We start from the raw sequence: 41460 nt of genomic DNA, 5'->3' as shown, positions 1-41460 counted from the left end.
CTGGAGGGTGAGTCGGCTTACCCTATATCGGGTGACTATGCTGTTGCTATCTACCCTCGTACCGCCCAGGTATTGGCTGAGTTTGTATTGAAAAACTCTATGGATGACCAGGATCACAAATGGTATGGAGAGGAAAGCCAGAAAGTCTGGCATGAACGAGTACGCCAATTACACGACCGGTCGGGCATGGATGTTCTGGATGACGACTGGATTCGGTGGTACTGGGAAAACCCGAGGTCTATGGCCTGTGTACCCGAGCATCTGCGTCGCTGGCACTGGTGGGGTAAAGGTAGCTTCCGTATGAGTTCGGAACCTGATGGTTGGGGGGCGTTCAAAGGATGGTATTACGGACGCTCCTATTGTGACCTGTTATCTCTCAAGAAACCGGCGGTCACTCTGAATCAGTATGGTAAAGGAAAAGCGGTATTCGCAGGGTTTGATGGACTACTCCAGGCTACAGCGGGTGGCCAGGATAGCCTTTACTACCAGTTACTCAGCCAGGCACTTGATCGGATTAGACCAGATAGGTCAGCGCTGAAGCTCATTGCAGGCCAGCCACAGTCTGTTCAGCTTTCCATCGAAAACCTGGCAATAGAAACCCCAGGGAGAACCCTGCTGCAACTGGATGGACTGGCGATGTTGGATGATGCCGGGATGATCAAGGAAGCTGAAGGTTGGACTTACGAGTTCAATATTGATGAAGGACAGCAGTTACATAAGTATATTCAGGTGCAAGCTCCACTTTATAACGAATCTGGGAAGATCTCTGCCCAGATCCAGTCGGGAAAACCAGGACAATGGCGGAATCATGAAACGTTCACGCTTGAAGTGCGAGCGGAAAGGGAAATTGCCAAACTGGATGATTTAATTGAAAGGGTTCGTGAGCTCTCCCATGAAAACTGGAAGGGGACTCGCTACTACTTCCTGCTGAAGAAACTGGAATTTATTCGCCAGTGCCTGCTTGAGCATAATCTTCGCTGGGCCTATGAAGCGTTATTAATGAGCACCAGCCTGTTGTTAATGGACAAAAGCAACGACAGTCAGGAAATCCGGGCTGGTTTACAGGATGTGTTAATAGACGTTGGTCGCAAGATCAATTGATGAAGAATGAGACCTTGGTTTCCATGCATCAGGCCCTGAGGGCCCAAGTATGGGAACCCATGCGATAAGAATTACACAGGGAATAGGGAATAAAGGATGTCTGTTCAGTTTATGGAGTCATTTCGTCAAGGAGTGTTGGGGAAAGGTCTATCACTTTTTCTTTCTTCATTGTTTGTCTTTGTTTTCTTCCTATCCCCCACAGGTAAGGCGGTAGCGGACAATATTGAGAAAGAGGCAGAGTATGAACGACGACTGACCGATATGATGGAGGACACTCCTGAGAAGAAGCTGGCACACAGGCTGCATAAGCTGAAAGAGTGGGTAGCCGACGATGAGCCCGGTATTCGCTACAAGGAGAACTCGAATCAAGGCTTATTTGCCTCCTTTACCCAGGTGATTGGATTGGGGGATAAATTTCTTTCTTCATCGGATAGAGGACAACTGACTGAACTCTATTCAGGAATTGACCAAGCCTATACGGAGGCATGGTCTGAATGGCAAAACCTGGAAGTTGAACTAAAAAAACGTGATCTGCCGGCTATTGCCATGGAGCGTCATCGGGAGGCTATGGAGCAGTTCAAAGAGCAATACAGCGAGTTTACCGGTTACTATCAGCAGCTGGAAGGAACCACTAATAATGCCGAATTACAGTCTGTCTGGGAAGAGCTTGGCCGCTTCCTGAATCAGCAACAGTTCCAGAAAAGCCATGCCCCCTTTGACCCGAATAAACTGCCCTTTGGCACCCCGGATAGTGAAGTACGAGAACCCAAGGTGACTAACTTTGACCTGCAAAGTGTGCTTGGACTTGATCCACTGAAAGGAGTTATGGTGGCTAATAGTGGCCCCTTGCCGTCTTCCGCAACCAATGCACTGTTCGCGCAAAGAAATGACCAGCCTGCTGACACATACCTGCAGGAAACACCTGATATTACTATTTCAGATGAAATGCGTTCACTGGCAGCCGAACTGAATCACAATCCAACAGAAATCTATTCATGGGTTCACAATAATATCCGCTTTATCCCCAGTTACGGTTCAATCCAGGGCGCAGCCATGACTCTGGATACACGGCGAGGTAATGCTACTGATACAGCCAGTTTGTTAATCGGACTGCTGCGTGCTTCCAATATACCCGCGCGCTATGCCTACGGCACAGTAGAGGTGCCGGTGGAGAAGGTAATGAATTGGGTCGGAGGAGTAGAAGTTCCGGCTGCCGCCCAGAACCTGATGGGACAGGGGGGGATACCCAATACCGGACTCATCTATGGAGGAAAGGTAACCCAGATTCGAATGGAACACACCTGGGTAGAAGCCTGGGTAGATTTTGAACCCAGCCGAGGTGTGAAGAACCGCGAAGGTGATAACTGGATTCCCATGGATGCCAGCTTTAAGCAGTACGAATTCACCGATGGCATGGACCTGCAGGAACAGGTACCGTTTGACGCCCAAGCGCTGATTGATGAAATAAAAGACAAAGCTACCATTGACGAAGAGCTGGGCTTTGTCCAAAACCTGCCCCAGGCTGATATTGAGCAACAGTTAGAAGACTACCAACAGAAGCTACAGGACTACATTGAAAACCAGAACCCTGATGCGACAGTAGGTGAGGTTTTGGGCCTTCAGGAAGTCAAGGTAAAATCATCGGCGCCTCTTTCAGCGGGTTTACCTTATCAGGTACTGGTCACCAGCGAGCGGTTTATAGAAGTTCCTGATAAGTTAAGACATAAATTTAAATACCAGCTGCAAACCCAGATTAGCGGCCAGCCTGGTGCTACCCTGTTTACATTTGAACAGCCAACCGTGACAGTGGCAGGCAAGAAGCTGGCGTTATCATTCCGTCCCAGCACGGAAGAAGATGAAGCTATTATCGAGAGATATCTTCCCAAGCCAAACGACGATGGCAGCCCTATTGATCCATCTCAATTGCCAGCTACCCTTCCTGGTTATCTGATCGACATGACTGCAGAATTTACGCTGGATGGTGAGGTAGAACTTACCGCTGGGGCAGGGAAAATGGGTACTGAGTTATATAGTACTCTGGGACTTTACTCACCGACCCATAGGTGGACACAGGCGAATAACAAACCGATAGCAGGTGAGTATCGGGCTATTGGGTTGGATTTGCAGGGAAATAGTACCAGAGGTGCTGAGAAGCTAAAGAATAAACTAAAAAAGACGCATGATGTTATAGAAAGTGGTGATACTGCCCTAATATCTGCCTTGTCAGGGGAGGATGTTCAAGGAGACTTGTTATATTCTCCAATTTTTGCCTACCTAGCTATGAATAACATTCAAGATCAAGTTCAAGCCAATAACTTAAATATTATTAACTACAGGCTTCCTAGTTATGGGGTATTTGGTACACGTCTTGAGTCTAGCTACTTTTTTGGCATACCAAAGTCAGTGAGGTTTTCTGGTTTGGGAATAGATGTTGATCGTTTGGCAAGTCAAACAGTTGATACTAATAATGATTTAATCAGGCAACGTAATTATACTAGAGGCATTGGTATTAGAGCGTCAGTAATGGAGCACCTTATACCAGAGAGTATGTTTACTATTACTGGAGCTAAAGTTTCAAGTATGAGTGCGATCAAAGCTCTATCAATAGCTGCATCTCAAGGACAGAGAATATGGTCAATCAATTCAGATAATATTGATGCTGCACTAGAGTCTATTAATCTCAGTGCTCAAGTAGAGTCTGATATTCGTAACTCAGTTAAAGCGGGAAAGATAGTTACTGCTCATGGCGAACCTTTATTATCTGGAAATGGATGGAATGCTGGGTATTTAATTATTGATCCTTCAAGTGGTTCTGGAGCATATAAAATAGCTTCCGGCGATAATGGTGGCTTGCTAGAAGGAGTTCAATATATTTTAATGTGGTTAGGGTGGGCATTTACCTATAAAGCAGGGTTGCTGGGTGTTAGTCCAAACCCAGTTGCACCTTTCTTTACAGTGGCCTGGACTACGATTGGGGCGATTCAGATTGCCTCAAGTTGTGAAGACCCTATTGCTCGTGCATTGGCTATGACCGCATTTATTAGTGCGGTTATTGTAATGTTTTTCCTTTTGACTTTGGTGGCCTTCCCTCTTTCTCTTCTTTCTTCAGTTGCAGGCTTCCACCTTATAGGCTTTTATAAACGTTGGCTTATATCATATTGTTGAGGAGTTGAGTATGGGACTGTTTTATGCCTCATCAATAACATTTGTATACTTTGTTCTCGTTTTTGTTTTTATCATTTTTTATAAATACAAAGCACATGCATGGAAGCTTTGTGATGGAAGGATAAAATCTTTCTATCAGAACTATAGTGGTGAATATGATAGTCTTTTTGATAAATTTGAAGTGCCTGAATATCTCAAGATGACCAAGGCAGAGTATGAGTATAGTTATACTGTGGAAGGGAAAATATTTAAGTCCAATATTGTATTTCTTGGAGACTTTTTTATGTTCTCCGGAAGAACTTTTTTTCAGCCCTATTCGAAGTTGAGATTTTCAAAAGGAGATAATATAAGTGTGCATTACAATGAGCGTAACCCATCTGAGTCCGTAATTTACAAAGAAATACCTGCTAGATTTAAAGTTCTATTATTTTTTGGTTTGCTTGTATCATCATTTCTTTCATATTATTCATTTGACTTTACAAGTAGTTGGCTTTCTGGTGTGGTAGTAAAGGTAATAGTTAGTGTTGTTTTTGGAGCAGGGATGTTTATTGGGGATTTTTTACGATCAAATTATTCTCAGAATAGAATTAAAGTGAAATAAGGTATGGAAAAGAGGTAGTGTGTATGAGACTTTGGAGGGATGAAAATTGTTAATTTCGATATTTAGTAGTGATGTTATCTATTTGGATGTTGCTATTTTTAGGTCAATCTGATGCTTCTGTTTAGTTTGATTGTTGCAGTCGGTACAGTTTTCATTCAAGGTCAGATTAGGTAAGATTTTTAGGGTGATATGATGTTCCTTAAGTGTCCGAATTGTGGTGAAAGCATTAGCCTATCTGTTCTCTTTCTTAAAAGTTTTTCATGTGGAAGTTGTAAGAAAAAGGTATCTGTCAAAATCTGGGTAGGATTAAGTGCTGCACTGAGTTCTTTTTTGATTTTTTCTTTCTATCTGAGAAGAGATGATATAAATATTATTTTTATCATTGCTTTTATTATTGTAATTCTGTTTCTTACAGTCTTAGTCTCAAGGAGTAATTTGATTATAAAAGAATAAAGGTGATATTAATCTTCTGTGGGAGCTTCTAGTATCTGAACATTTATAAAGTTAGATGTTTTGACGGGGTGATTGAGATAAAATCTTTTTAAGAAAGTTAATGATTTAACTTGTGATATTGACTTTATGTAGAATTACGGTAGTAGAGAGATTCTCTCAAGGTATGTACTACAGCTTAAGCTTGGTGATCAGTACATTTTTTGGTTATATTTATAACTTTCAAGATCTACATGCTTTCAAAATATGGATTGATCAGTTTTCAATATATTACGAACACAGCCTGGAGTAAACGGAGCCTGAAGAAACCGAACACCGGTAGCATTAAAAAGAGCATTGGCTATAGCCGGCGCACAGGGCAGTGAGGTGGATTCACCCACTCCCAGAGGCGGCTCCTCCGGTAGATCCATCAATGCCAGCTCTATTTCGGGTAGCTCAGTGAAGTTGAGAATGGGGTAGCCACCCCATTCCAGACTGGCTACGCCCTGCTGATCAAATGTAACCCGTTCTTTGAGTGTTCTGCTCAGGGATTGAATAATGTTGCCATGAACCTGATGTTTCACTCCGTCAGGATTGATCATTCGGCCAGCATCCTGACCAACAGTCACCTTGATGACTTGTATCTCGCCGGTATCAGGTCGAACTTTAAGAGAAACACACCAGGCCGCCCGGGCAGCCCCAAACCCGGGAAAACGACTGTGAACGTAGTGTCCATAGGCAAAGCCATGGCCGTATAGCCAGCCATCTTCTTTTTGAGCTTCTGACTTATGTTGTCCCCAGTCCGCTTTATCAGCTGTGTGTCGTATCAAATTCTGGGCTCGGACATCGTCTCCAAGATGGCGCAGCCGAAAGGATACTGGGTCTTCACCAGCCAGACAGGCTAACTCATCGATAAAGCTTTCGTGGGCGAAATTGTTGGGGAGTGCTGAGACGCCTCGCAGCCAGGAGGATCGTACAACAGGCGCTGCATCATCACAGCTGATATCCAGATCGGTGTAGCTGTATGGGGGAACAGAGGTTCTGTCACCCATTTCAAATACCTTGGGGTCAGCGGGTATTGTTCCTGTAAGCAGCAAGGCAAGATTGGGTGCATCGTTGGAAGGGTAGCGGGTTTTAAACCGGTAAGCAGAGGCGTTGCCTTGCTGATCAATAGCGCCTTCAATATCGATAATCTGGGCTGTTCCCTTAGGTTCCCAGCCGTGCTCCTGGGCTCGGGTCAGCTGCACTCTGACCGGTTGGTCTACGGCCTGTGCCATAAGTACGGCGTCCGCTCCGACATCGTCAGCGCAGTTGCGGCCATAGCAGCCACTGGCTTCCATACGGATGATTTCAATACAGTCTTCAGTCAGTCCCGTTAATCTGGAAATGTCAGTGCGCAATGAGTGAGGGTTCTGGGTGCCACTCCAGAGTTTGATTTGGTCTGCCTCCATTTTGGCCACAGAACAGGACGGTCCGATAGAAGCATGCATGTTGTACGACCACAGATAGCTTCTTTGCAAATGCTCTGTGGATTGTTCCAAGGCATTTTCAATGTTTCCGGTTACCTTGAGTGATCGAGTTTTTGCTGGAATGTTCCTTAAAATCTGTTCGAGATTTTCCATTTCAGCCAGCTCAGGTACTGGCTTCCAATCTACCTTCAGTGTTCTGGCTGCTTGCTCTGCCTGTTCTTCCCGCTTGGCAATGATGCCCACAAAGTCGCCCTTTACGACTATTTTAACGATGCCGGGGATATGAGCTATGGACGCTTCATCAACCCGGATCAGACTGTTGCCAACATAATCACCCTGATCTCTTCCGGTATAGGGTGGACGCACGACACGTCCATGGAGCATGTCTGGCAGACGGAGGTCGTGGACAAACGTCAACTGTCCCGTTGCCTTGTTGGGTATGTCGACTCTTGGACTGGATTTACCTGTGTAACGATGCTGCTCAGCTGACTTTACCGGTGTTTGCTCATCTAGCTGCAGATCAAAGCGTTGGCTGGAGATCAGTTCACCAAAAGAAACGGACTGCTCAGGTTTGTCATGAGGGTGGATCATGCCATTGTTGATCGTCAGCTGTTCTGTATTTATCTTTAAATGTCCGGCGGCAAGTTCCAGCAGAAAGTGTCTGGCCTGAGCTGCAGCACGCTGCAAGGGTTGTGAGCTGATCTGTATGGTGGCACTGGCTATAGTAGGTCCCTGATTTGGGGTGTCTTCAGGGTCGCCTAGAATCATGCGGATTCTGGCTGGCTCGACATCCAGTTCTTCGGCCACAATCTGGGCCAGAGAAGTGCGAATGCCGGTGCCCAGATCAACATGGCCATTGAAAGCCAGTATCTGATTATCCTCAAGTACAACGATGAACAGTTCGGGCTTACTGGCTATATAATCGGTATGATTACCGGGCTGTCCCGGTGCTGGCTTGGGCGGAGCGACAGGCTTACGGAAGACCGTTAAGATTCCTTTGTCGTTTAAAAGCTGTTCCCGTGATGGCAGGGTGTTAGGAAAGACTGACATAGAGAAGAGCACTTTGCTATTATTGGTTTTTTAGTGTGAGCACTGCTAATAGTATCAGGAAATGGCTTTAAATAAGGCTTTTTCTTCAACTAAAGCAGTGAGTACTTTATTTATCGTAACTGCTGACAACAGGCAGACCGCTACTGTGACGACTATAAAAACACCTTCCGAACAGGGCTACTCCCTCAAGGATCAGGTAGGGTTTCTGATTCGTAAGGCTCATCAGCGCAATACCGCTATTTTTCAACAGCATAGTGTCGACGAGCAACTGACACCGATCCAGTTTTCTGCACTTTGTGTCATAGCCGATAACGACAACAGTTCCCTGACCGATCTGGTTCAGATCACAGCCATAGACCAGGCTACCATCAGGGGGATCGTCAGTCGCCTGAAAAAGCGGGGCCTGATAGAGCTGGTTTCCGACCCCAGGGATCAGCGCAAGGTGATTGTCCGGGCAACCCGTGAAGGTATGATGCTACTGGACGAAATGGTCCCAATTGCCAAAGAGATCAGCGACATCACTGTGGAAAAGCTTAATCCCAGTGAACAGGTCGCGCTGACCTATCTGCTTAAGAAGATTATTGAAGAATAATCTTCTTCTTATAAACGACTATCTTATTCTTGCAGGTAGGACAGGTATTCCTTACTGCTGATCACATCCCCATATTTGCTGTCGATATCAAACAGGTTGGCATCATGGGGATCCCTGTGACGATCCCCCACACAATCCCTGAGTACCATCACTCTGAATCCATGCTGGACGCCATCAACAGCCGTAGCCCTGATACAGCCACTGGTGGAACAACCCATCAAAACAATGGTATCGATAGCCTGACTATGAAGTGTCGTGGCCAGTGAGGTGCCAAAAAATGAACTGGGATATTGCTTGCTGATCACCAGCTCAGAAGTTAAAGGCATGACCTCCTGACAGAATTCAGCCAGCGGGTTGCCTTCCACCATATCCTTCATAACCGGTGCTTTCTTTACCCAAATGCCGCCATCCTGAAACGTATCGGGTTGGTAACGGATATTGGTATGAATGATTCTTGCGCCCGCCAGGCGGGCTGATTCAAGAATTTTTCCGGCACGGCTTACCGCTTCTACGACATCGGGTGCATATAAGGGCGCACCCGGTGTGGTATAGGCTTCCATAAAGTCCACCAGTATCAGGGCAGCACTCTTGCCAAAACCAATACGGTTCCCCCATACGCCTTCATAGTTTGATGATGCGCTGTCAGCCATATCAATAAGCTCCAGAGAGCAATGCTCCGGCTGCAGGCGCGACAGGCTCAAGGTCCAGGGCTTTGAGCATCTGGTAAGTGGTGGCTACTGCAGCACTTAACACCGGTTTTCCGGTCTGAGCCTCAACCATTGGAATAGCTGGCAGGGATGGCATTTGTACACAGGCGGAAAGGACGATGGCATCGACACCTTCAAGGTTCATGGAAGCAACGATTTCCGGAAGATTCATCGGATCGTGGGCGGCAACATCCAGATTGTTGGGTATTTCCAGGGCGCGATAGTCCAGCACCTGGATATCTTCATTGCGGATGTATTCAACCACCAGTTCGGTAAGCGGCTTCATGTAGGGAGCAACCAGAGCAACTTTTTTGGCACCAATGGCTTTTATACCTTCAACCAGTGCGCCGGCGCTGGTGACCACTGATGTCTCCATATCGTTTTCGATGGTGCGCTGTTTTAGTCGTGTTTCTGATTCGCGATGGTAGCCAAGCCCCATAGCCATAATGGCCACCAGACAGGCGTAACCCATAACATCAACGTTCGCATCACTCAGTTCAAGAGCACATCGATCGGATTCGGCATCCATAGCTGCCAGTTCATCCTTGCTCACGGTTTTCATGCGCATTCGGCTGGAGTGAAAAGTGAACCGCTCAGGGCGAATCTGCTGGCGGGCGGTCAGCATGGCAGGAATCTCGGTTTCCATGGTGATGTTGGAACTGGGGACGATCTGTCCCACTCGATATACCTTGTTCATTGTTCTTATATCCTTGGTTCGTTTGCAAATGACTGTCGGAAAGCTTCAGACAGTGCAATCGAGGAAATCTTCGAAGCCGGCAAAGAAGCCGTCAAAATCATCCCAGGGGATCATATGACCAGCATTCTCTACGTGACTGATTCGGATAGACGGCAGTAATTCTTTGAATTCGGCTTCATCAGCTGGCTCAATAACGCCACCTTTTCCTGCCACCATGAGCAGGGTTGGCACTCCGATTTCAGGCAGGTACCGGTGAATGTCCACGGTGTGGAACTCTTCAAAGGAAGTGATAATGGCTGGTGAGAAACAGGTGTGGAGCCATTCGCAACGCAGTTGCAGTTGCTCTTCGGTCCAGGTTGCGCAATAGCCACGCATGGTTTCAATATCACAACCTGCTTCGGCATCTTTGATTGAATCGACATACCATGGGAGTTTGCTGGGGTATTCCCGACGTCCTGGGCCGGATACCGGTGGGTCAATCAGAACCAGCTTTTTCAAACCGGGAGCTCCTTTGGCTGCAGCACGGATGCCAAATCTGGCTCCCATTGAGTGGCCTGCCAGGATATAGCTGTCCAGATTCAGCGCTTTGGCAAAAGCAATAATGTCTTCTGCGCATGTGTCAGTGTCGTATGATAAATCGGGCCCGGTTGAGGACAGTCCACGTCCTCTGACGTCAAGAACATAGGTATCAAATTGTTCGGCCAAACGTTCGGCTACAAAGCCCCAGGTAATGGCTGGGCTGGTAATGCCAGGCACCAGTAACAGGATTGGGCGTGCCTTGTCCTGCTGGCCACCGTATCTCAAGTAATGCTGACGAATGCCATTAGCCTGAACATTTGCGCCATAAAGGTAGTGACTCATCTTTATTATCCTTTCAGTGTCTCTTCATAGACGTTGTAGCCATAGCACCAGGCTGGGTCTTCCTGGGTACGGAACCAGGTGTTGGCAGTAGAGATCTGCTGAACCCGGGTTGCTCGATCTTTTCGAGTTGCTTCGTAGATCTTGAATGCGGTCTGGTAGTCGTCGAGGCCAGTAGCAAGGAAACAGCGGGTCAGAATTGCGGCATCTTCAACAGCCATGTTGGCGCCTTGAGCCATGTGGGGACGGAGTGGATGACAGGCGTCACCGAGCATTACCATGCGGCCCTCACTCCAGATGGGCAGAGGGTTGCGATAACGAAGGGGCCATTTGGTGACATGATCAGTGCACTCTACGAGAGCCTGTACAATAGGGTGGTAGCCTTCAAACGCTTCGTAGAGCTCTTCCTGGTTACTGGGTACGAAAGCATTATTACCAAAATCCCAGGGTTCATGGGGGACACCGGTAACATAGTAGTATTCACTCTTGTCAGGTCGGGTGTGGTAAACCATCATGTGTCGGTCATCGGTCCACCACTTGATGCAGTCTTCAAAATCCAGGTCGTATTTTTTCAGCTTGTTGCCGTCAATGAGGGCTCGATGGGCGACGGTGCCACCATAAATAGGTTCTTCCTGCCCCAGAAGTTTTTCTCGTATCCGGGAATTAATACCATCAGCACCGATAACAATGTCAGCCCTGGCTTCGGTGCCATCAGCAAACTTCAGGCAGACATCATCACCTGAGTCCTGAACGTCCACCAATTCCTTGCCAAAATAGAGTCTTTGTTGATCGAGGGATTCGATCTGGGCTGCATGCATATCACCTCTATGCACTGTGATGTAAGGCGCTCCATACTCTTTGACAGCAAACTCTCCCAATGGGATACGGGATATATATTCACCCGTCTCACCATCGCGGTTCAGCCAGTAATCAGGGTGGTTACCCATCTTGCATAAGGCTTCTTCCAGGCCCATCTTCCGGAAGATATACATGGCATTGGAGCTGATATGAATGCCTGCCCCCAGTCGTGAGAAAGCAGGAGCCTGTTCATAAACATCGACACAAAAACCTTCCTGTTGTAATAGCCTGGCCGCTGCTGCGCCACCCAGACCTGCACCGATAACAGCGATAGTTTTCTTGTTGTTGGCCATCTCCATTCCCTGATTATGTTTATCTTTAACTGTATTTTTGTTCGATAAATATAGTGCATACACTATTTAATTGGCAATAGAATAAAGTTTTTATCGTGTTGTTTGATTGCTTTGTTGGCTTTAAACTAATTTTTTATTTTGTTTTATAGTGTGTACGTTATATAGTTTTACGGTCTTTAGCAGAGGCAAACCAAAGATCACCTGGACGGTGGCAATAAAAAGGAGCGACCATGCCTGTCAGTAATTCTGAGCTCACCTGTATGTTTGAGCAGGTTTTGAAACATTCAAAAGTGGACAAGAGTCAGAGTGTCGCCATTCTCAAAAGTCATTATTCCAACCAGCGAACCGTTCAGGCAGCAATGGATGCTACTCAGAGGCTGGGTGCCCAGGTTTATATAGTTGAACTCCCGTCGTTTAATGCGCCCATGGCTATTGGGAATGATCTGACAGGTTATTGTGGAGACACGGCGCTGACCGGAAACAAGGCAGCCCAGAAAGCCCTGGAAGCTGCTGACCTGATTGTAGATACCATGATGCTGCTGCACTCTCCGGAGCAGGAGCAGATTCTGAAAACCGGTACTCGTATATTGCTGGCTGTTGAGCCTCCAGAAGTCCTTATGCGGATGTTGCCCACTCAGGCTGATAAAGAAAGAGTGTCTGCTTCCGAGCAGTTATTGGCCAGAGCCGGTGAAATGCGAGTGGTTTCAGAGGCTGGAACAGACTTCAAAGCGGCTCTTGGAGAATACCCGACGGTAACGGAATATGGTTTTGCGGATGAACCGGGCCGCTGGGATCACTGGCCCAGTGGCTTTCTGTTCACCTGGCCAAATGAAGGATCTGCAGAAGGCACCATTGTGATCAATGAGGGGGATATTCTCCTTCCGTTCAAAACCTATGCCCGTGACCCCATTACTCTGGAAATTCATGAAGGATTTATTCGTCACATACACGGCGGATTTGAAGCCGAGTATTTACGTGAATACATGGCTTATTTCAAAGATCCTGAAGTTTATGGGATTTCTCACATAGGCTGGGGTCTTCAACCCAGGGCGCAATGGACTGCTATGGGGCTTCATGACAAAAACGATGGCATATGTATGGATGCCCGGGCTTTTGAAGGAAACTTTCTGTTCTCAACCGGACCCAATACAGAGGTAGGAGGCACTCGCAAGACGCCCTGCCACATGGATATTCCTTTACGAAATTGCAGTCTTTATCTGGATGATTCCATCGTAGTGGATACAGGTCGGGTGGTGGCGCCTGAATCCGCTGTGCTGGATGAGCAGTCGTAGTCAGGTAACCAGCAAGTGTTGTGTATTAACCGGACTCACTATATAAATACTGCACATACGAACAACAAGAATAAAGGAACCGCCGCAAGGAGGTTGCCATGAGCAAGCCAGCCAAGGCTCCCATCAAAGCTGTGGTCAATGGTGAGTCTGTTCTGATTGAGCTGGCTCCTGAAGTACCGCTGCTGTTTTTTCTGCGCAATGATCTGGCCCTGAATGGGCCAAAGTATGGCTGTGGTCTTGGAGAGTGCGGTGCCTGTACTGTTCTGGTGAATGGGCAGGCAGCCCGGTCCTGTGTCTTGCCGGTAGGTCGGCTTGACGGCTGCGAGATCACAACTCTGGAAGGTCTGGGGGATAGAGATAATCCGGATATTGTCCAACAGGCGTTCATCGAGGAGCAGGCGGCTCAGTGTGGTTACTGCCTCAACGGAATGATCATGACGACCAGGGCTTTGCTAAATAACGATACCAACCCCTCAGACGAGAAAGTTCGACGTGTACTGAAGCATAACCTGTGTCGCTGTGGTACCCATGTAGAGATTCTCAAGGCCGTGAAGCGGGCATCAGAATTAGCGCAGGAGGCCTGACCATGTCTTCCCTGCAGTTGCCAGATCTACCTGCGTCATTTGATCAACAAAGTGCCAGCCTGGGCTACGGAATAGTTATCAGGCCACCGTCTTATAAAATGATAGGTTCGGAGTTTGTCAGCTCAAGGCTTGCATCGGTTGAATCATCTTCTATTGCCCATCTTCCCGGGATTATTAAGCTGGTTGTGCAAGGCAATTTTGTTGGCATTGTCGCCAACAGTTATTCAGAAGCCCTGGTGGGTGCTGAACATTTGCAATTGGAATGGGCACCTCCACAGCACATTACAGAATCTTCTGGCGAGCAGAGTTTGTCCCGGAGTTTTGATTTCAAAAGAAGCTACCAGTGGCCTCACCGTTTTCCGGCCAGTTCTGGGTCAGGGTGGGTTATGGCCCAGTTATCGGCGCAAAGCGCCAGGATCTATGTTGCTACTTCAATGCCTGATCGTCTGCGTGCTGAACTTGCCGGCCTTGCTGGTCTATCACCTGATCAGATAGAGCTTGAAAACCCTATCGTATCTCCATCCATTGGCCGTTCCTTTCATGATGATGCCGCAGCGGATGCTCTTTTGTTGTCGCGAGCATGCGGCATACCTGTTGCCGTACACATTTCCAGTGGTTATGAAAAAGATCGCTTAGCGCTGGGCTCTATTCAAACCGTCAGCCTTTCAGGTGATATCAAGGAAGGAGAGGTTAGTAGCTTTGAGCACCAGCAGATTCAATCATCAGGGATTGCACCGGTTTTAGCTCAACTCTTGATAAATCCGGCTAAAGCCAGTGTCTGGAGCTTTACCGAAAATACTTCTCCTTATGACTTTGTTGAGAGTGCCAGGGTTACACCTGCTACCCAGCCAGATGAAAAAGAGCCTTCTGCTGCACAAGAGACTTCTATAACCATTGCCCAGAACACTTTTGCCCTGGAAAGCTGGATGGATGAGCTTGCAGAGAATCTGAAAAAAGATCCTATAAAGTTCAGACAGACTCATATAAAAGATGACCGTGGACGGGTATTAATGGATTCGGTGACCCGACAGTCAGGATGGCAATCCAGCGACAATCATTTTGGCTTGGAACCGTCACCTTATCAGGATGTCTCCAGAGGGAGAGGTTTTGCATACGCTCATCGTAGTAACGATAAAGCTGACGAACCTGTTGAAGAGGGAACCCGTTCTGCCTGGGTGGTGGATATCAGTTTGAATCAGTTAAGTGGAGAGGTGACGCTTGACCGGCTGATCATTGGGCAGGACGCTGGATCAGCACCCGATCAGGATGCATTAAAGCAGACCCTGCAAGAGAGTCTTTTTGTGGCGGATGCAGGGCTGCTTCTGGACAATAAGGAGTATGATCAGTGGGGGCAAAGTCAGGCAAGTGCTCAAGCGGGTGAGAGTCAGACTGCTGCAGATAGAGTAGTATCAGAATCCAAAGTTAATGGTTCTGATAAAGAGATATTGCCTGATTCAGACTCTCCTTCGAACCAGACTCTGGCTGTAAGGTATGAGCCAGGATTGCTAGACCCTGCCGTTGCGGCTGTTTCCAATGCAATTTTCAACGCTACCGGCATCCGGCTGAGAGAGCCACCATTTACAGCCGATCGAATCCGTCAGCAGCTGAATCAATCTATAAACACTGGCGAGTCACCTGTTCCCCGAAACTTCTCAGCACGATCCTTGAAAACCTGGGCGAGCGCTGCTGTGTTATCTACAGCAGGGTTGGTTGCTATGGCCTGGCCATTCAAGCCAGCCATTGCACCTGTTGCACGACCCGCAGCCAATCTTTATTCACCTGAAACCATTGAGCGAGGCAGGCTGGTGGCGGAAGCCGGAGACTGCATGGTCTGCCATAGTTGGGATGGAGGGCCGAGTAATGCCGGGGGAAGGCCGTTCGAAACACCTTTCGGGACGGTTTACAGCACCAATCTCACGCCTGATGAACAAACCGGCATAGGTAACTGGTCGTTTACTGCCTTTGAGCGAGCCATGCGGCAGGGTGTTAGCCGGGATGGTTCTCAACTCTATCCGGCCTTTCCCTATACATCCTTTGCCAAAATCACTGATGCTGATATGCAGGCACTGTACGCCTATCTCATGGCCCAGCCTGCGGTTAAGTCCACACCTCCTGCCAATCAACTATCGTTTCCCTTTAACCAGAGACCTTTGCTGGCAGGCTGGAATGCCCTGTTTCACGACGCATCTCCCTTTAAAGAAGATCCCACTCAGTCTGCATTATGGAATAGAGGAGCTTACCTGGTAGAGGGGCTGGGTCATTGCAGTGCATGCCATACTCCACGTAATCCACTGGGAGCCGAAAAGCTTTCTGCCCAATTCTTTGGGGGAGCGATGGTGGMCGGCTGGGAAGCACCGCCGTTAAATGAATTGTCCCATTCTCCAGTCCCCTGGACAGAAAAGTCCCTCTATGAATACCTGAGAACTGGTTCTACGGATCGTCACGGAGTTGCTTCAGGCCCCATGGCTCCAGTAGTGGCCGGACTCGGAAAACTGCCAGAACAGGATGTCAGGGCCATTGCCCATTATGTCAGCTCTTATCTTTCGCCCTCCGGAATAGACGACAACCAAGCTGAACAGCTGGCTCAGACTATCAAATCGACGGACATCGCGTTTCAACCGGATCTTGAAGAGGGGCAGCGCATTTTTAGCGGTTCCTGTTCCGGCTGCCATACCGATCAGGAAGCGGTTTTCTGGACCCAGGCGGGTGGCAGTCTGGCTTTGAACAGCAATATTCACAGTGACCGACCGGATAACGTCATCCAGACCATACTGTACGGTGTGCAACAGAAATCACTGGATTTACCCGGTCAGGGTACGATGCCTGGCTTCAAGGACAGCCTGAATGATGCTCAAGTCACCAGCCTAGTCAGTTATCTGCGAGCCCGTTTTGCTCCGGATAAACAGTCATGGTCTGATGTGTCGGAAGCTGTAGCTCAATATCGACAGCATCAAGGTACACATTGAAGTCAGTAGAGAGTTATATCATGAGTTCTCTGAGAAGGATGCTCTTAATATGCCTGTATGCGAGAGCATTAATAAGAATCTTTTTTTTATTTTCAATGTTTGCCATTATGCGGCTCTGGGAATTTATAAAGTAAAAAATATCGATAAGGAAGTTGTTAATGAGCAGTTCTTTCCCTAATGAGGCTCTTTTTTTCATCGCTGATCGCGAATACACCATAGACGAGTTGATACAAACGCTTTACCACTCTCCGGTTCCTGAGACCCGGTCACATTTCAAAGCCATTAACAGTCACTTGAAAAATGGGCGAGCCCTGCCTGGCCAGATGGTGATTATCACACCACCGAAAGCCAACAGTTGCCAAGTCGCTGAGAGTGTTATGCAACAGACTGCTATGGAGGTGGATAAAGAACTGGCCAATATGTCGCCGAGAGAGCGGGAAGTTCTGGCCGAGCACTATGCCTTTCTTAGTAATATAACCACTGCTACTGCGCCTATGTACGGCTGGGCAAATAACTATTTTAGCCAAAAAGGCAAGATGGTTGAGCACACCCTCAAGCGGATTGAACAGCTGTATATTACAACCTACCGAAATCATGGACATCTCAACAGCAGTCATTTTTTCAATCAGAGAAAGATTTTGTTCACCCAGTTGGACCAGAACATCAATGGTATGATGGAACGGCAGTTATTTGGTCAGGATGTGCCCGCCAATCGTATCAAGGCACAGCTAGGTCTAAAGTCGAAATCCATTGTCCACCAGTGGAAAATGCAGGGTAATACCGGCTCACTGAAAGGCTATGCCAGCAACTATGAGCAGCTAGCTAAAACCTCACGTACCTTTGCCCGGCTGGGTTACCTATCTATGGCGCTGGATGTAGGAGGAGGGGTAGCCAACATTCAGAAGGCCTGTACCCTGAAGCCGGGCTCGGAAGAGTGTAGCAGGGCGAAAGTAGTTGAACCCGCTAAAGTGGCGGGGAGTATTGGTGGGGGAATGGCTGGTGGTTATTTGGCAGGGTTTATAGCTTGCAACTTGGTCTTTGGGCTTCCATCTGGAGGTTCAAGCTTGCTGTGGTGTAGCGTAGTAGCTGGGGCAGTTGGAGGGTATGGAGGCTCAAAAGTTGGAGGATGGGTTGCTGGCGATAAAATTGCAGCCCCAATATTTGAGACAGTTATAAAATGAGCTTTATTGAGATTTTCTATATAGCCTGTGGCTTCCTTTTCTTGTTGTCGATGGTTCTGTTTTCAATTAACGCTATTTATTTTTACCGAAGACATTACAAGGATGTATCCGAGTTAGTTGATGGTGTTTTTTACGACTGTGGATTAATGTTCGCCACTCACCGGCTTTCAATGTGGGGACATTATTGTCTGTTTCCAAAAAGAGCTGAGCGTGACAATGTGCTCGCTGTCTTTGAAGAATTGCCAAAAAATATTCGTCGACAGCTAATTTTTCATTATCTCTCTCTGTTTTCAGGTGGTGGATTTTTGATTCTTAGTGCTTTGTTAGCAAAGTATTCCGAGCTTTAATTTCTGATCTGGGCTTTTCTTTGAGGGTAATAACTGAACCTGAAATTGGGCTCATAATTGTGCAGCAGGACGAAAATGATTGAGCTCGATAACAGGAAGGGGTAGAGAACGAATAATGAAAAATACCCATCAACAGGTTTTGCTGGATACTCAAAGGTGGCTTCAGAGTGGACAGGCTGTCTGGCTGGGTACCGTGCTGAAAACCTGGGGTTCATCACCCAGACCGGTTGGTTCAGTCATGGCTTTTTCACCCGGAGCCGGTCTTTCCGGCTCTCTCTCCGGTGGTTGTATTGAAGAGTATCTTCTTGAGCAATTACAGGCTGAAGAACAGGATAAAACGACACCTGTTTTGCAAGTGTTTGGAGAAACGGTTGAGCAGCAAGAGCGATTCAGTCTTCCCTGCGGGGGAACTCTTCTAATCTGCCTGGAATACTTGAGACCATCAAAAACTACTCTCGAACATATCAATGCATTACTGGACGCTTTAAATAGAAGAGATCAAGTAACCCGGGTGATTGATCTTGATACGGGTTCTTTGTCACTGGATTATCAAAGCGAGTATCACCAGTTGTCATTTAACGGAGGCGCAATCCATCATCCGTTTCATCCTGAGTGGCAAATGTTGCTTACGGGTTGTGGTGAAGTGACCCGGTGTGTAGCTACGCTGGCCCAAGCTTTGGATTTTTCCGTCGAGGTCTGTGACTTTCGGCCTGCATTTACTGAGGGTTGGTCAATGGATGGCGTTAAGTTGCATCGTGGCTTTCCGGATGAGCGGGTGCAAGAACGATTTAATGATGAACGTACGGCCATTATCACACTGGCTCACGACCCAAGAGTCGATGATATGGCGCTGATGGCGGCCCTTAAAACCCATGCCTTTTATATAGGAGCTATGGGTTCTCGTAAAACGTCAGAGTCGAGAAGAAAGAGGCTGTCGGAATTGGATGTCAGTGAGGCGGAGATTGGCAGGCTTCATGCGCCGGCAGGCTTTGCTACAGGCAGCAAAACCCCCTGGGAAATAGCGGTCTCCATCATGGCAGAAGTTACTGCAGCCCGAAGTAAACAATCTGTGAGCCATTCTGCCGATGAGCAATCTCTCAGGCTGGTCCATGGTTGAGGTTGGCATACTGCTGATGGCGGCAGGACAGAGCAGTCGGTTTGGCTCCCATAAGCTTCTGCACCGGTTGAGCGATGGGCGCCCCTTGATCCTGCATACGCTGGATTATTTACTGGCTAGTGAGTTGCCTCTATTGGTTATCGTCAAACCGGAGGATCATGAGCTTCACCAGTTGTTGGCCAGGCACAAAGTGACTTATCTCATTCACCAGAATGCCGGAGAGGGGTTGGGCAGCTCCATTGCCTTTGGAGTAAAACAGAGGCGCGATTGGTCAGCCTGGCTCATTGCTCTGGCAGATATGCCATACATATCAATTGAAACCATTTTGAAGGTGGCTGGTCATGCTGCCAGTGACAGAATTGTTCAGCCACACTATCAAGAAAGAACCGGACATCCGGTTGCTTTTGGGAAGCATTTTCAAAGCCAGCTGACAGCTCTGAATAAAGATTGCGGAGCTGCTGAAGTCATTCAGGCTAACCTCCACAGACTGATATCGCTTTCTGTTGAAGATGAAAATATTCAAGCTGATGTTGATTGTCTGAATGACTTGATCAAGGAATAAACGCTTTTGACAAAGGCTATTTTCGTTTAGTCAGAACAAAAGGTTGTTCTGGCTTTTGTTTCAGATAGATATGGCGTGACTTGGCTCTGTGATAAAAGTCAAAGGTGGCTTCCAGGGTGGTACTGGTTAACTCTTTGGTGGATGTCTCGTAGCTAAACGTCAATGGCGTACTTTTTTTAGTGCCTTCTTTCTTAAGAAAAATATCTTTGATGTTATACATCCAGAAAGTCAGCCAGCTGGCCTGATTGTATGCTTCGTCTCTGAAAGTCGATATTTCAAGGGTCAAGTCATTGCCGTCGCAGGTAACGGTGCCGTTATTGCCGAGATCATAAATTTCCTGCTTGTCATCATTGGGCTCCAGTTTCAGAAACCAGTCAAAAATCAGGTTATCTCCACTCTCCGTTTCTCTGATAACTAATTCGGTCGTTGCAGAACTCAGTTTTTTTGCGCTGTAGGCATCCGTGTGGCCGATCCAGTTGGCTGTGTATTTGCCAAGAGGGACATCACAATCAGCCATCAATAAGGCTGAAACACTCAGTGCCGAGAAGCAGAGGGAAGAACGAACCATAGAAATCATTGTTAAAACTCTCATGCTTGGGTGAAAGAAAACCTAGATGAGAATCAGAGTGATTTTTGGATATATTGTTTTTGTTCAGGGAGCATTCATGGAAAAGGCCTGCAAAGATCTGCAGGCCTGATTGGGTTTAGAGAGAGAACTGATTTTTTTCGATCGATACGGTTTTACCGCAGAACTCTTCCTGCTCCATCTGTGCCATCAACGCTGTGGAATCACTGAAACAGACTGAACGTTTGCCGGAAGGCTGATCGATAATGGCAATTGCGCGGGTTTGATCTTCCCCTTGGTACATAACGGTATAACCAGCAATAACCCCTTCACCTTCGTAGCTGTTATCCAGCTCAACGGGTGGCGTACGCTCCTTCACTTGCTCGGTGACGTCAATATTGGCGAATTCGCTGCTGCCTGGCTGACAGGACCATAGGCCATAGGCCTGCTTGGTCAGCATTCCAGACACTGAAGATACCAGACCATATTCTTGAGGGTTGTTCCTCAGTAACTCAATCATGCGACAGGTTGACTGTATGGCATAGTTATTGAGGGGGCCGCCAGCGAAGGGCATTCCACCGGTTACAGTCAGGTCACGATCCAGAGAGACACCTAACTCATTGGCATAGGTTTCAACTGCCACCGGGAAGCAGCTGTACAGATCCAGAAAGGCTACATCTTTAGACTGAATGCCTGCTACTTCCAACGCTTTCTGACCACAGAGCTCTGCACCTGGCAACCTGTGCAGTTCTGGTCGTTGGGACACACAGGTCATGGAGTTTGATTCGGTACTGGCCAGAGGGAATACCCATTTCTCTTTAGGGATACCCAGGGCTTCAGCCTTGGCTACGGAACAGAACAGCAATGCACCCGCCTGGTCTACGTTCCAGGATGTGTTGTGCAGTTTCGTGTAAGGGAAAGCCAGCATCTTGTTTTTATCCGACGGATTGCGAATAAAATCAGCATCTACATGCTTGGGTTTCCAGGCATAGGGGTTGTCGGCGGCAATGTCACTGAAGCGACTGTACATGGCCGCAATCTTGTCCCGATGCTCATCAATGCTAAGCCCCTGACTGTGACGAAAAGCACTTTCGATCATGGCGTAGTAACCAACAGGCATGCCCAGACCAGCTCCGGTTTCTTCCTCCAGCCAGAGTTCAGCTTCAGGCTCCAGAACTTCATCCGGCTTATCAGTCTGCTGGGTGTCCGTGAGCTCGATGTTGCCAAAACGGGCGATCAGTTCACGATACTTGGCATCTCCACCGGTGACTACAGCAACATCAATGTCGCCCTTATGGATGGCTTCGCAGGCATCACCCATCAAGGTTTGCTGGAGAATTCCGATTTGAGCCAAAACCGTTTTGGCTTTGCTGGCACCGACTTCATCGGCAATCAGTCGAGCGGGATCGGTGTATGGCCACAGGCTCTGAGGCACATAGATTTTGTCGATGTCCTTCAGCAGGCTTTCAGCCTGGGCATCAGAGGCTGCAGCGGATACAGAGTCCGCCATCAGCTGCCAGGCTTCTTTCGCCTTGGAAGGGTCATCCATACGTTGTTCAATAATGCCAATACCTACGAGTACTGGCGTGTTTGGATTGAGTTCTGTCATTACGGCTGCCTTTTATATTTTTTTCTCAATGCCTTCCCAGTATGTTTCCCGGATCTTTCTGCGCAGAACTTTGCCTGCCTCGGAGCGTGGCAGGGTCTCTATAAAATCGACACTTTTCGGGAGTTTCTGGCGAGCCAGGCGGGCACTGGCGAAATCAAGTAACTCATTACTGAGCTTTTCTGTAGAGGAAACCTCGGGTTTAAGCTCGACGACAGCTTTTACTGCTTCGCCCCATTCATCTGAAGGCACACCCACGCAGGCCACGTCAGCAACAGCAGGGTGCAGGGCAATAACGTCGTCTATCTCCTGTGGATAAATATTCACACCACCAGAGATGATGATTTCAGCACTTCGACCGGTGAGGAAAAGATATCCATCGTCGTCCAGGTAGCCAATATCACCAGCCGTGAAATACCCCTTGTATTGAGCGTCCCTGGTTTTCTGTTCATCCTTATAGTATTCAAAGCGACTTTCTTCAGGGTTCTTCATAAAGATGCGACCGGATTCTCCAGCCGGCAGGTCGTTACCCTCTTCATCCAGTATGCGAATCTGTTCCGGACTGCCAGGTTTACCCACTGTACCTGGCTTCGCCAACCAGTCCTGAGGGCTGACAATGGTGCCTGGACCTTCGGTTCCGGCAAACATTTCCCAGATGATCGGGCCGAACCAGTCCATCATGGCTTGCTTTGTTTCAATAGAGCAGGGCGCAGCTCCATGAATTACAAAGCGAAGTGATGACACGTCATATTGCTGGCGAACGCTTTCCTTTAGCTGGAGCAGGCGGACAAACATGGCGGGAACAAAAAAGCTGTGGGTGATCCGATGCTGCTCGATCAGATTCAGGCTTGGCTCTGCTTCCCACTTGTCCATAATGACGATACTGATTCCGGACACCAGGGGGGTCATCATGCAGAGATTGAAGGGGCCTGCATGATAGAGAGGACCTGTGACCAGCGAGCGATCAGTGCCCGCATCGGGCTGATACTGAAAGACCATGGTGAAAAGGTCCTGTAACCCTGCAGCCATTTCTGGATCTGGCTGTTTTCTCAATACACCTTTGGGGCGACCTGAGGTGCCCGAGGTATAGAGCATCATGGTTCCGCGAACGGGATTTTCAATGTTGGTGTCTGGTTGGTCAGTCAGCGCCTGATCCCAGCTTTCATAACCATCAATAGCACCACCTACTGAGAGACTGACAGCAACAAAAGCGTTGTCACTGATAGCTTCAGTGACTTTATCGGCGACACGGCTGTCAGCAATGAAGGCTTTGGCTTCACAGTTCTGGACGATGTAAGTGATTTCATCGGCAGACAGATGCCAGTTAACCGGAGTCAGTCGTCCACCCAATCGATGTGCAGCCAGAGAGGCCACAACAAACTCTGGTCGGTTGCTGCAGCAGAGTGCGAGCGCGTCACCCTCTTTGAAACCTCTGCTACGCAGTAAGTGAGACAGCTTGTTAACTTGTCCATTCAATTCGCTGAAGGTCAGATTACCCAATTCGCTGAAGATAGCAGCTCTGTCCGGTGCCTGTTCGGCAATGGCTGCGATTTCCATGCCTACTGCAGCTTGAGCCTTCGCTGCTTCATAAATACTCTGGGACATAGTGATTTCCCTGTTCCTGTTTTTAGCTATTGGTTCTGCAGCTCAGGCTGCAGTGAATTCCGGCAGACGTTTTTCTTTAAAGGCTTTAGTGCCTTCCCGGGCATCCTTGCTCATCATGATCATGGCGGATTCATGGGTCTCTTTCTCAAACGCCGAGTTCCAGTCGTCGGTGTAACTTTCCAGAGCGGTACGTTTGATAGCTTGCAGGGCGAGGGGGGCATTTTGAGCGAGCTGTTCAGCCAAAGCTTTAGCTCTACTTTGCAGTTCGTCGGCCGGACAGACTTCGCTGATTAGACCTATTTGCTGAGCTGTACTGGCATCAACAGGTTCACCGGTGAGCAGAAGCTTCATTGCATGGGCATAAGGCAGTTGTCGTACTAGCCGCACCATAGAGCCTCCACCAGGGACAATACCGCGCTTAGGTTCAGGTAAGCCGAATGTTGCGGTATCAGCAGCAATACGGATATCAGTTGCCTGAAGGATTTCACAACCACCACCCAAAGCACGACCATTGATGGCCGCAATAATGGGCTTATACACAGGTTCTGCCTTCAGCATGACTTTATCCACAGTCTGTGGGTCCGCCAGCAGCTTTTCTTCAATGTCATTTTCAGGCTGTTTGGTTCCCATCCACAGGGGGATAACACCAGACAGGTCGCCACCACAGCAGAAGTCTTCGTTACCTTCTGCCGTTAGAATCGCTACACGAATTTCGTCGTCTGATCGAACTTGATCCCAGGCTTCCTTAAGATTGACGAAAGCTTCGGCATCCAGCGTGTTTTTGGCGTCGGGACGGTTAATGGTGACCCAGGCTATGTGCCCTTCTTTTTTAAATTCTACGGCGGCCATGATGTTTTATCCTTGTTATTTGTCGTGAAAACTCTTTCAAGATCGAAGTCTGTGAAAGAGTTTTTGCGTTCACGGCTGATTGTCATGCTACTAGGGCTTAAGCTTCTTCCAATAGTCCGTTCAGACGCTCCAGGGATTCCAGATATTCATTAAGCATGTCGTACATGATGGTTTTGCAGCCTTTTTCTTCATTCATCATTCCGACAATCTGGCCGGTAGGATAGAAAGCCAACTCTTCGTTTTGGGAGCGGGCAATTCGAACATGAGCTTCCTGGGCCAGCATTCCCTGCAGTGGCATGGGCAGTGCGCCCGGGCATTCTTCACTTTCCCACTCGTCGGTCCATTTGGAGCGAAGCATTCGTGCGGGTTTGCCACTGATCATTTTGGATTGAACGGTGTCTTCGCTGGTGGCTTCAATCAGTTTGCGTTTGGGCAGAGGCTCAACTTCAGACTCTGGAGAAGTCAGCCAGACAGAACCACACCAGACACCTTCTGCACCCAGTGCCATGGCAGCAGCCATCTGACGACCACCGCCAATACCCCCTGCAGCCAGTACCGGCATGGGATGAACCGCATCAACCACCTGTGGAATCAACACCATTGTGGTGACTTTACCGGTATGGCCACCGGCTTCGTGGCCCTGAGCGACAACAAAGTCCAGACCACCTTCTTTATGGGCAACAGCATGCTTCACCTTGCCAGCCAGAGCGCCTACAAGAATGCCTTTTTCCTTACAGGTATCGAGAATATCCTGGGGGGGAGTGCCCAGCGCGTTAACCATGACTTTCAGGTTGGGGTATTCAAAGGCAACTTCCAGAAGCTGACGACAGATCTTGTGTGTCCAGCCAATGTCGGAGCCACTGACACTGTGGTAGCTGTCGCCTTCATGATTCTGGGGCAGAGGAGGGATGTCGTATTTCTGCATGACGGATTCCACCCAGGCTTTGTGCTCTTCGGGAATCATGGCTTGAAGATCGGGGACTTCGTCACCCATGTAGTTGTTGGGCATGATGACATCAATGCCAAAAGGCTTGTCACCCACTTTGTCCTGAATCCAGTCCAGCTCCTGTTTCAGCTGTTCCGGGGTGTAGCCCGCCGCACCGAATACACCAATGCCACCGGCTTTGCTGACTTCTACTACTACATCGCGACAGTGAGTAAAGGCAAAGATCGGGGCATCAAGACCCAGCTTCCTGCAGAGATCGGTCTTCATAGGAAAGTACCTCTTTTTCGATTCTTGTTTTTATTGTTTCGTCCTGACCGCTTTTTGCGGCCTGAGGTCTGCGCTTTCGCGCGTCACTCGCTCCCATAAGAGCTTCGATACTGCCTTGAATCTCTAATATCTTTTGCTGTAGTTCGATCGCCAGATCTGGATTTGCCCAGGCCTTGATCAGCAGTAAGAAATGAAATTTGCTGGTGAGTCTGAATCGTTCCAGGCTGATGACACCGGCTGACCAGTTTTCCAGCAGCATGACCTGGGTAATCAGCATCTGTTCTGCCAGAAGCTGGGTGTTCAGCCCAGGCATCATTGCGTTACTGTCCTGTAACTGTCGTATAGCGCTGATAAACAAAGTGCGGTTGTTCTGGGCCGTGTGGAAGACGGGAGCCGTGAGGTCTCTGGAAACATTAATCTGGAAAACAGCTTTCAGAACCGCCTTGTACTTGGGCTCGTCCTGTTTGAGAAAACTGTAGGCCGCTTCGCTGACACCTTCAATGATGGCAAGAGGAGCAAGGTCGCGGGTGATATGAGTGTAAGCTGACTCAAATTCACCGAACAGCTGCTCGACCATCACATCGAGAATACTGTCGATAGAGCCCATCAGGTTATAGAGCGTGGCAACACTGACTTCGGCTTCTTCGGCAATGCGGGAGGTGGAGAGAGCATTGAAGCCTTCTGCCTGGAGAAGGGTAACTACGGCGTCCAGAATCTGTTGTTTTCTTCGGGCTTTGCCTTTTTCTCTCAGACTCATACAGGTATCCACGACATCACGATTTATGAAGTACAGCTCATGGCTGTGGATAATTAGAATACCTTTCTAAAAATAGAATGCAATTAAAAATTTGTTAGAAGCTAGAGTGTTTTTCGCAATCTGTTGCAAAAAGCCTGCTGTTCAGGCACTTCCGAATATGGAAGTTAAATGCCAAGGCGCTTTTGTCATATTGTTGAGAAGAATGATGGGCCTACTTGCCAGCGAATGATTCGGTAAATCATAGAGAAGGGCTGTTTGAAGTTTCCAGAAATCGTGAGTTAAATTTTATGAGGGAAGTAGGAAGATGGTGAAATGCTCGAAACTATAGTAATACATATCATTGACGTAAGAAGGACTCACGCAGTGCATGCTGAGTGTACGGTATGGCTTCTAATCAGTTTATCCGGATGATATAGAAGAACCTATACATTGGATAAAAATATCGCTTTTAAAAACTACAAGAACGAGCATTGTTTGAAATAGTCGATTAACTTCTACTTCTTGAGTTTGTATTAGTGAGAGTTTGGTGCGTTACATCCGGGGCAGCATGGCATCTCTGCAGTTCTTTTCCAGACAAGTTTAATCCAAACTCTACTCTGGGTTAGTTTTCCACAGTTTATGCAGGGTCTGTTATTCGGTTGGTTTTTCTTATGAATCATCTTTAAATATACTTTTATTGGTCAGAACATGAAATTTATACTGTAACTCTACATTGAGTTATTAAATTCTATGTTAAAACTATATGCTGAGTGGTGAATTATTTCTAATATCTAGCAGTGCAGATAAACGAGTATCTGTGATTACGTATTGCGCTTTCTTCAGTGAGGAATACAGTAAAACCAAGTTGAGGTGTTTCAGGAATCTATGTTCAATAGACTTAACACTCTCAATGTAATGTCACTTTTTAGAAGTAGAAAAGAATCTTGCAGGTATTTATGTTTTTATAACTATTAATATTAGCTACAAAAAGAGCAGTATCTATGAAAAGAACTGCTCTTTTCGTTACAGGGCTAAGCAGAGAACTACATTTTTAAAATGTGGTTATCCTTATCAGAGAGGACGGATATCTTCCGCCTGAGGCCCTTTTTGTCCTTGGGTAACTCTAAATTCGACTTGCTGGCCTTCTGTTAAGGTTTTAAAACCATCACCAACAATCTGACGAAAATGAGCAAATACGTCAGGTCCATTGCTTTGAGCAATAAAACCAAAACCTTTTTCTTCGTTGAACCACTTAACGGTACCGGTAGTAGTAGACATAATCATTATCCATATTTAAAAAATAAAACTGTCTTAGGGTAAGACGGTGTAGCTAGAAGTGTTGTTGTTACTTTTCAAGAATATGGCGAGCTACTACACTCGGAACACTCAATCTTTGCATAAAAATAAAACTAACCTTTAACTTGATGCTTACTCTATACCTGTTTTCATTAAATAGCCAGAGATAAAAAATAACATTGACTTTTATTACTTTTTTACTGACTTGTAGTGTTTTAAAGCCAAATCGGATATGTCATCCAGGTATTCGGGCGTCAGCCGTCTTCAGGATTAAAAGACGGCTGTTTCAATATTATTTTTATTGAACCTGCTGAATCAGTGCAGAAATACCGGTGTCCGGGAAGTCGTTCAGGGCTGCCATCTCCAGAATTTCCTCTTCGTGGAACAGTTCACCGTCATAAACGACAACGATGCTGGTGTCCCCGGGTTGCAGAAAATGAGATTCGCCATATTCGGTGTAACGGGTAGCGCCAATACTGATCAGGGCCTGAACGGGATAATGGGCTTCTCGCAGTAGTGCAGAAATATCTTCGGCCGGTCCTGCATCCTGCTGGTGGTTCATACGGTCTACAATCCAGTCCAACAGTTTTTGGTGGAAGTAGCTGTAACCCACGGTCGGGCTGTCTTCACCATAACGGAAGATATCCCCCTTTTTTTTGTGGTAGCTGGCGATTCTGAAACGATCCAGGGTGCCGCCCTGTTCAAGGTGATCAAGGTCCAAAAGTGTGCTGGCGATGCCTTTGGTGTGGATGCCCCAGTTTTTCTTTTCGCTGATTTTTCGGGCATTGGGTTTGCGAATGGAGCAGTCGTTGTAAGCCGCAAATTGTTTTGGGGTCAGGGCTGAAACGACTCTGTCACCACTGGCTTCATCAATGGAGTACTGAATGTCGCAAATCAGGGCGACTTCCGGCTCGATCTGCAGGCAACCATCGGTTTCCGGCATGGTGATTTTGTCATTAGACAAAGGGTAGGTAGACAGAAATCCGGAGTCTTCAGAAGGCACGTAAAAAGGAAAAATAGCTTTAGGCTGAATCGCTTCAGAAACGGTTACTGCCTGAAAGTCAGAGGCTTCGCCTGCCTGCTCCAGATGACCGGCAAAGTTACCGGCAACTCCCAGACCGATCATATTTTTGTACGGCATGATTACTTCTGATCTTAAAATTTAAAATGTGAAGTTTACTCCGACTGGGACTGGCCTGCGATTGCGGGATTCACTCAAACCATGGGGCAGAAATACCATGCTTTACGTCGTCTGCCGGGTGTGACCTTGCAGCTGACTGACTGTACAAAGTTGCAAAAGTCCATGCGAATAAATCATAGGCTGACATCATGGTAAGTCCCGCTGTCTGAGCTAACTTCCCAGTAAGACATTACCCACCCGAAATGATCCTTGCGTAATTCTCAGCGCGTCTATACTTCAGCTTTTTTATAAACGAGGCTTCTAAATAATGCCCCGAGTGTGCCGCTGTTTTTGGCTGACGGCTTTTCTGCTGGTGGTTTCTCCCGTTGTGTCAGCAGGCATTCTGGATTGGTGCAGAGATCATAATCCTCTCTGTTGGTGGAACAGGTACCTCCAGATTGATGAGCAGTTGGGTGGTGAAATTTACCAGCCTCAGGGCAATGAAAACTCTCCCGAGCAGCTGGCCATTCATATGAATGATTCCCTCTTGCTGTTCGATTCTCTGGAGCCCGAGCTCCGGCAAATGTTTCTCGACTCCGGAATCACTCCCGAGTTAATGCAACAAGTTCTGGGAAGTAATGGTGAGGCCGCAGCCCGGCTCTCCCAGATATTGAGAGAGTTGGGGAACATTCAAACCCGGGAGCAGTTAAATCACCACAGGGTCATTGCCAACATCATCCGGGTGATGTGCCTGTTTGGCGGAGCGGTTAACCGAATCGCGGCATACACCGGACTGGCGGCACTGTTTTCAGCATGGGGCGCTCCAACTGCATTGGCTGCAGCCATGGCGGGTCTGATCACCGGTGGTGCCATGCTGAGCAGTAACTTCTTATCTGTGGAAGGAGCCAACAAGATCCGTTTTGAAGGTATTCATTCAATAAGGGAGTTGTGTTGTGCTGTGGTGTCGGGAGTGGCTACAGCCATAGATTGCGGAATGGCTTACAAGGGTATGGAGGCTCTGACAGGCAGTGTCGCGGCGGGTCTTTGTACTATCCCATTTATGATTGCTGGTCTTTATCCATTGTTGCTGAACAAGCTGATTGACCTGAGCTTCAGTCTCTATGGAGAGAATCCTGAAGATGAAATTCTGCTGAAGGATACCGTGCAGTTACTGGCCGATGTCATGCACACCATGGAAAAGAATAACTGCACCATGGACTCTAGCCTGCATGACCGTATGGATGCCTATTTCGAGTGTATGGGAACGTGCCGTAAAACCTCCTATAAAGATTTGCTGCTGGACGGGCTTTCGATTCATGGAAAAACATCCAGACGAAAGAACACACTGAAAAAACTCCATGATTCTGGTTATCTTCAGCCTGGCGATGTTGATGAACGCTGGACCATTCCCGAACGGGTACTCCACAGGGCCGAGGCGAGCAGACGATCCGGTGTGGCGACGGTGGCAACAGGCGGTTTGCTGATTCTCAGCATTGGACCTGCTTTGGTGTATGTTTTCGGAGATACCACCAGTCTGACCCAGCTAGTAGAGGATGAACTCAACCTGCAGGCGTTTTGTGGCACCACGGGAGAACAGGCGGCGTACTGGATTTACCAGGGAGGGGCATTGGCTGCGATGTCAGGAAAATCGGCTGCAGCGGCCCGGAATGGGGCAAGGAACCTTGAACGTTTAATGCTCTGGTTATACAGCTTTTATACGAAAGAGGGAGAAAAAACGCCGAAGAGTGATATTGCTGTGAACCTGATCGGGTTTATTGCTTCGCTTTTCTATGGCGCTAATAACTACGGCACTATGGCAGGCAATATTATGGGTAATACTTGTCTGGGTGAAGGGACTGTAGCCTTTTACATGGTGCCGGCGGCATCGGCGGTAGGTGGTATTGGTTTTAACGGTGGCTGCGGTAAACAGCTGAAAAAGGGGGTCATAGAAACGGTCAGGGATGTGATTCAGATTTTCACAGGGAAAGCCAGCTGTCAGTGCGGTCTTGATGAGCAATTAGCGGCACTTTATCAGCTGGATAAAACAGGGGTTGTGGACCTGTCTAGTAAAGACTCATTGGAAGAACTGAAAACTTTTCTGGAAGAAGAAGGTTTTGTTGTGAGTTCTGCAACCAGTCAGACCGAGTCGGCTATTGATGTTGATGCATTGTTTGAGATGTTGCATCCAGACGTTGATGAATTCACCGGGTTGCTTCCCGATAATGATCAAGCCGTGAATCCTGCCACAGTGCAGGTAGAGTCTGATAGTTCTTCTCCTGTCCAGGTGTCTCAGGAAGGCTGGTTGATCAGTTTTGGGTTGCCTGCCCATTTGGGAGGACTGTTTAGCCCTCAGGATTATGAAGAAGCCAGAAAGAGACGGGTCGAATGGCAATGGCTAAAAAACTACCTGTTGCTGTTAGCCGATATCCTCGAACGCAGAAGGTCTAAGGTACACACGGTGTCCCGAGGTGTTCAGTCGTTTTTTCAGGCCTATCTGGAGTCTCAGGGGGAGAGAGATCAATTTCATCAGGCTTTTGTTCTCAGAAATAATCTTGTTGATTTGCTCTATCACTTGATCGATCCCAATTCACAGAAGAGTGATTGGGAGCAGCGTTTCATTCGACGATTTGGTCGTTGGCGGTTGTTGCAGATTGCCAGAGATCTTGTTCATGGTGATGTGAATCTGCCTCTGATGCAGTTATTGGTGCTAATGGCGAGGAAAACAATATTGGTGCTGGTGCATCGCAATGGCAAACCAGTGCTTTATCGAATTTCTGAGGACAACCCGGAACATTTAGAAGAAGTGCCTGAAACCCTGATGGATGGTAATACCACTTTGGTGGTTAATGGTATTGGCCAATGGACCTGGCTGGAGACAGGGGGACAGGTATCGATCCAGATGGAAGATGAAGTGGGGTTGGAAACCTCTTTTTCCTGGGTATCTCCACCTGCCCCTCAGAATCCTGCGGCACAGCCCGGAAATCCAGCTATTCCGGATATGCTTGATGAGGGCTGTGGTGTCCCTGACGACGACACTCCCGAGAGTGGTTACGGTACTACGATAAGGAGGGACTTTGATCCGGACCCTGACGGTGGCAACAGAGTCATGACTCTGTTGCAAGGGTATCCTGCTCTGAACCGTCTGGATTGGTTGAAACAAATGCCCGATGCGGGGGCGGCACTGAAGCTTTTTATAGAATGAAACTGAAGTAGCCGTTACTACACACTCGGTGTCATCCATTTTTGCCTTGTCATGCCGATATTCAAAACAAACAACAAGTGCGTAAAAAATCTATGAGTATAGGTGGACCCGACAAGCCAGTCTCTTCAGATTCTGCGGGTAGTAAGCAAGTGGTACCCCAGGCGGCAAAAGGAAAAAAGAAGAAAGGAGGGCAGAACAAAGGAAGGACGGTCATTCATGCAGAAGGATCTTCCATAGCAGACCCAGTCGCCGAATCCAGGCAGAGCTCTAGACCCAGTGGTTCACATAGTTCAGACCAAAAGAGAAGAATTACTGGTAAACGTTTGACGGACAGCCAGGCTAGTGACGTTTCGGGTCTGCTGAAAATAGCCAATAAAGAACTTGAGGCTTTTGCAAAACAGTTCGAGGCTCAGTTCAAAAAGGTGGCTCTGAAGTGTGATGCAAGTGGCTACTCACTTGAAACGCATGATTGGCTGTTTCAGCTTGAAAACCTTCAGGCATTGCTCGTTAAACGTAATCGTCTGCTGGAGAAAGTTTATAAGGACACTAGACAGCACTCTTCGGAAATAAAGGCATTTGAGCAGAAAGTACGTTCTATTCATAATTCGTCAAAAGGATCGACGGAAGAGTCTCCTCTTCAAGATATTGTGGCAGGGAAAGGGGTTCATGAGATGGCGGAAAAAGGGTATTGGAAGCAACGAGCCTTTATTAACCTGATAGCTAACCATTCAGAGAGATTACAAACTGAAATTGTAAAGGCTATTACTGGAGATGTGTTGCTTCCACATATAGGCACTCCTTTATGCACTGCGCGATATACCGATTGGATAACTGCGGGTCTTAAGTGTATGCAAGCTTATGATGAATCCATACAGTGCCTGAAACACTTGAAAAAGCCTTCAGAAGTTGATCATGCAAGAGAACGATATGAAAAGATCGGGCAAGTCACTTTGCTGAATCTGGAGCATGCCACCGGACACTTTTTAGAAATTAATGCGCCAGAACAGCTCAGACAGATATTGAGCGCGGTACCCTCGGTTTTGGCTTTGTGGTTGGAAGCATTTGATCCGGATAATCTGGTTGAGGGAAGAGCTCCGCAACAGCTGGAAATCGTTTTGCCGATTATTGCTTCTGTTATTTTGGGCCATCCAGAACATGCTCTGCGACTTTTGCCCAGTTACCTTACTCATCTCAAAACTGGGCATTTTGACCCTTCAGGTGCCAGCAGTCTGCTTCGTCACCTGTCGAAGGCTATGGAGGTGTTAATTCGCTCGTCCCAACATAGAAAGGGGAGCCCAGAGTATTATCATGAAATCAAAACAATGGAGGAAACCTGTTCCTTGTTATTAACTCAATTAAAATTGCATACTGACTGGGTCGGGGAGCAGGATCCTGAGGAGTATGCGCGAAAAACCTTACCTGCCTATCTCAAATGCTATAGCCAGTTGAGAGAAATGGAGCTGGCTGTTGCACAGACTCAAACATCAGCGAGCCTTGCTGCCAGAGCTCTTGAAAAAGAAATTGATGACGAAAAGGCCGCAGCGTTGACGCGGCGGATGAAGCGTAGTAATCAAGGGAAGTCTGGGCAGGATGGCTCTTCTTCTAAGCAGTCTTCTTCAGGTGTATCTTCTTCGACAGACAAATCTTCAACCGGGGGTAACACCTCTGCTTCGTCTTCTCAAGTGGAGGTGACTACCAAGCCGACAGAAGAGTTCCACCCGGCTATCGCCAAAGCCATCAAAATGATGAGCTCTGCAGCCCCTTTGGAAGCCATTGCCAAAACCATTGCGGCAGCTTTGCAGGCCAAGACTCTGTCAACTTGGGATAGAACCAATCTGCGTTACTGTTACGCCGATATTATCGTTAGCAGGTTGGATAGGACGGTTGAAAAACTGGAAGATCATGATGCCACATTAGAGCAGTTTGAAGCTTGTCTGAAAGGCGATCAGTTACCGGGGATTAGCTTGGATATTCGCTTTCGCAAGGCAATATCACAATACCAGCAAGATATTCGATTACTTGCTTTTAACCTGATGCGTTTGAAGTTGGAGTATGAGTATATTTACGATGTCTGTGTGAATGATGAGGATGTGCAGGACAAAGAGTTGCTGGCCGAACTGATAAGCTTGCATGATAAGATTGCACTGCTTCTACACAGGGCTGAGAAGATCATAGCAAACTGTGACCGGCTGGAAGGCCTTTTCGCTGGGAGGGGGAGGGTGCTCAGGCTGCATGGTAAAACAGGTTCAGCCAATCCTGAGAACAAGCGGTTGCTTATGGAAGCTGTTGCACAGGTATCCAATCAAAAAGCCCAGCTGGGCATGCAGTACCAGTCCATGCAGAAGTCTCTGAAAGCGCATCGGTTTTCTGAGCCAGCTGTTCCTGATTCGTTACCAGAAAACCCGGTACCTCAATGCCAGCCTGAAGCACAGGAGCGCGCACAGGCTCGTCCTTCCTCATCCATAGAGCCAAAGGCTGTAGGCGAGGCAAGTGCCTCTTCAGCAACATCTGAAGTGACTGTCACACAACTGCCTGTTGCCTCTCTTATGCCGGAAAAGTTGTGCGACGCTCTATTATGGGGGCTGAGCCAGTCAGGTGAAAACTGGGTAATGGGCATCAATGGGTTGGTCATTGAAGAGAAGGTCAAACAAAAGAAGGAAAAGGCGGGCAAAAAAAGTAGCGCTGAAAAGAAAACTGAAGAAGCTCTGACCCCAGAAGTGTTACAAGCCTGTTTTTATAATTACATCCGGCAATCTCAAGAGACAGATAAGGAACGTGATGGTCAGGAGATGCCTGATCAGCCGAGTCTAAAGAAAGCCCTGCAGCGGGCAAAAGCAAAAAGCATGTTTATTGCTGGAGACTATCAAGACGATTTATCCTTATTGGCCGATGCTCTGGGTGTTCCAATCCTGATGACCTCATCGAGTGAAAATGTGCTTTTCAAGCCGGGGCTACAGAAGCCTGAGAAGCAGAAGTTAGATGTAGAGGCCAAAGTGGAGGGTGGAGTGACTCTCTACTTAGAGGAAGGAAGATGGTATTCCAGCATCGACCACTATTGGTCTTTGCATGATTAGGATGGGCTAATGGCTGAGTATGGGGAGCCAGAAACCTGACTCCCCTCCCGTGCATAAGAGCTGTATCAGAACTGCTTTAGAATACCTTCGACAGTGCCATGGGCATCACCAAAAAGCATACGAGCATTGTCTTTGAAGAACAGAGGGTTCTGAACGCCAGCATAGCCGGTAGCCATGGAACGTTTGAAGACAACCACTCTTTCCGCTTCCCAAACACGCAGAACCGGCATACCGGCAATCGGGCTGCCTGGGTCTTCTGACGCTGCCGGGTTTACGGTGTCGTTAGCGCCGATAACCAGAACCACATCAGTGTCGGTGAAATCATCATTGAGTTCATCCATCTCTTCCACGATGTCGTACGGCACTTTTGCTTCAGCCAGCAGAACGTTCATGTGACCCGGTAAACGACCCGCGACCGGGTGAATACCAAAGCGCACTTTAATGTTCTGGGCACGAAGTTTATTAACCAGCTCTCTCAGAGGGTGCTGAGCCTGAGCAACAGCCATACCGTATCCAGGAGTGATGATGACACTGGAAGCGTTCTTCAACAGGTCTGCTACTTCTTCCACGTTCACATCGATATGCTCACCCTGTTCACCACCTTCAGCGACGGTGCCGCTTTCAGTACCGAATCCACCCAGGATAACGGAGATGAAAGAGCGATTCATGGCAGTACACATCAGGTAGGAGAGAATGGCTCCGGACGAACCCACCATGGCACCGGTGATGATCAACAGGTTGTTACCCAGCATGAAGCCGGTTGCAGCAGCAGCGATACCGGAGTAGGCATTCAGCATGGAAACAACAACGGGCATATCTGCTCCACCAATACCCATCACCAGAGTAATGCCGAACAGGAAGGCCAGGGCGGTCATGATGATCAGGGCAAGCAGACTGTCTTGTTGGACAAAAACGATACCCATCAGAATTGCCAGGCCAATCACAGCCAGATTAGTCCAGTGACCACCGGGCAGAGAGGCTGGGCGGCTGCTGATTTTTCCATGCAGTTTCAGGCAGGCCACTATAGAGCCGCTGAAAGTGATGGCACCGATAATGATTCCAATGAAAATTTCAATGCTGTGAATCATTCGGTCAGTAGACGACAACAGACTTGCTGCAGCTTGAGTCAGAGACTCAGAGGCTTCAATGGCGCTGGAAAAACCGATCAGAACTGCTGCCAGACCACCGAAGCCGTTCAGGACGGCAACCAGCTGAGGCATTTCAGTCATTTCGACTTTCTTCGCCAGGAAAAGACCGGTACCTGCGCCAACCATCATCAGAATGGTAACCAGAGTAAAGCCTTCCAAATGGGCATAGCCCAGAGTTGCCAGGACGGCAATGACCATGCCGACCATACCGTAAAGGCTGCCGCTCTTGGCTGATTCCTGACGACTGAGGCCCGCGAGACTCATGACAAACAGCAGCGCTGCTATCAGGTAAGCGGATACTAATAATCCTTGTGACATTCCTGTAACTCCCGCTGTGTTTAGTTATCCCGGATGAACATTTTCAGCATCCGCTGGGTTACAGCGAAGCCACCGACAATATTGATCATGGCGACAATCAGGGCAATACCCGACAATGCCAGAATAATATTATTGTCACTGCCCATCTGAGTCAGAGCACCAATAACGATGATGCCGCTGATTGCATTGGTGACACTCATCAGTGGTGTGTGCAGCGCAGACTTCACATTCCAGATGACGTAATAACCAACAATGGAGGACAGAACAAACACCGTGAAGTGTTCCAGGAAGTCGGCAGGTGCAGAGTTAGCAACAAACCCAAAGATCAATGCTCCAGCAGCTAATAGCGCAGGCTTAAGCCATGGGCGTGATGGCTTTTCTTCAACAACCGGCTCGACTTTTGGCGCAGGTTTGGCTGCAGGTGCTGCACTGACTTTGACGGGTGGTGGTGGCCAGGTGATGTTGCCTTCTTTCACAACCGTCAGCCCACGAACCACTTCATCTTCAAAGTCGATGACCAGGTTGCCATCTTTTTCAGGCGTCATCAGCTTCAGCATGTTGACCAGGTTGGTACCGTACAGCTGGGAAGACTGAGTAGGCAAACGACTTGGCAGATCGGTATAACCGATGACAGTTACGCCATGCTTGACTACAACCTTGTCTTTTTCTGTGCACTCACAGTTACCGCCGGTCTGGGCTGCCAGATCGACAATCACACTGCCAGGTTTCATGGCCTTGACCATGTCTTCCAGAATCAGTTTGGGGGCAGGGCGGCCAGGAATCAGTGCGGTGGTGATAATAATGTCGACTTCTTTGGCCTGTTCCATGAACAGCGCCATTTCGGCATCAATAAAGGCCTGACTCATTTCCTTGGCGTAACCGTCAGAAGAGTCCTGCTCTTCTTCGTATTCCAGCTCCAGGAATTCGGCACCCATACTTTCTACCTGTTCCTTAACTTCAGGACGGGTATCAAAAGCACGAACAATAGCGCCCATACTGCCAGCGGCACCCAGGGCGGCCAGACCGGCTACACCGGCACCAATAACCATGACCTTGGCGGGTGGAATTTTACCGGCAGCGGTAATCTGGCCATTAAAGAAGCGGCCAAAATGGTGTGAAGCTTCAACCACAGCACGATAGCCACCAATATTGGCCATGGAGCTGAGGGCATCCAGTGATTGGGAACGGGACAGGCGGGGTACGCTGTCCAGAGCCAGCACGTTGATATTGCGCTGGCTGAGTTTGTTCATGAGCTCTTCGTCCTGGCCGGGCCAGATAAAGCTGGCGAGGGTAGCGCCATCTTTTAATAGAGCAATTTCGTCGTCTGTAGGTGCGTTCACTTTCAGGACGATATCGGAACCCCAGACATCTGAGCGTTCTGCGATTTGAGCGCCAGCCTCTTCAAAAGCTGCATCATCAAAGCTGGCTTTAATGCCGGCTCCACTCTCAATGATGACGTCATAACCGAGCTTTTGCAGCTTGCCTACCGTGTCAGGCGTAGCGGCTACCCGGTTTTCGTTTTCCTGAATCTCTCCAGGGATCCCTATCCGCATATCGGTCACCTAGTGTAGATATAAAATGTTCTGACAGACGCGGGCTGTCGATCAGCAGCTGTTCATTCGTTGTCGTCTTTCATCGCACCAGGATGCAGCACGGCAACGATTTATGGCTGTCTGTCGATACGGCAGTCGACGCTTGTCAGAACACTGTGTTTTTTCTGGCCCTGTCCTGCATTCCCTAAATAACTATGGGAGTTACGTGGGCCTCTACTATCCGTTTATGTCCGGACTTCATCCCTGAGTTGCACTCGAGCATGAGCGCAGATCACGTATAGTATGTGATTTTAAGTGAAAAGGGTAATTAACTACCTAGGCAGTATGGATTACGTGTGCAAATCTTTTTGGTTTTCGGTTTGTACGTGTTGGCATGTTTGGTTCTCTGTAAAGGTTTGGGGATTGTTGTGAGCGGTTTGGGAATTAAACTGTTTTGGGTATTTATTCATTATTTGTGAATAAATGTATGAAAATAAAGGGCTGTGGTGAGTTAGTATTTGATAAGTTGTGTTAAGGTTTGATTTCGGTGTGAGATAGGTGCAGACATCAACTGTTTTCAGTTGATCCTAAGTCTACTCAATGAATCAGAGCTTTGCTTAGTCAGAATGAGTTAGGGCAGTGAGAAACTGCCCTGCATTGGTGCGTGAGTGACATTTTGCCTCTATTTCCGGGGGGAAAAGACGGCAGGCAAAATGCTGTCACGCGGGGGGAGGCGAACTTTTAGCCGAACTGGTTCATGGTGTTGTCTTCACCCGCCGCTTTCAGGGCAGCGTCACCAGAGAAGTATTCCTTGTGGTCATCACCCATGTCGGAACCTGCCATGTTCTGGTGTTTAACGCAGGCAATACCCTGACGGATTTCCTTGCGCTGAACGTTGGCAACGTAGCCCAGCATGCCCTGGTCACCGAAGTACTCTTTAGCCAGGTTGTCGGTAGACAGTGCGGCTGTGTGGTAAGTCGGTAGGGTGATCAGGTGATGGAAGATGCCAGCTTCACGGGCTGCATCAGCCTGGAAAGTGCGGATCTTTTCATCAGCTGTCTGAGCCAGTTCGGTTTCGTCATATTCAGCACTCATCAACTGGGCGCGATCGTATGCAGATACATCTTTGCCTTCTTCACTCCAGGCGTCGAATACCTGCTGACGGAAGTTCAGGGTCCAGTTAAAGGAAGGTGAGTTGTTGTAAACCAGTTTGGCGTTCGGGCAGGTCTCGCGAATCTTGTTAACCATCTCAGCGATCTGGCCAACATGAGGCTTTTCAGTCTCAATCCACAGAAGGTCAGCGCCGTTTTGCAGAGAAGTGATGCAGTCCAGAACTACGCGGTCAATACCGGTGCCCTGACGGAACTGGAACAGATTGCTGGGCAGACGCTTTGGACGAACCAGTTTGCCGTTCTGGTTGATCACAACATCGCCGTTCTTCATGTTCTCTGGCGAGATTTCTTCAACATCCAGGAAGCTGTTGTACTGGTCGCCCAGATCGCCAGGCTGATTGGTTACGGCCAGCTGCTTGGTCAGGCCAGCACCCAGAGAGTCAGTACGGGCAACGATTACCCCGTCGTCTACACCCAGCTCCAGGAACGCGTAACGAACGGCGCGGATTTTGGCCAGGAAATCTTCGTGAGGAACGGTTACTTTGCCGTCCTGGTGACCACACTGTTTTTCGTCAGATACCTGATTTTCCAGCTGTATACAGCAGGCACCGGCTTCAATCATCTTTTTAGCAAGCAGGTAGGTGGCTTCTGCATTACCAAAGCCTGCATCAATGTCGGCAATGATAGGAACAATGTGGGTTGTATGGTTTTCAATCTGGCTTTGCAGCTCAGTTTCTGTAGCTGTATCACCAGCCTTACGGGCTGAGTCCAGATCGCGGAACAGGCCGCCCAGTTCGCGGGCATCGGCCTGGCGCAGGAAGGTGTAGAGTTCTTCAATCAGGCCGGCAACGGATGTTTTCTCGTGCATGGACTGGTCTGGCAGGGGGCCAAAGTCAGAGCGCAGGGCTGCAACCATCCAGCCTGACAGGTAGAGGTAGCGACGATCAGTGTTGTTGAAGTGCTTCTTGATGGAGATCATCTTCTGCTGACCGATGAATCCGTGCCAGCAACCCAGAGACTGGGTGTATTGTGTTGTGTCAGCGTCGTAAGCCGCCATGTCTTCACGCATGATTTTGGCGGTGTAACGGGCAATATCCAGACCGGTTTTGAAGCGATTCTGCGCTTTCATGCGAGCAGCGTATTCAGGATTGATAGCTTCCCAGGAAGAGCCCTGAGCAGCCTTGAGTGAAGCAATTGCGTCAATATCATTCAGGTAGTTTGACATGATCAGTCCTTCCATTTTCGCAACGTCATCACAGCGATGTGATGACCGGCTTTTTTTGTTGGAGTCTTGCCGACCCGGTGAGTGCATTCTGTGATTTGTGAATATTTGTGACAATCCTGTTGTTTTTATCTTTGCTATTTATTTCGTGAATAATGGTGCTTTGATCGGTAGTTGCTAGCCATCAATATCTGAAATAGGCTGGTGGCTTATTTCGAAAATTATTCAATAAAAACAATGGATTATTTATTGATCGAGAAGGCTTTCTCTAGTGTACGACTATGTGATTTTAATGAGGTGAGCGTTAAGTAACTGGATTGGGGTTTTTACAAATAAAACGTTTTTTGTGAGATTTGTTGTTAGTTTTTGATAATCAGTGTTTAGAAAATAACCCTTCAAACCATTCTGGAAGGGTTATCCGTAAAATGGCATTGATCAGCTTTGTAAGCTTACATGCTGGATTCCGGACTCAACATGAAGTTTCGGAAACTGCTCAGTTGTTCCTCTGAAATCCCGGTCCCTTCAGTGACATAGTTTTCGACCGTCCCATAATTCCTGCTGATAGTATCCAGTGCTCTTTGCAGAAATTCCGGGCGAGCCTGTTGAATGGCAGACCAGATCTCTTTGGGAACATTGGATATATCGTAATTATGGGGAAGCGATGAGTTGGGAGGACGCTCATTGGTTTGCAGGTAGTCTTTCATTATCTGGCTATGGTCATAACCCAGGATGGCCAGAAGCAGTGCAGCTAGCAGCCTGTCGGACTTGAACCCATAAACGCAGTTCAAGTAATTTCAGACTCTGACTATTCCGGAGAGAACTTATAAAACCCTCTCCGGCGCATTACATTTTCAACTTGTCCTTATGATTTTTCTCACTCTTGGCCTCAGATCAGCCCAATAGTGCCACAGATAAGTCGCCAACAAGACCAGTTCCAACCACTGCTCTTCATTCACTTGTTTCAGGCTGAACATCCGCCTCAAGTTATACGCA

30 protein-coding genes are annotated in these 41460 nt (G+C 48.0%); 13 read left to right on the top strand and 17 right to left on the bottom strand.

Annotated elements, in window-relative coordinates:
* The 3 genes from WG89_RS31230 to WG89_RS17010 all read left to right on the top strand — a co-directional run.
* The coding region (locus tag WG89_RS31230; protein ID WP_172806836.1) for a hypothetical protein at nucleotides 1–1101 on the top strand (1101 nt) is incomplete at its 5' end.
* 96 nt (nucleotides 1102–1197) lie between these two features.
* The gene (locus WG89_RS17015; RefSeq protein ID WP_062268299.1) at nucleotides 1198–4266 is read left to right on the top strand and encodes a transglutaminase-like domain-containing protein; all 3069 of its coding nucleotides are present in this window, start codon (nucleotides 1198–1200) and stop codon (nucleotides 4264–4266) included.
* Nucleotides 4267–4276: 10 nt separating this feature from the next.
* Nucleotides 4277–4867, top strand: a complete 591-nt coding sequence (locus tag WG89_RS17010) for a DUF3592 domain-containing protein (protein WP_062268296.1) — start codon at nucleotides 4277–4279, stop codon at nucleotides 4865–4867.
* Nucleotides 4868–5556: 689 nt separating this feature from the next.
* Here the strand turns inward: WG89_RS17010 and WG89_RS17005 are convergent.
* Nucleotides 5557–7815 (bottom strand): xanthine dehydrogenase family protein molybdopterin-binding subunit, encoded by a 2259-nt coding sequence (locus WG89_RS17005; RefSeq protein ID WP_062268293.1) that lies wholly within the window; start codon nucleotides 7813–7815, stop codon nucleotides 5557–5559.
* 145 nt (nucleotides 7816–7960) lie between these two features.
* Here WG89_RS17005 and WG89_RS17000 point away from each other — a divergent pair, with 145 nt between their 5' ends.
* Nucleotides 7961–8407, top strand: a complete 447-nt coding sequence (locus tag WG89_RS17000; RefSeq protein ID WP_062268303.1) for a MarR family winged helix-turn-helix transcriptional regulator — start codon at nucleotides 7961–7963, stop codon at nucleotides 8405–8407.
* Nucleotides 8408–8430: 23 nt separating this feature from the next.
* On the opposite strand, the gene WG89_RS16995 is transcribed toward WG89_RS17000, so the two are convergent.
* From WG89_RS16995 to WG89_RS16980, 4 genes are read right to left on the bottom strand one after another with little or no spacing between them, the layout of a single operon-like run.
* Nucleotides 8431–9057 (bottom strand): N-carbamoylsarcosine amidohydrolase, encoded by a 627-nt coding sequence (locus WG89_RS16995; RefSeq protein ID WP_062268291.1) that lies wholly within the window; start codon nucleotides 9055–9057, stop codon nucleotides 8431–8433.
* A 1-nt stretch (nucleotide 9058) separates the two neighbouring features.
* Nucleotides 9059–9811 (bottom strand): maleate cis-trans isomerase family protein, encoded by a 753-nt coding sequence (locus tag WG89_RS16990; RefSeq protein ID WP_062268289.1) that lies wholly within the window; start codon nucleotides 9809–9811, stop codon nucleotides 9059–9061.
* Nucleotides 9812–9856: 45 nt separating this feature from the next.
* Entirely contained in the window at nucleotides 9857–10672 is an 816-nt protein-coding gene (locus WG89_RS16985) for an alpha/beta fold hydrolase (RefSeq protein WP_062268287.1), read from the bottom strand.
* A 5-nt stretch (nucleotides 10673–10677) separates the two neighbouring features.
* The gene (locus tag WG89_RS16980) at nucleotides 10678–11820 is read right to left on the bottom strand and encodes an FAD-dependent monooxygenase (RefSeq protein WP_062268285.1); all 1143 of its coding nucleotides are present in this window, start codon (nucleotides 11818–11820) and stop codon (nucleotides 10678–10680) included.
* A 230-nt stretch (nucleotides 11821–12050) separates the two neighbouring features.
* On the opposite strand from WG89_RS16980, the gene WG89_RS16975 reads away from it, so the two are divergent.
* The 7 genes from WG89_RS16975 (at nucleotide 12051) to WG89_RS16945 (ending at nucleotide 19869) form a co-directional block, all read left to right on the top strand.
* Nucleotides 12051–13112: a 2,5-dihydroxypyridine 5,6-dioxygenase NicX family protein gene (locus tag WG89_RS16975; RefSeq protein ID WP_062268284.1), complete on the top strand. Its 1062-nt coding sequence runs from the start codon at nucleotides 12051–12053 to the stop codon at nucleotides 13110–13112.
* A gap of 98 nt (nucleotides 13113–13210) precedes the next feature.
* Entirely contained in the window at nucleotides 13211–13696 is a 486-nt protein-coding gene (locus WG89_RS16970; protein ID WP_062268282.1) for a (2Fe-2S)-binding protein, read from the top strand.
* Nucleotides 13697–13698: 2 nt separating this feature from the next.
* Nucleotides 13699–16662: a c-type cytochrome gene (locus tag WG89_RS16965; protein ID WP_062268280.1), complete on the top strand. Its 2964-nt coding sequence runs from the start codon at nucleotides 13699–13701 to the stop codon at nucleotides 16660–16662.
* 158 nt (nucleotides 16663–16820) lie between these two features.
* Nucleotides 16821–17843 (top strand): hypothetical protein, encoded by a 1023-nt coding sequence (locus WG89_RS16960; protein ID WP_062268279.1) that lies wholly within the window; start codon nucleotides 16821–16823, stop codon nucleotides 17841–17843.
* Nucleotides 17840–18190, top strand: a complete 351-nt coding sequence (locus WG89_RS16955; RefSeq protein WP_062268277.1) for a hypothetical protein — start codon at nucleotides 17840–17842, stop codon at nucleotides 18188–18190. Before WG89_RS16960 ends, WG89_RS16955 begins: the two co-directional genes overlap by 4 nt.
* A 115-nt stretch (nucleotides 18191–18305) precedes the next feature.
* On the top strand, nucleotides 18306–19307 hold the full coding sequence (locus tag WG89_RS16950; protein ID WP_062268275.1) for an XdhC family protein: 1002 nt from the start codon (nucleotides 18306–18308) through the stop codon (nucleotides 19305–19307).
* Nucleotides 19276–19869, top strand: a complete 594-nt coding sequence (locus tag WG89_RS16945; protein ID WP_079253882.1) for a nucleotidyltransferase family protein — start codon at nucleotides 19276–19278, stop codon at nucleotides 19867–19869. Before WG89_RS16950 ends, WG89_RS16945 begins: the two co-directional genes overlap by 32 nt.
* A 16-nt stretch (nucleotides 19870–19885) precedes the next feature.
* On the opposite strand, the gene WG89_RS16940 is transcribed toward WG89_RS16945, so the two are convergent.
* From WG89_RS16940 to WG89_RS16905, 8 genes are all read right to left on the bottom strand, one after another.
* Nucleotides 19886–20446 carry a hypothetical protein gene (locus WG89_RS16940; RefSeq protein ID WP_062268270.1) on the bottom strand — a complete coding sequence of 187 codons (561 nt, stop codon included), beginning with the start codon at nucleotides 20444–20446 and terminating at the stop codon, nucleotides 19886–19888.
* A 127-nt stretch (nucleotides 20447–20573) separates the two neighbouring features.
* A complete protein-coding gene (locus WG89_RS16935) occupies nucleotides 20574–22043 on the bottom strand; it encodes a hypothetical protein (protein WP_062268269.1) in 1470 nt (489 codons plus the stop codon).
* A gap of 12 nt (nucleotides 22044–22055) precedes the next feature.
* Nucleotides 22056–23645 (bottom strand): AMP-binding protein, encoded by a 1590-nt coding sequence (locus WG89_RS16930; RefSeq protein ID WP_062268267.1) that lies wholly within the window; start codon nucleotides 23643–23645, stop codon nucleotides 22056–22058.
* A gap of 42 nt (nucleotides 23646–23687) precedes the next feature.
* Nucleotides 23688–24494 (bottom strand): enoyl-CoA hydratase/isomerase family protein, encoded by an 807-nt coding sequence (locus WG89_RS16925; RefSeq protein ID WP_062268265.1) that lies wholly within the window; start codon nucleotides 24492–24494, stop codon nucleotides 23688–23690.
* Nucleotides 24495–24591: 97 nt separating this feature from the next.
* Nucleotides 24592–25707, bottom strand: a complete 1116-nt coding sequence (locus WG89_RS16920) for an NAD(P)H-dependent flavin oxidoreductase (protein WP_062268264.1) — start codon at nucleotides 25705–25707, stop codon at nucleotides 24592–24594.
* Entirely contained in the window at nucleotides 25673–26464 is a 792-nt protein-coding gene (locus WG89_RS16915; RefSeq protein ID WP_062268262.1) for a TetR/AcrR family transcriptional regulator, read from the bottom strand. Before WG89_RS16915 ends, WG89_RS16920 begins: the two co-directional genes overlap by 35 nt.
* 1050 nt (nucleotides 26465–27514) lie before the next feature.
* Nucleotides 27515–27721, bottom strand: a complete 207-nt coding sequence (locus WG89_RS16910) for a cold-shock protein (RefSeq protein WP_062268260.1) — start codon at nucleotides 27719–27721, stop codon at nucleotides 27515–27517.
* 316 nt (nucleotides 27722–28037) lie between these two features.
* Nucleotides 28038–28880 (bottom strand): DUF5718 family protein, encoded by an 843-nt coding sequence (locus WG89_RS16905; protein WP_062268259.1) that lies wholly within the window; start codon nucleotides 28878–28880, stop codon nucleotides 28038–28040.
* A 307-nt stretch (nucleotides 28881–29187) separates the two neighbouring features.
* Between WG89_RS16905 and WG89_RS16900 the strand changes: the two genes are divergently transcribed.
* Both WG89_RS16900 and WG89_RS16895 read left to right on the top strand, forming a co-directional pair.
* The gene (locus WG89_RS16900) at nucleotides 29188–32061 is read left to right on the top strand and encodes a hypothetical protein (protein ID WP_062268257.1); all 2874 of its coding nucleotides are present in this window, start codon (nucleotides 29188–29190) and stop codon (nucleotides 32059–32061) included.
* A 92-nt stretch (nucleotides 32062–32153) separates the two neighbouring features.
* Complete coding sequence (locus WG89_RS16895) at nucleotides 32154–35135, top strand: hypothetical protein (RefSeq protein WP_153301646.1); 2982 nt, start codon at nucleotides 32154–32156, stop codon at nucleotides 35133–35135.
* A gap of 65 nt (nucleotides 35136–35200) precedes the next feature.
* On the opposite strand, the gene pntB is transcribed toward WG89_RS16895, so the two are convergent.
* From pntB to WG89_RS16875, 4 genes are all read right to left on the bottom strand, one after another.
* Nucleotides 35201–36601 (bottom strand): Re/Si-specific NAD(P)(+) transhydrogenase subunit beta, encoded by a 1401-nt coding sequence (pntB, locus tag WG89_RS16890; protein WP_062268253.1) that lies wholly within the window; start codon nucleotides 36599–36601, stop codon nucleotides 35201–35203.
* Nucleotides 36602–36621: 20 nt separating this feature from the next.
* Complete coding sequence (locus tag WG89_RS16885) at nucleotides 36622–38154, bottom strand: Re/Si-specific NAD(P)(+) transhydrogenase subunit alpha (protein WP_062268251.1); 1533 nt, start codon at nucleotides 38152–38154, stop codon at nucleotides 36622–36624.
* 720 nt (nucleotides 38155–38874) lie between these two features.
* Nucleotides 38875–40470 carry an isocitrate lyase gene (locus WG89_RS16880; protein WP_062268301.1) on the bottom strand — a complete coding sequence of 532 codons (1596 nt, stop codon included), beginning with the start codon at nucleotides 40468–40470 and terminating at the stop codon, nucleotides 38875–38877.
* A 446-nt stretch (nucleotides 40471–40916) separates the two neighbouring features.
* Nucleotides 40917–41255: a tyrosine-protein phosphatase gene (locus tag WG89_RS16875; RefSeq protein WP_062268249.1), complete on the bottom strand. Its 339-nt coding sequence runs from the start codon at nucleotides 41253–41255 to the stop codon at nucleotides 40917–40919.
* Between the last annotated feature and the right edge of the window lie 205 nt (nucleotides 41256–41460).

It is taken from the genome of Endozoicomonas arenosclerae (genome assembly GCF_001562015.1).
Taxonomy (GTDB): Bacteria; Pseudomonadota; Gammaproteobacteria; order Pseudomonadales; family Endozoicomonadaceae; genus Endozoicomonas_A; species Endozoicomonas_A arenosclerae.
Note: the sequence above shows the minus strand (reverse complement) of the source record. Positions and strands in the feature narration are given on the sequence as shown.

Coding starts and splice junctions, on each gene's coding strand:
- WG89_RS17015 (WP_062268299.1), top strand. CDS start 1,198: ATGTCTGTTCAGTTTATGGAGTCATTTCGTCAAGGAGTGTTGGGGAAA.
- WG89_RS17010 (WP_062268296.1), top strand. CDS start 4,277: ATGGGACTGTTTTATGCCTCATCAATAACATTTGTATACTTTGTTCTC.
- WG89_RS17005 (WP_062268293.1), bottom strand. CDS start 7,815: ATGTCAGTCTTTCCTAACACCCTGCCATCACGGGAACAGCTTTTAAAC.
- WG89_RS16995 (WP_062268291.1), bottom strand. CDS start 9,057: ATGGCTGACAGCGCATCATCAAACTATGAAGGCGTATGGGGGAACCGT.
- WG89_RS16990 (WP_062268289.1), bottom strand. CDS start 9,811: ATGAACAAGGTATATCGAGTGGGACAGATCGTCCCCAGTTCCAACATC.
- WG89_RS16985 (WP_062268287.1), bottom strand. CDS start 10,672: ATGAGTCACTACCTTTATGGCGCAAATGTTCAGGCTAATGGCATTCGT.
- WG89_RS16980 (WP_062268285.1), bottom strand. CDS start 11,820: ATGGCCAACAACAAGAAAACTATCGCTGTTATCGGTGCAGGTCTGGGT.
- WG89_RS16975 (WP_062268284.1), top strand. CDS start 12,051: ATGCCTGTCAGTAATTCTGAGCTCACCTGTATGTTTGAGCAGGTTTTG.
- WG89_RS16970 (WP_062268282.1), top strand. CDS start 13,211: ATGAGCAAGCCAGCCAAGGCTCCCATCAAAGCTGTGGTCAATGGTGAG.
- WG89_RS16960 (WP_062268279.1), top strand. CDS start 16,821: ATGAGCAGTTCTTTCCCTAATGAGGCTCTTTTTTTCATCGCTGATCGC.
- WG89_RS16955 (WP_062268277.1), top strand. CDS start 17,840: ATGAGCTTTATTGAGATTTTCTATATAGCCTGTGGCTTCCTTTTCTTG.
- WG89_RS16950 (WP_062268275.1), top strand. CDS start 18,306: ATGAAAAATACCCATCAACAGGTTTTGCTGGATACTCAAAGGTGGCTT.
- WG89_RS16945 (WP_079253882.1), top strand. CDS start 19,276: ATGAGCAATCTCTCAGGCTGGTCCATGGTTGAGGTTGGCATACTGCTG.
- WG89_RS16940 (WP_062268270.1), bottom strand. CDS start 20,446: ATGATTTCTATGGTTCGTTCTTCCCTCTGCTTCTCGGCACTGAGTGTT.
- WG89_RS16935 (WP_062268269.1), bottom strand. CDS start 22,043: ATGACAGAACTCAATCCAAACACGCCAGTACTCGTAGGTATTGGCATT.
- WG89_RS16930 (WP_062268267.1), bottom strand. CDS start 23,645: ATGTCCCAGAGTATTTATGAAGCAGCGAAGGCTCAAGCTGCAGTAGGC.
- WG89_RS16925 (WP_062268265.1), bottom strand. CDS start 24,494: ATGGCCGCCGTAGAATTTAAAAAAGAAGGGCACATAGCCTGGGTCACC.
- WG89_RS16920 (WP_062268264.1), bottom strand. CDS start 25,707: ATGAAGACCGATCTCTGCAGGAAGCTGGGTCTTGATGCCCCGATCTTT.
- WG89_RS16915 (WP_062268262.1), bottom strand. CDS start 26,464: ATGAGTCTGAGAGAAAAAGGCAAAGCCCGAAGAAAACAACAGATTCTG.
- WG89_RS16910 (WP_062268260.1), bottom strand. CDS start 27,721: ATGTCTACTACTACCGGTACCGTTAAGTGGTTCAACGAAGAAAAAGGT.
- WG89_RS16905 (WP_062268259.1), bottom strand. CDS start 28,880: ATGCCGTACAAAAATATGATCGGTCTGGGAGTTGCCGGTAACTTTGCC.
- WG89_RS16900 (WP_062268257.1), top strand. CDS start 29,188: ATGCCCCGAGTGTGCCGCTGTTTTTGGCTGACGGCTTTTCTGCTGGTG.
- WG89_RS16895 (WP_153301646.1), top strand. CDS start 32,154: ATGAGTATAGGTGGACCCGACAAGCCAGTCTCTTCAGATTCTGCGGGT.
- pntB (WP_062268253.1), bottom strand. CDS start 36,601: ATGTCACAAGGATTATTAGTATCCGCTTACCTGATAGCAGCGCTGCTG.
- WG89_RS16885 (WP_062268251.1), bottom strand. CDS start 38,154: ATGCGGATAGGGATCCCTGGAGAGATTCAGGAAAACGAAAACCGGGTA.
- WG89_RS16880 (WP_062268301.1), bottom strand. CDS start 40,470: ATGTCAAACTACCTGAATGATATTGACGCAATTGCTTCACTCAAGGCT.